This window comes from Kitasatospora sp. NPDC058063 (assembly GCF_042885395.1).
GTDB classification, from domain to species: domain Bacteria; phylum Actinomycetota; class Actinomycetes; order Streptomycetales; family Streptomycetaceae; genus Kitasatospora; species Kitasatospora lactacystinica.
On record NZ_JBHVSD010000011.1, the window covers coordinates 2,148 to 58,810 of the forward strand.

Genomic DNA, 56,663 nt, shown 5'->3' on the forward strand with positions numbered 1-56,663 from the left:
CAGCAGACCTCGAAGGGTCCGACGTGCGCGATACTGGGATTGAACCAGTGACCCCTACCGTGTCAAGGTAGTGCTCTCCCGCTGAGCTAATCGCGCCTGGTGCGGCGGTGTTGCAGCAGACCCCGGAGGGCCCGTTACTGTGCGCGATACTGGGATTGAACCAGTGACCCCTACCGTGTCAAGGTAGTGCTCTCCCGCTGAGCTAATCGCGCCTGATGTGGCGGTCCTGCAGCAGACCTCGAAGGGTCCGACGTGCGCGATACTGGGATTGAACCAGTGACCCCTACCGTGTCAAGGTAGTGCTCTCCCGCTGAGCTAATCGCGCGGGGAGGCCCCCGGTCGAACCGGGGGACCTCTTGGAGGTGGAGACGGGATTTGAACCCGTGTACACGGCTTTGCAGGCCGTTGCCTCGCCTCTCGGCCACTCCACCAGGCAACGCATGAAGAACGATCTTACACTGTTCTCCATCGAGCGGACGACGAGATTCGAACTCGCGACCCTCACCTTGGCAAGGTGATGCTCTACCAACTGAGCCACGTCCGCCTGTCTTCCGGGGGGCTTCACCGCTTTTCTTCGGCTGCGCTCCCTGGCGACGTGTTGAACTCTAGCGGATTCCCGGGCCAGCTAAAAATCCGTTCCCGCAGCATGCCGAGGGGATGGCCGGTGAGCGCCGTCCCGTCAGCGCTCGCGGACGGCCACCGGCCGCCACCTGCGGCGCTCCCGGACGATCATCCGCAGGTCACCCGGCGCACACCCGCGTGACGCACACAGCTGCTCGTGCGCGGGGCGCGAACCGGACCGGGCCCACGCCCCCCGACCTACACTTCAGGCACCGCCGCCCAGCACCACCGCGCAGGAGAACCGTGTCCGGCCACCCCGACCCCCGCACCCCGCTCGCCCGCTTCGGCGGCCGCCTGGCCACCGGACTGCGCGACGTCACCTCGGACCCGGCCGCCCTGGACTCCGCCGGCTACTGGGCCGTCGTCCACGACTTCGAGGGCCGGCTGACCTGCGCCCGCTTCGACCGGGTCCGCCCGGCCCCCGCCCCGCCCTCCGGCGCGGGCTGGCGCGGACCGGAGGCCGGCAGCTGGCACAGCTCCCTCGACCGCACCGCCTACACCGCGGGCGTCCGCCGCATCCGCGAGCACATAGCCGCCGGCGAGGTCTACCAGGCCAACCTCTGCCGGGTGCTCTCCGCACCGCTGCCCGACCCGGACCTCAGCGACGTCGACGCCCTCACCGGCCTCCTCGCCCACGGCAACCCCGCCCCCTACGCCGGCACCGTCCGTCTGCCCGGGCACGGCGTCGAGATCGCCACCGCCTCACCCGAGCTCTACCTGCGCCGCACCGGCCGCACCGTCTCCTCCGGCCCGATCAAGGGCACCGGCCGCACCGAGGACGACCTCCTCGACAAGGACCACGCCGAGAACGTGATGATCGTCGACCTGGTCCGCAACGACCTCGGCCGGGTCTGCGCGACCGGCAGCGTCACCGTCCCCGACCTCTGCGCCGTCGAGAAGCACCCCGGCCTGGTCCACCTGGTCTCCACCGTCGAGGGCACCCTGCGCGACGGAGCCGGCTGGCCCGAGCTCCTCGCCGCCACCTTCCCGCCCGGCTCCGTCACCGGCGCCCCCAAGTCCAGCGCCCTGCGGATCATCGAGGCCCTGGAGACGGCCCCGCGCGGCCCGTACTGCGGCGCCGTCGGCTGGGTCGACGCCGACCGCGGCGAGGCCGAACTCGCCGTCGGCATCCGCACTTTCTGGATCGACCGGGCGGACCCCGGCGCGCCCGTCCTGCGCTTCGGCACCGGCGCCGGCATCACCTGGGGCTCCGACCCCGAGCGGGAATGGGCCGAAACCGAACTGAAGGCCGCCCGCCTCGTCGCGATAGCGTCGGGCGGCGAACCCGGTGGCGAATCCGGCACCGGAGCCGACCCGACCGGGGCCTGCGCCCCCACCGCCTAGGAGCAGCACCCGATGCACAACCGCACCACGAGCTGGGTCAACGGCTCCCTCGTCGACTCCGCCGACGCGGCCGTCTCGGTCCTCGACCACGGCCTCACCACCGGCGACGGCGTCTTCGAGACCCTGAAGACGGTCGACGGCCGGGCCTTCGCGGTCACCCGCCACCTGGACCGGCTCACCCGCTCCGCCCGCGGCCTCGGCCTGGCCGACCCCGATCACGACCTGGTCCGCGAGGCCTGCGCCCAGGTCCTCGCCGCCAACCCCGCGCCGCTCGGCCGCCTGCGCGTCACCTACACCGGCGGCAACGGCCCGCTCAGCTCCGAGCGCGGCACCGCCGGCCCCACCCTGGTCGTCGCCCTCAGCGCGATCGGCCACCGCCCCGACGAGACCGCCGTCGCCGTCGTCCCCTGGCGCCGCAACGAGCACAGCGCCGTCGCCGGCCTCAAGACCACCTCGTACGCCGAGAACGTCGTCGCCCTGGCCGCCGCCCACCGCGCGGGCGCCTCCGAGGCCCTGCTCGCCAACACCGCGGGACGGCTCTGCGAGGGCACCGGGTCCAACGTCTTCGTGGTCCTCGGCGGCCGCCTGCTCACCCCCGCCCTCGCCTCCGGCTGCCTGGCCGGCATCACCCGGCAGCTCGTCGTCGACTGGTGCGGCGCCGAGGAGGCCGACCTGCCGCTCAGCGCCCTCCAGGACGCCGAGGAGGTCTTCCTGACCTCCACCACCCGCGACGTCCAGGCCGTCACCCGCGTCGACGACCGCGAACTGCCCGGCATCGGCCCCGTCACCGCCAAGGCCATGGCCGTCTTCACCGAGCGCAGCGGCGACGACCTCGACCCGTGATCCCCGCCCGGGAGAGCATCCCGGAAGAACGCCGGGGAAGCGCACCGGCCGTGTGGATAACCCCCCGTGCAAGGGGAAGGGACCACCACATGACCACCACGCTGCGCCCCGAGGGCCCGGAGACACCCACCGCGGCCGGCGGCCGCACCAGACGCTGGCTGATCCTCGCGAACGGCCACCCGGTCGGCGCGCTGCGCACCACCGCCGACCCGCAGGGCGATCAACTCTGGGGCCGGATATCCGAGTTGGAGATCACCGAGGGGCGCGGCCGGGGTCGGGGAACGTTCGGCGGGCTGGCCGCCGAGGAGGTGCTGCGCACCTGGGGCTGCACCCGGGTCGACGTCGGCGTCCCGGAGCCGGCCGCGGCGGCCCGGGGCCTCGCCGTGACGCTCGGGTACACCGAGCGGGCCCTGGCCATGGCCAAGCGGTTGACAGTCGCCCCGGACCTGCCCGCGGGGCTGAGCGCGCGCCCGTTCGACCGGAGGGCCGATATCCGGGACTGGTTCGACCGGTCCGTGCAGGACTACGTCCGCGTGATGGTGGCTTCCGGCCTCACCGAGGAACAGGCCCGCGCCCGCTCGGGCGGCGGGCCGCGGAACCCGGCCGCGCCGGACCCGGAGAGCCCGGGCATGGTCCTGCGCCGCCTGTACGGCGCCGACGGCGGGGAGGAGCCGTACGGCCTGCTCTGGCTGCAGCCACGCTTTCGCGACCTGCCGGACGGCGAACCGCTCGCCTGGGTGATGAAGGTCGAGGTGTCCCCGGCCCACCAGGGCCAGGGACACGGACGCACGCTGATGCTGCTCGCCGAACGCGAGTGCCTGGCCGCCGGGGTGCGGAACCTCGGCCTCAACGTCTTCTCCGGCAACGAGGTCGCCATCCGGCTCTACACCTCGATCGGCTACCGGGTCACCGAGCGCCTCTACGGCAAGCAGCTGTGACCCGGCGTGTCGTCAGGAAGCCTTCGCCGCCTCGATGACGGCCACGATCCGCTCGCGCAGCCCGTCCTGGCTCTTGCCGCCGTCGAGGCGCTGCCCGCCGATCACGTACGTCGGCGTGCCGGTGACCCCGATCGCCTTGCCCTCGGCCTGGTCGGCGTCGACGGTCAGCATGTGCCGGCCGTCGATCAGCGCGGTGTCCACCTCGTCGACGTCCGCCCCGACCTCCCGGGCCACGTCCAGCAGCACCTGCTGCCCGCGCGCGTCCAGCTCCGCGGTACGGGCCAGCAGCGCCTCCACGAACGGCCAGCCCAGCCCCTGCGCGAACGCCTCCTCGGCGGCTTCCGCGGCGGCGTAGGCGTGCTTGTGCTTCTCCAGCGGGAAGTGCCGCACCTCCACGGGCAGCGCGTCGCCGTACTGCGCGCGCAGCGCCCGTACGTCGTCCAGCGCGGTGTGGCAGTCCGGGCACTGGAGGTCGCACCAGAACTCGAGGCGGGGGAGGGAACCATCGATCATTCCCCCAGTGTTCCACTAGTGGGCGCCCGCTCCGGCCGGAGGTGCGCCCGAGGGCGGACCGAGAGGAAGGCACCGATGACCAGGACGACCGGACACGAAGGAGCGGCACCGTGCTGAGCGCGGCGATCAGCTTCGTCCTCACCGCGGGCGGGGTGGCCTTCGCCGGGCTGCGGGCCTACCGGCGGCGCTTCCTGTCGGCGACCCGCTGGTTCGCGGTGGCCCTGCTGCCCGCCGGGCTCTACCTGACCGGCCTGTTCCCGCTGGCGAGCACGATCGGCCGGGAGTTCGCCGACTGGGCGACCAAGCTGGTCCTCGACCCGCGGGTGTGGACCGGCATCGCGCTGCTCGGCGTCTCGGCGGTGCTGCTGGTCACCACCCGCTGGGTGGGCCGCCGGGGCGGCGCGGCGGTGGAGAGCGCCCCGGAGCGCCCGGCCGCGGCCGGGCCGGCGCCCGAGCGTCCGGCGGTGGCGCCGACGCCCGGGGCCCCGAAGAAGCCGGCCGCGGGCAAGCGGGAGGACGGCCTCGGCGACTTCGCCGACATCGAGGAGATCCTCCGCAAGCGCGGGATCTGAACGGGAGGACCGGCCGGTCAGGCGGAGGGGACGGCTTCCGCCGACCGCTGCCGCGCCCGGTAGGCGGCGACGTGCAGCCGGTTGCCGCAGGTGCGGCTGTCGCAGTAGCGCCGCGAGCGGTTCCGGGAGAGGTCCACGAAGACCCGCGCGCAGTCCGGCGCCTCGCAGCGGCGCAGCCGTTCCCGCTCGCCCGCCATGAGGATGAGGGCCAGCGCCATGCCCAGTTCGGCCGCCAGGTGGTCACCGAGGGCGGCGTGCGGCGCGAAGTAGTGGATGTGCCAGTCGTGGTCGTCGTGGTTGGTCAGCCGGGGCGTCGTCCCGGCGGCCGCGACGATGGAGTTGACCAGCTCCGCGGCCTGCGCGGTGGACTCCGTCGCGAACACCTCGCGCAGCCGGGTGCGCAGCTCGTGCACCCGCCGCAGGTCGTCCTCGGTCAGCGAGTCGATCTCGCTGATCTCCCGGCGGACCACGAAGGCGTCCAGCGCGGCGACGTCCGGCAGCCGCTCGGCGCCGCACACCTCGGGTGCGGTGTTGAGCAGCTCCACGAGGAGGCTCAGCGCGCACTCGGTGTCATGGGTGATCAGCACGTTGGGGGCTCCTCGCGCAGGGGACTCCGATACCCCGCGTCCACGGTTACCCCAGACCATACCGGGCCTTGTGCCGGTAGGGCGGCGCCTTCTTTCGAAGATGTGTGCGCAGTCCGACAAGGCGTCCGAAACCGGGCGCCTGCGGTGCTGTGGACCCGCTCCGGTGGGAGCGGAGCCGCTCACCGGCCCCGAGACCGCGTCGTGCGCGGCTGAGTCCGCTGCCGTGCCCCCGAGTAGGACGGCTGCGATGAGGCAGGGGGTAGGGCCCCGCCGTCGGCGGGGCGTGACCGCCTCCGGATGGGGTCAGCTTTCGGCGAGGATGTGGGACAGCTCCCGGTCGAGGTCGAAGTGACGGTGTTCGGTGCCGGGGGGCACCGCGGCGTCCGTCCGCTTGAGGAACGACTCAAGCGCTCGGGCCGGGGCCTCCAGCAGGGCTTCTCCTTCCGGAGAGCTCAGTGCGATGCAGACCACCCCTTGCCCGTGGCTGCGCGACGGCCACACCCGGACGTCGCCGGTACCAGTGGGTCGGTGCAGCCCCTCCGCGAGGAGATCTCGGGCGAACACCCACTCCACGGTCTCGTCGGCGCCTGTGTGGAACGTGGCGTGCACGGCATAGGGGTCGGCGGTGTCGTAGCGCAGGCCCGCGGGGACGGGCAGTGATGACTCGCTGGACACGATGAGGCGCAGGTGCAGCTCGCAGCTGACCGTGGTGTTCATAAGCGCCATGGCCTTTCGCTCAGTGTGCGCTCGGGGAATCGCACGTCGGCGAACGGACCATCCCACCCCCAAGACCGATGTAAACCCCTCTGTCCCGATTCGGGCGCGAGTCGTACCCCTTACGGCGCATTGCGGAATCGCCCCGCAGCGGCCGGGCCGGGCATTACCCGGTGCTTCTTGGTTAGTTTCCTGGCATGACTGTGCGAAACGACAAGACGGCCGGGAACACGGGAACGGGTGAAGCGGCTGTGGCGGTTGACGCGGCCGTCGACGGCGGACGAGCGGTCGGATCGCGGGCCCCGGCCTTCGTCCGCCGCTCGCCCGCGCTGCACCGGGTCTGGCAGGTGGCGATCTTCCTGGCGGGCCTCGCCGTGGTGGTGCTCGGGCTGATCATGCTGCCGCTGCCCGGCCCCGGCTGGCTGGTGATCTTCCTGGGCATGGGGATCTGGGCGACCGAGTTCGTCTGGGCCCAGCTGGCCCTGCGCTGGACCCGCCGCAAGGTCGCCGAGGCCGCCCAGCGGGCCATGGACCCGCGGGTGCGCCGCCGCAACCTGACGCTCACCGCGATCGGGCTGGCCGCCCTCGTCGGGGTGGGCGGCTGGTACTTCGCCCGCTACGGCCTGGCCGCCCCCTGGCAGCTGGACGGGAGCTGACCCGCCCGGACGCGGGGCCGCGGGCGGGGAGCGTGTTCGGAGCACCCTCCGGGATGCGGTAATGTTTTCTCTGCACCCGGGCGATTAGCTCAGCGGGAGAGCACTTCGTTCACACCGAAGGGGTCACTGGTTCGATCCCAGTATCGCCCACCGGAATGCATTGTGATACGTGAGGCCCAGCCGATTATCGGCTGGGCCTCACGTGTATTTCCGGAATCCGCCTGAAGGGCCACCGGTAATCGGCTGAGGGACAGTCACCTTCCCTGTGGGGCGCGAGTTCTGCGGAGGCGTCGGCGGTACCCGGAACGGGCGAGTTGTACGACCGGCCCCGAATGGTGCTAGAGTTCTTCTCGTTGCCCGGGCGATTAGCTCAGCGGGAGAGCACTTCGTTCACACCGAAGGGGTCACTGGTTCGATCCCAGTATCGCCCACCGGACAGCATGCAGGCCCTGACCAGGAAACCGGTCAGGGCCTGCGGCGCGTTCGGGCCCGGAGCGCCGGGCCGCGCGTCACGCCGCCGCCTCGCAACGGTGCTCCGGTTCCAGCCGGCGCCCGCATCCGCACCGGGCCGGCCGCAGCGGCCAGGACAGGTCCACCCGCTCCGGTGTCCCCGAGCGGTCGAACCAGTTCTGCAGTCCGCGTGCCTGCGCCGCGTGCCAGACCGCCTGCCGCAGGTGCAGCTCCGCCGCTGACAGCCCGCCGAGCGCCGCCGGGTAGCGGGAGCCGATCCGCCGGGTCAGCGCCAGTGCCGCCGCCGCGTCCGCCGCCGCGTCGTGCGCCCCGGCCAGGACGACGCCGTAGTGGGCGCACAGGTCGGTCAGTGTCCGGCGGCCCTTGCGGTAGCGGTCCACGTGCTTGTCCAGCACCCGGGGGTCCAGCACCACCAGCCCGGACGCCGCCAGCCCCGCGGCCAGCGTCAGCCCGTGATGGCGGCGCAGCTCCCGGTCCAGCAGCGTCAGGTCGTAGGGCGCGTTCATCACCACCACCGGACGCCCGGCCCGCGCCTCGGCCGCCAGCGCCCGGGTGACCTCCGCCACCACCGTGCGGGCCGGGCGGCCGTGGGTGCGCACCTGCTCGTCGGTGATGCCGTGCACCGCGCGGGCGCCGTCCGGGATCGGAATCCCCGGATCGGCCAGCCAGGTCGTGGTCCGGGCCGGCTCGCCCGGCGCGAGCTGGACGACCAGGGCGGCGGAGACGATCCGGTCGTTCTCCACGTCCACGCCGGTCGTCTCGGTGTCGAAGGAGGCGAGCGGGCCGGTGTACCAGTGCTGCTGCATGACTGCCCCTCAGACGAGCGTTGCGACCGGTTGATACCCGGTTCTGACGCCCCTTCAACCCGTTTGGCCCAAGCCCGGCCGGGGATCCTGCCCATGACTGTCCCGTTCGAATCGACCGGCCCGTCCGGAGCGGGACGGGCCCGGAACCGGGGGAGGGCACGGGGCGATGGCACTGACCCAGCCGCAGCCCGAGGAGGAGGCGGCGGCCGTACTGCGCGGGAACCTCGCGGTCACCGCCTGCATGGAGACCCTGCAGGTCGGCTACCTGCACGCGGTCGCCGCCGCGGCCGGCTGCTCGCTCTCCCAGCCGTTCCCGGACAACGGCATCGACTGGCACGTCAGCCACGGCTCCCGGGCGCACGAGGTGGACGACGAGGTCACCGTCAAGATCCAGCTCAAGGCCACCCAGCAGGTCGCACCCGACCCGGCCGGGCCGTTCTTCAGCTTCACCCTGGACAACGACCACCTGCGCAAGCTCGCCCGGCCCCGGGTCGCCGTGCCGCGGATCCTGGTCGTGCTGCTGCTGCCGCGCCGGGTCGACCAGTGGCTGCGGGCCCGCCCGGACGTCCTGGAACTGCGGCACTGCTGCTACTGGGTCAACCTGGCCGGCCACCCGGTCACCGGGCAGCGGCGCACCAACGTCCGGGTGCCCACCGCCAGGGTCTTCGACGACCGCGCGCTCTGCGACATCATGGCCCGGGTCGGCGCGGGCGGCAGCCCGTGACGGCCCGGGCCCGGCAGGGAGGAACCGGACCCATGACACCGCCGCACGCACCGGGCGAACCGGCCCGGCCCCTGCCCGACCCGGCCACCGTCGACCCGACGGTCCTGGCCACCCTGCTCGCCCGGCACGGCTGGGTCCGCCGCGGCGGACCGGCCGCCCGGTACGGACGCTGGACCCCGCCCGACGACGAACCCGGCACCAGCCTGCTCGTCCCGGCCGGGGACGGCTTCGACGACGCCGTCGAACTCCTCGCCGACGCCGTCACCGCGCTCTCCCGCTCCCGCACCCCCTCCGCCCGCTCGATCCTGCTCGCCCTCACCGTCCCGGGCGACGAACTGCGCTGGCACCGCGAACCGTCCGGCCCCGCCGGGGCCACCCCCTGGGACGAGGCCGAGCGGCTCCGGCGGGCCGCCCGCGGGATGCTCGCCGCCGGCGCCAAGGCCGCCCGCACCAGGGCCGGCTACTTCGGCGCCCGGCTGGACGCCCTCGCCGAGGACTTCCTGGACCGCGTCCTGCTGGTCGAACAGGGCGCCGAGCTCACCGCCCACACCCCCGCCCCCGAGGGCCGCGCCGCCGTCACCACCCTGGTCCGAGCCCTGGAGGCACTGCGCGACGCCGTCGACTACCGCCGGGTCAGCGGCGGGCCCAAGGCCTTCGGGAACGCCGTCCGGGCCGGGGTCAGCCGGGAGCTCGTCCGGTCCGTCGAGGAGCTGGTGCGCGACGCGACGGCCGCCCGGCTCAGCGTCGCCTGGTCGCCCGCCGCCGGGACCCCGGGCGGCTTCGGGGACCGCCGGATCGACCTCGACTTCTCGCCTGGCGACCTGCCCGCCCTGGCGGAGGCCGCCGAGCTGCTGGAACGGATCGAGCCCGCCGTCGATGTCACCGTGGTCGGCGTGGTCACCCGGCTCAAGCGCGCCGACCCGGCCGGTCCCGGCTCGGTACGACTGCGGGTGCTCACCGGCGCCGAGGTCCGCGAGCTCAAGCTCCGCCTGCTCGACCCCGACTACCGGCTCGCCGCCGAGGCCCACCTCGCGGGCCTGCCGGTCCGGGTCTGCGGCCGGCTGGAGCGGCACGGCGGCTTCCGCCGGCTGACCCGCCCGCACGGACTGGAACTCCGCGGCTGGGAGGAAGGGGACCGCGAGCGGCTGCTGAAGGCGCTCGGGGAGAAGGCGGAGCGGGAGGGGGAAGGGGCGTAGGTGGACGGCGGGGGCGGCGCTCTCGGTACCATCGTCACGCGCAGCGCAGTGTTGCGCCCTCTGAAATCCAGCACGTCAGGAGAGACCGGTGACGGACGTCCGGGTAATCATCAGCCGCGAACCCGATCGGGAAGAGCGCGTGGTGACGACGGGCACCACGGCCGCCGAGCTCTTCGCCGACGACCGCTCGATCATCGCCGCCCGCGTCGGCGGCCAGCTCAAGGACCTCGCCTACGCCGTCCAGGACGGCGACGAGGTCGAGCCGGTCGAGATCGGCAGCAAGGACGGCCTCGACATCCTGCGCCACTCCACCGCGCACGTCATGGCCCAGGCCGTGCAGCAGCTCTACCCCGAGGCCAAGCTGGGCATCGGCCCGCCGGTCAAGGACGGTTTCTACTACGACTTCGATGTCGAGAAGCCCTTCCACCCCGATGACCTCAAGGCCATCGAGAAGAAGATGCAGGAGATCATCAAGCGCGGGCAGAAGTTCTCCCGCCGCGTGGTCACCGACGAGTCCGCCCGCGAGGAGCTGGCCGCCGAGCCGTACAAGCTCGAACTGATCGGCCTCAAGGGTTCCGCCGCCACCGCCGGCGAGGGCGCCGACGTCGAGGTCGGCGCCGGCGAGCTCACCATCTACGACAACCTGGACGCCAAGACCGGCGAGCAGTGCTGGGGCGACCTCTGCCGCGGCCCGCACCTGCCCAGCACCCGGAACATCCCGGCGTTCAAGCTGATGCGCAACGCGGCCGCCTACTGGCGCGGCAGCGAGAAGAACCCCATGCTGCAGCGCATCTACGGCACCGCCTGGCCGACCAAGGACGAGCTCAAGGCCCACCTCGACTTCCTCGTCGAGGCCGAGAAGCGCGACCACCGCAAGCTCGGCAACGAGCTCGACCTCTTCTCCATCCCGGAGGAGATCGGCTCCGGTCTCGCCGTCTTCCACCCCAAGGGCGGCATCATCCGCCGGGCGATGGAGGACTACTCGCGCAAGCGGCACGAGGAGGAGGGCTACGAGTTCGTCTACACCCCGCACGCCACCAAGGGGAAGCTCTTCGAGAAGAGCGGCCACCTCGACTGGTACGCGGACGGTATGTACCCGCCCATGCAGCTCGACGAGGGCGTGGACTACTACCTCAAGCCGATGAACTGCCCGATGCACAACCTGATCTTCGACGCGCGCGGCCGCTCGTACCGTGAACTGCCGCTGCGCCTCTTCGAGTTCGGGACGGTGTACCGCTACGAGAAGTCCGGCGTCGTGCACGGCCTGACCCGTGCCCGCGGCTTCACGCAGGACGACGCGCACATCTACTGCACCCGCGAGCAGATGGCGGAGGAGCTCGACTCCACGCTGACCTTCGTGCTCAACCTGCTCCGCGACTACGGTCTGACCGACTTCTACCTGGAGCTGTCGACCAAGGACCCGGTCAAGTACGTCGGCAGCGACGAGACCTGGGAGGAGGCCACCCGCGTCCTGGCGAGCGTGGCCGAGAAGCAGGGCCTGCCGCTGGTCCCGGACCCGGGCGGCGCGGCCTTCTACGGCCCGAAGATCTCGGTGCAGGCGAAGGACGCCATCGGCCGTACCTGGCAGATGAGCACCATCCAGCTGGACTTCAACCTGCCCGAGCGCTTCGACCTGGAGTACACCGCGGCGGACGGCTCGCGCCAGCGGCCGGTCATGATCCACCGGGCGCTGTTCGGCTCGATCGAGCGCTTCTTCGCGGTGCTGCTGGAGCACTACGCCGGCGCCATGCCGCCGTGGCTGGCCCCGGTCACCGTCACCGGCATCCCGATCACCGACGAGCACGTGCCGTACCTGCTGGAGGTCGCGGCCGAGCTGAAGAAGCACGGGATCCGGGTCGAGGTGGACACCTCGGACGACCGCATGCAGAAGAAGATCAGGAACGCACAGAAGACCAAGGTGCCGTTCATGCTGATCGCCGGCAACGACGACGTCGAGGCGGGCGCGGTGTCGTTCCGCTACCGCAACGGCGAGCAGAAGAACGGCGTTCCGCTGGCGGACGCGGTTCAGGAGATCGTGGACGCGGTGAAGAGTCGCATCCAGGTGTGAGTTCGGCCCCGCCCGAGCGGGGACGGCGCGGGGCAGGCTCTCGACGAGTCTGCCCCGCGCGGCTTTGCAAGCACCGTCGGGCGAATATGCTGATCAGCATGACGACTGAGCCGGAACTTCAGCGGGGCGTCGGTGAGCCGGACGGCTTCCGCCGCCTGTGGACGCCTCATCGGATGGCGTACATCCAGGGTGAGAACAAGCCCACCGGCCCGGCTCCGGACGACGGTTGTCCGTTCTGCTCGATCCCGTCCCTGAGCGACGAGGACGGGCTGATCATCGCCCGGGGGAGTGCCGTGTTCGCGGTGCTGAACCTGTACCCGTACAACGGCGGGCACCTGATGGTGGTCCCGTACCGGCACGTCGCCGACTACACCGACCTGGACGAGGCCGAGACGGCCGAGCTGGCGGACTTCACCAAGAAGGCGATGACGGCGCTGCGGGCGGCCTCCGGGGCGCACGGGTTCAACATCGGGATGAACCAGGGCGCGGCGGCCGGGGCCGGGATCGCGGCGCACCTGCACCAGCACGTGGTGCCGCGCTGGGGCGGGGACACCAACTTCATGCCGGTGGTCGGCCACACCAAGGTGCTGCCGCAGCTGCTGGCGGACACCCGGAAGATGCTGGCCGAGGCCTGGCCGCAGGGCTGATCCGAGGAACGACGCGGGAGGGCCCCACCGAGATCCTCGGTGGGGCCCTCCCGCATGCGCTGCGCCGGATCAGCCGGCGTTGAAGGTGTCGACGTCGTAGGGGCGGGGGCTCTGCGCCTCGGACTTGATGATCGAGGTGCGGTTCTTGAAGAAGCGGTCGGCGTCCAGGTCGTGCTCCTCCAGGAACTCCAGCGTGGCGGCGTGGACCGCCGCGAGCACCGGGACGGCGGCGTTCTGGGCGTTGTCGACCATGGAGCGGTTCTCCCAGGCGCGGCCGGCCCAGATGTGCCGCAGCCCGAAGGGCTCGGGCAGGCCGAGTCCGCCGCCGAGCCAGCCGAGCAGGCCGGGCATCCGGTAGAAGGGGGCGCGGACGGCCTGGCGGACGACCTCGTCGTTGTCGATCAGGGGGAGCTTGACGGTGCGCTCCTCCCAGAACCGCACGGTCTTGGCGACCGACTTCTCCTTGTCCTTGGGCTTGTCGAAGAAGACGCCCTTGACCGGGCCGAGCGCGTAGCCGGACACGGTGATGTTCAGGACGTTGGCGAGCAGGGTGACGGTGACGGTGAAGGTGAGGACCAGCTTGCCGTCGTGGGTGATGAACTGGGTGGCGAGGTAGTGCCGGGGGCCGCCGGAGAAGGTCTGCTTGTCGGCGACGCTCTGCACGGCGAAGTCGCGCATCCGGTCGCCGTCCATGTCGGCGTTGCCGGGGCGGCTGATCTCGTCGGCGCCCTCGCCGATGTCGAAGACCACCCACTGCTTGATGGCGACGTTGGGCATGCCGCTGTTGGCGACGTGGCTGACGCCGAGCCCCTTGAGGTGGGAGGAGATCCGGCGGATCAGGTCCCAGGGGTGGAAGGCGCGGAAGTCGGCGTGGCCCTCCGCGGGGTGGAGGGTGTCGGCGAGGCGCCATTCGCCCCAGCGGCGGCCGGCACCGAGGATGCCCTTGGGGCCGGCGTAGTGGTGGATGTTGGTCTCCTGCTCGGCGTCCAGGCGGCCGAGCTTGTCGCGCAGGTCGGCGGCCTTCTTGTCGAGGTCGTCCCGGGGGACGGCCTTGGCGACCGAGGCGGCCACCACGCTGCCCTCGACCAGCGCCTGCCAGCGGGAGCGCAGGTCCTTGGCGGAGCGCTCGACGATCCGGCGGGCGAGGTACCAGCCGACGACCGGGGCGAGCATGGTCACGCGCAGGTAGACGCCGATGAAGCCGTTGGCCGGCGGGCGCAGCGCGAGCAGGACGGCGAGGGCGGCGGCCGCGGCGAGCACGATGCCGCCGTAGACGGCCGCGTTCTTCGGGTTGTCCCGCTTGAGCCAGGCGCGGAGCTGGAAGGCGCCGAGCCAGACCAGGGTGCCGGGGAGGAAGAGCACGCCGGTGGCGATGGAGACGGTGCTGAGTTGCCGGTCGCGGGTGTTGCGCAGTTCCTCGGCGGCCAGGCAGTGTTCGACGACCTGGCGGGTGTCGACTCCGAAGGCCGGGACGATGGGCTTGCGGCCGCCGCCCAGGGCACGGGAGATCAGCGCCTTGCTGAAGGCCTCGCCGAGGTTGGGGCGGAAGAGCGCGAAGCGGCCCTTCTTCTCGGTGGCGTCGGTGACGGCGCCGACGAAGCCCTTGATCTCGCCGTCGCGGTACGCGGTCGAGGAGAGTCCCTGGGTGATGGCAGTCTGCGGGCCGGCGTCGGTCCGGGGTATCTGCGCACCCGGGGTCATGTCGAGTGTGGTCACGGTGGCGTCCCCTCCTCCCCTTGTCAGCGGCAGGTTACCGTGCCGTGGCACCCCCGCGCGGATGATCGTCTGAAGTACCGTCACCGGAGGCCTGAGGGGCATGATGCCCAGCTTCGGGCGGGTCGATACCCGTCGCGAGGTGGATGGGGGAGGTGGGGCAGGATGGACGGTGGGAGCGAGGAAAGGGGAGCGGCCGTGAAGGATCCGGTGCTGGTCTACGACGGGGACTGTTCGTTCTGTTCGTCCTGCGTGCGCTGGTCGGAGCGGTACCTGCGGCAGACGCTGGCCTCGGGGGGCTGGGAGGCGGTGCCGTTCCAGTTCGCGGATCTGGCGGGCCTGGACGGGCACGCGGGCGGCCGGGGTGAGGTGTCGGCGGAGCGGGCGGAGCGCGAGGTGCTCTGGGTGACGCCGAGCGGCCGGGTGTACGGGGGCGCGCAGGCGGTTGCGCGGCTTCTGATGCGCTCCGGCGGGGTGTGGGCATACCTGGGCGCTGTGTTGACGGCGGCGCCGGTGCGGCCGCTCGCGGGGCTGGCCTACCGCTGGGTGGCGCGCAACCGGCACCGGATGCCGGGGGGGACGGCGGCGTGCGAGCTGCCGGCCCGCAAGCCCGTCCGGCCGTGAGACCGTCCGGCCGTGGGGCCGCTCAGTCGGTGTAGCGCTGGGCGAGGGCGGGCGGCATGGGTTCGTGGCGCAGGTAGGCGCGGGAGAACTCGGCGGTGCCGTGGGTGAGCGAGCGCAGGTCGATCGGGTAGCGGGCGAGTTCGAGTTCGGGGACCTCGGCGCGCAGCAGGGTGAGTCCGGTGCCCCCGGTCTCGCTGCCGAGGACGCGGCCGCGGCGGGCGGAGAGGTCGCCGAGGACGGCGCCGAGGTAGTCGTCGGGGAGCAGGACGCTGACGGCGGCGACGGGTTCGAGCAGGCGGATGACGGCGTGCTCGGCGGCGTCGCGCAGGGCGAGGGCGGCGGCGTTCTGGAAGGACGCGTCGGAGGAGTCGACGGAGTGCGCCTTGCCGTCGGTGAGGGTGACCCGGACGTCGACGAGCGGGTACCCGGTGGTGACGCCCTTGGCGAGCTGGGCGCGGACGCCCTTCTCGACGGAGGGGATGAAGTGCTTGGGGACGGAGCCGCCGACGACGTGTTCCTGGAACTCGAAGCCGGAGCCGGCGGGGAGCGGTTCGACCTCCAGGTCGCAGATGGCGTACTGGCCGTGGCCGCCGGACTGCTTGACCAGGCGGCCGTGGCCGGCGGCGGCGGTGCCGAAGGTCTCGCGCAGGGCGACCTTGGGTTCGACGGTGTCGACGTGGACGCCGTGGCGGGTGCGGAGGCGGTCGAGGACGACGTCGGCGTGGGCCTCGCCGGTGCACCAGAGGACGAGCTGGTGGGTGTCGGGGTTCTGTTCCAGGCGTAGCGCCGGGTCCTCGGCGGTGAGGCGGGCGAGGGCCTGGGAGAGCTTGTCGTCGTCGGCCTTGCTGTGGGCCTCGACGGCGATCGGGAGGAGCGGTTCGGGGAGGGTCCAGCCGTCGAGGGTGACGGGGTGGCCGGGGTCGTGGACGGTGTCGCCGGCGCGGGCGGTGGTGAGTTTGGCGGCGCAGACGAGGTCGCCGGCGACGGCGTGCGGGACGGGGCGCTGCGCCTTGCCGAAGGGGCTGGTGAGGCCGGTGACGCGTTCGTCGCCGTTCTGGTCGGCGGTGTGGGCGGGGCCGACGAGGTGGATCCTGGTGTCGGGGCGCAGGGTGCCGGCGTACAGGCGCAGCAGGCTGATCCGTCCGACGTAGGCGTCGCCGGTGACGCGGACGACCTGGGCGGCGAGCGGGGCGTCGGGGTCGCACTCGGGGGCGGGGCGGGTGCGTTCGGTGGGGTCGGGGAAGGTGTGCGCGACGAGGTCGAGGAGTTCGGCGGCGCCGAGGCCGTTCTCGCTGGTGGGGACGGCGGGGTGGAGGGCGCAGGAGAGGACCTCGCGGCGCAGGCCGGCTTCGAGGGAGTCGGTGTCGAGGGTGTCGCCGGAGAGGTAGCGCTCCATGAGGGTGTCGTCCTGGCCGGAGATGGCTTCGACGAGGCTGTCGTGGGCGGGCGCGGTGTCGGGCAGCGGGTCGGCGTCGCCGTAGGTGTCGCCGGTGAGGAGGTCGACGCTGCCGTCGGGGTGTCCGTCGTGGTGGACGGGCAGGAAGAGCGGGCGCAGGGTGTCCGGGCCGAGTCCGAAGGCGTCGTGGCAGGCGGTGAGGATGTCGTCGAAGCCGGTGTGGGCGAGGTCGAGCTTGGCGACGGCGATGGCGCGGGGGATGCCCTCGGCGGCGCATTCGCGCCACAGGGCGCGGGTGGGGGCGGTGACCGGGTCGGTGGCGGAGACGACGAAGACGGCGGCGTCGGCGGCGTGCAGGGCGGCGCGCAGGTCGGCGGCGAAGTCGGGGTGGCCGGGCGGGTCGATCAGGTTGATCTTGACGCCCTTCCATTCGAGCGGGAGGAGCGAGAGCTGGACGGAGCGCTGCTGCTGGTGCTCGATGTCCTCGTGGTCGGAGACGGTCGTGCCGTCGGTGACGCGGCCGGCCCGGCCGGTGGCGCCGGCGGCGAGGGCGAGGGATTCGGCGAGGGTGGTCTTGCCCACACCGCTGGGGCCGATGAGGACGACGTTGCGCAGGTCCTTCGGGCCGGTGACGGCGGGTGCCTGGCCGGCTCGTGCCGTGCTGCGGTCGGGCATCGGGGTCTCCTCCCGTGGCGCCGAGGCTTGTCCATCGCAGTCTAGGGTCGGGTCCTGCGGGGCGCGTGTCGTACGGCCGATCGGTGATCGTGCGTGTGCGCGGCGTGGTGGGGGCGGCGTCCGGCGGTGCGTGCGCCGGAGCGTGTCCTCGGCCTGGCTACGATGGGTGGGCCGGACGGGCTGATCCGCCCGGCCGCCTGCCGCGCGTTCTGCGCCAGGCGGGTATCTGGGAGATCGGAGCGGCTGGGAAGGCCATGCTCAACAAATACGCGCGTGCCTTCTTCACACGTGTCCTGACCCCGTTCGCCGCGTTCCTGATCCGGCTGGGCGTGAGCCCGGACGCCGTGACGCTGATCGGTACCGCCGGCTCGGTGGCCGGTGCGCTGGTGTTCTTCCCGCGCGGGGAGTTCTTCTGGGGCACCATCACGATCACGCTGTTCATCTTCTCGGACCTGGTGGACGGGAACATGGCCCGCCAGCTGGGCCGGAGCACGAAGTGGGGGGCGTTCCTCGACTCCACCCTGGACCGGGTCGCCGATGCGGCGATCTTCGGCGGTCTGGCGATGTGGTACGCGGGCAAGGGTGACAACAACCTGCTCTGTGCGGTGGCGATCTTCTGCCTGGCGAGCGGTCTGGTGGTGTCGTACACGAAGGCGCGGGCGGAGAGCCAGGGCCTGCCGTGCGACGTGTCGGGGCTGGTGGAGCGGGCCGAGCGGCTGGTGGCCAGCCTGGTGGCGGCCGGGGTCGCGGGTCTGCACAAATTCGGTGTGCCGTACGTGGAGTGGCTGCTGCCGGTGGCGCTGTGGCTGGTGGCGGCGGGCAGCCTGGTGACGGTGTTCCAGCGGATGCTGACCGTGCGCCGGGAGGCGTTCGAGGCCGACCGAGCGGCGGCCGGGAGCTGATGGGGGGCGTCCTGCGGTGACGGACCGACTGGTGTACTGGGCGTACGCGCTGGGGTGGGGGCTGCTGAAGCACCTGCCGGAGCGGGTGGCCCGGGGGCTGTTCGACCGGCTGGCGGACTACGCGTGGCGCAAGCGCGGCAAGCGGGTGCTCCAGCTGGAGGCGAATCTGCGCCGGGTCCGTCCGGGCCTGGACGAGGCCGCGGTGCGGGAGTTGTCCCGGGCCGGGATGCGTTCGTACCTGCGGTACTGGATGGAGTCGTTCCGGCTGCCGGTGTGGAGCCGGGAGCGGGTGGCCCGGGACGTCCAGGTGGAGGGCTTCGAGCATCTGCGGGAGTCGTTGGAGGCGGGGCGGGGCGCGGTGATAGCGCTGCCGCACATGGGCAACTGGGACCTCGCGGGGGCCTGGGTGGCGCAGCAGGGCTACCCGTTCACCACGGTCGCGGAGCGATTGAAGCCGGAGCGGCTGTTCGACCGGTTCGTGGCGTTCCGGGAGGGCCTGGGCATGGAGGTCCTGGCGCTGACCGGCGGTTCGGTGAACGTGATCGGCACGCTGGCGCGGCGGTTGCGCGAGGGCCGGCTGGTCTGCCTGGTGGGGGACCGGGACCTGTCGGAGGCGGGCATCGGGGTGTCGTTCTTCGGTGAGCCGACCCGGATGCCGGCCGGTCCGGCGGCGCTGTGCCAGCGCACCGGGGCGGCGCTGCTGCCGGTGACGCTCTGGTACGACGGCCCGGTGCTGCGGGCGCGGATCCATCCCGAGGTGCCGGTGCCCGAGGAGGGCGACCGCAAGGAGCGCACCCGGGTGATGACCCAGGCGATGGCGCAGCTGTGGGAGCGGAGCATCCGCGAGCACCCGCAGGACTGGCACATGCTGCAGAAGTTCTGGCTGGCAGACCTGCCGGTCCGTGAGACGGTGAAGGCGGCGCCCGCGGAGCGCGCGGAGGCGGTCCCGGAGCCCGCGGCCGAGGCCTCCGGGTCCTGAGCCGTTCCGTCCTGCCCGCCCGCACCACTGTCCGAAGGAGCTCGAGGAACCCGTGAAGATCGGCATCGTCTGCCCGTACGACTGGGACGTCCCCGGTGGGGTGCAGTTCCACATCCGGGACCTGGCCGAGCACCTGATCGGTCTGGGGCACGAGGTGTCGGTGCTGGCGCCGGCCGAGGACGACGAGGCGCTGCCGCCGTACGTGGTCCCGGCCGGGCGGTCGGTGGCGGTGCCGTACAACGGGTCGGTGGCGCGGCTGAGTTTCGGGATCCTGTCGGCGGCCCGGGTGCGGCGCTGGCTGCACGACGGGCGCTTCGACATCCTGCACGTGCACGAGCCGGCCGCGCCGAGTCTGTCGATGCTGGCCGCCTGGTCGGCCACCGGGCCGATGGTGGGGACCTTCCACACCTCCAACCCGCGTTCGCGGGTGATGATCGCGGCCTCGCCGATCCTCCAGCCGGGGCTGGAGAAGATGCGGGCCCGGATCGCGGTGTCGGAGTACGCCCGGCGCACCCTGGTGGAGCACCTGGGCGGGGACGCGGTGGTGATCCCGAACGGCGTGGACGTGGGGTTCTTCGCGGCGGCCGAGCCGGACGAGCGGTGGACCGGCGGCGCGGCGAAGGGGGAGCCGGGCACGATCGGCTTCATCGGCCGGATCAACGAGCCGCGCAAGGGCCTGCCGACGCTGCTGGCGGCGCTGCCGGGGATCCTGGCGGAGCGGCCGGGGGTGCGGCTGCTGGTGGCGGGCAAGGGCGACGAGGAGGAGGCCGTCGCGGGCCTGGCGCCCGAGGTGCGCCGGCAGGTGGAGTTCCTCGGCATGGTGAGCGACCGGGACAAGGCCCGGCTGCTGCGCAGCGTGGACCTGTACGTGGCGCCGAACACCGGGGGCGAGAGCTTCGGGATCATCCTGGTCGAGGCGATGTCGGCGGGCGCGCCGGTGCTGGCGAGCGATCTGGACGCGTTCAAGCAGGTGCTGGACGGCGGGGACGCGGGCGAGCTGTTCCCGGTGGAGGACGCGGACGCGCTGGCCCGTACGGCGCTGCGACTGCTGGGTGACCCGGCGCGGCTGGAGGAGCTGCGGGAGGCGGCCTCGCGGCACGTGCGGCGGTTCGACTGGTCGACGGTGGGCGCGGACATCCTGGCGGTGTACGAGACGGTGACGGCCGGCGAGGCGGCGGTGGTCGAGGAGGACGTGCGCGGCGGGCGGCGCCGGTTCGGGCTGGCCCGGGACTGATCCGCCGCGGCGGTTCGGGCCGGTCCGGGACCCGTCCCGGACGGTGGGCCGGGGTGCCGGTGGCGTTAGGGTCGGACGTCCGTACCACTGCGATCCACGGGGGCAACGATGCCGCAGATCTCCGTCGACTACTCGGCCGGCCTGGCCGGAACCTTCGACCGCCGGGGCCTCGGCCTGGCGATCAACCGGCTGGCGGAGGCGACGATCGACGCGAAGCCGGAGTCCTGCAAGACGGTGTTCCGGCAGAGCGAGGTGCTGGTGGTCGGTACCAGCGGGGCGGCCGCCGACGCCCAGGTGTTCGTGGAGTTCCAGATCTTTCCGGGCCGTTCGCCGGAGGCGAAGGCGGCGCTGAGCGAGGGCGTGCTGGCGCTGCTGGCGCAGTACGTCCGGCCGCGGCCGGGTACCCGGCTGTTCACGGCGGTGAACGTCGCGGACATCGACCGGGAGAGCTACCGGAGTGCGACCGCCCAGGGCTGAACCGGTGACACCCGGTAACGTAGCGGCCCGTGACTACCTGGATCTGGGCCGGCGTGGCCGTGGTGCTGTTCGGCATGTACCTGAGTTGGACGGCCGGTCGTCTGGACCGGCTGCACGCCCGGATCGACGCCGCGCGGGCGGCGCTGGACGCGCAGCTGGTCCGCCGGGCCTCGGTGGCGTTGGAGCTGGCGACGTCCTCGTTGCTGGATCCGGCGGCCTCGCTGCTGCTGCTGGACGCGGCGCACGCGGCCCGGCAGGCCGATGACGAGCAGCGCGAGGTGGCGGAGAGCCAGCTGAGCCTGGCGCTGCGGGCGGTGTTCGAGGAGCCGGAGCAGATGGCGGCGCTGGCGGCCGAGCCGGGTGGCGAGGACGCGGTTCGTGATCTGACGGCCGCGGTGCGGCGGGTGCCGATGGCCCGCCGGTTCCACAACGACGCGGTGCGGGCGGCCCGGGCGGTGCGCGAGCACCGGCTGGTGCGGTACTTCCGGCTGGCGGGCAAGGCGCCCTTCCCGCTGGCGTTCGAAATGGACGATGCCCCGCCGCCCGCTCTCACACCCGAAGGGGCACCTGCTTAAGGTGTCCCCCGGATACGGCCCGTTTGTCGTGTCCCGTCGTCCTGGCTGGACTTGGTGGCGCATGGTTGGGTCACCCGTTCTGCCTACCATAGGGCGATAGCACTGATTCATCTTCGAGTGAGGTCTCACGTGTCCACCACCCCCACCACCGCAGACCAGCCGCAGATCGGCACCGCCCGGGTCAAGCGCGGCATGGCCGAGCAGCTCAAGGGCGGTGTGATCATGGACGTGGTCAACGCCGAGCAGGCCAAGATCGCCGAGGACGCCGGCGCGGTCGCCGTCATGGCCCTGGAGCGGGTCCCCGCGGACATCCGCAAGGACGGCGGCGTGGCCCGCATGTCCGACCCGAACATGATCGAGGAGATCATCGCCGCGGTCTCCATCCCGGTGATGGCCAAGTCCCGCATCGGCCACTTCGTCGAGGCCCAGGTGCTCCAGTCGCTGGGCGTCGACTACATCGACGAGTCCGAGGTGCTGACCCCGGCCGACGAGGTCAACCACTCGGACAAGTTCGCCTTCACCACCCCCTTCGTCTGCGGCGCCACCAACCTGGGCGAGGCCCTGCGCCGCATCGCCGAGGGCGCGGCCATGATCCGCTCGAAGGGCGAGGCCGGCACCGGCAACGTCGTCGAGGCCGTCCGCCACCTGCGCCAGATCAAGAACGAGATCGGCCAGCTGCGCGCCCTGGACAACAACGAGCTGTACGCCGCCGCCAAGGAGCTGCGCGCCCCGTACGAGCTGGTCAAGGAGGTCGCCGAGCTCGGCAAGCTGCCGGTCGTGCTGTTCTCCGCCGGTGGCGTCGCCACCCCGGCCGACGCCGCGCTGATGCGTCAGCTGGGCGCCGAGGGCGTCTTCGTCGGCTCCGGCATCTTCAAGTCGGGCGACCCGGCCAAGCGCGCCGCCGCCATCGTGAAGGCCACCACCTTCTTCGACGACCCGAAGGTCATCGCGGACGCGTCGCGCAACCTGGGCGAGGCCATGGTCGGCATCAACTGCGACACCCTCCCGGAGACCGAGCGCTACGCCAAGCGCGGCTGGTAGTCGCCCGGTAGTCCTGGGCCGGCCCGCCGCAGCGCCTCGGCGCGCGGCGGGCCGCGCCACGTAGTCCGTCGTAACGATCGATAGAGGTTGAAGACCGTGAGCACTCCTGTCATCGGCGTCCTCGCCCTCCAGGGCGACGTCCGCGAGCACCTGGTGGCGCTGGCCGAGGCCGACGCGCTCGCCCGTCCGGTGCGCCGCGCCGAGGAGCTGGCCGAGGTCGACGCGCTGGTGATCCCCGGCGGGGAGTCCACCACCATGTCCAAGCTGGCGCTGCTGTTCGGCGTGATGGACCCGCTGCGCGAGCGGGTCGCCGCCGGGATGCCGGTCTACGGCACCTGCGCGGGCATGATCATGCTGGCGGACAAGATCCTGGACGGCCGCGAGGACCAGGAGACCGTCGGCGGCATCGACATGACGGTGCGCCGCAACGCCTTCGGGCGCCAGAACGAGTCCTTCGAGTCCGGGATCGACTTCACGGGCCTGGCCGACGCGCCGGTGCACGGCGTCTTCATCCGCGCCCCCTGGGTCGAGTCGGTCGGCGCGGGTGTCGAGGTGCTGGCCGAGCTGCCCGCCGCGGACGGCCCGGAGAGCCGGATCGTGGCGGTGCGCCAGGGCAACCTGCTCGCCACCTCCTTCCACCCGGAGCTGACCGGCGACCACCGGGTGCACGCGTACTTCGTGCGGATGGTCGAGGAGCACCTCGCCGGGGACGCGCGCTGACGGCGTCGACCACGCGCTGACCGTGTGCGCTTCACCGGTGACGACACCGGTAAGATCTCATCTGTTCATTTCCCTTTGGCGACGTAAAGGAGCTGGCGATGTCCGGCCACTCTAAGTGGGCTACCACCAAGCACAAGAAGGCCGTGATCGACGCCAAGCGCGGCAAGCTCTTCGCCAAGATGATCAAGAACATCGAGGTGGCGGCGCGCACGGGCGGTCCCGACCCGGCGGGCAACCCGACCCTCTACGACGCCATCCAGAAGGCCAAGAAGAGCTCGGTCCCGATCGACAACATCAACCGCGCCGTCAAGCGCGGTGGCGGTCTGGAGGCCGGCGGCGCCGACTACCAGACCATCATGTACGAGGGCTACGGCCCGAACGGCGTCGCGGTCCTGATCGAGTGCCTCACCGACAACCGCAACCGCGCGGCCTCCGACGTGCGCGTCGCGATGACCCGCAACGGCGGCTCGATGGCCGACCCGGGCTCGGTGTCGTACCTGTTCACCCGCAAGGGTGTCGTCATCGTCCCCAAGGCCGACGGCGTGGACGAGGACAAGCTGTTCGAGGTCGTCCTCGACCAGGAGCCGGAGGAGATCAACGACCTCGGCGACTCGTTCGAGATCGTCTCCGAGGCCTCGAAGATGGTCGCCGTGCGCACCGCGCTGGTCGACGCCGGCGTCGACTACGACTCGGCCGAGGCCAACTTCCTCCCCAGCATGCAGGTCGAGCTGGACGTCGACGGCGCCCGCAAGATCCTCAAGCTGATCGACGCCCTGGAGGACAGCGACGACGTGCAGAACGTCTTCGCCAACTTCGACATCTCCGACGAGGTCGGCGCGCAGCTCGACGCCGAGTGATCACCGCTCAGTGATCGTCGGTGAGTGACCGTTCTCACTGCCCGGCCCGGTGGTCCCTGGACCACCGGGCCGGTGTCGTCGGTCGGGTTGTCGGACCCGGGCGGTAGCCTGCGGAGGTCCTTCGTGGCGAGTGACAGGGAGACGGGCGAGTGGTGCGGGTACTGGGCGTGGACCCGGGGCTGACCAGGTGCGGGGTCGGCGTGGTCGAGGGTGCGCCGGGCCGGCCGCTGCGGATGGCCGGGGTCGGCGTGGTGCGCACCCCCGCCGAGGCCGAGATCGGGGAGCGGCTGCTCCAGGTCGAGCAGGGCATCGAGGCCTGGCTGGACGAGCACCGGCCCGACCTGGTCGCCGTCGAGCGGGTCTTCGCCCAGCACAACGTCCGCACCGTGATGGGCACCGCCCAGGCCAGCGCCGTCGCGATGCTCTGCGCCACCCGGCGCGGCATCCCCGTCACCCTGCACACCCCCAGCGAGGTCAAGGCCGCCGTCACCGGCTCCGGCCGGGCCGACAAGGCGCAGGTCACGGCCATGGTGCAGCGCCTGCTGCGGCTGGACGCGCCGCCCAAGCCGGCCGACGCCGCCGACGCGCTGGCGCTGGCCATCTGCCACATCTGGCGCGGCGGGGCGACCAACCGGCTGGAGGCCGCCGTCCGGGCCGCCCGCGCCACCCCCCGCTCCACTCCTCCGAAAGGCACCGTCCGATGATCGCCTTCGTGCAAGGGCCCGTGGCGGCCATCTCCTCCGGGACCGCGGTGGTCGAGGTCGGCGGGGTGGGCATGGCCGTGCAGTGCACCCCGAACACGCTGGCCGGGCTGCGGCTGGGCGAGCCGGCCCGGCTGGCCACCTCGCTGGTGGTCCGGGAGGACTCGCTGACCCTGTTCGGCTTCGCGGACGACGACGAGCGCGGCGTGTTCGAGATCCTCCAGGCCGCGCCCGGCGTCGGCCCCAAGCTCGCGCAGGCGATCCTCGGGGTGCACAGCCCCGACGCGCTGCGCGCCGCGGTCGCGGGCGGCGACGAGAAGGCGCTGGTCGCGGTGCCGGGCATCGGCAAGGCCAAGGCGGCCAAGCTGCTGCTGGAGTACAAGGACAAGCTCGGCGCCCCGCACGGCGCCGTCCCGGCGCAGAAGCCGATCGCCACCGGCCCGGCGCCGTGGAGCGATCAGCTGCACTCCGCGCTGACCGGCCTCGGGTACGCCCCGCGGGAGGCGGACGAGGCGGTCGCGGCCGTCACCCCGGAGGCCGAGGCGCAGGCGACTCCGGACGTCGGCGCCCTGCTCCGGCTCGCCCTGCGCGGCCTCAACCGGGCCCGCTGACCATCTGACGATCTGTCCATTTGTCGATACTGGAGACTCTGGAGCCCGCGACGATGTACGACCCGGAACCCGCCGACCGGCTGGTCACGGCCGCCGCCGACGGTGAGGACCAGGCGGTGGAGGCGGCGCTGCGCCCCAAGCTGCTGGACGAGTTCATCGGCCAGGAGCGGGTGCGCGAGCAGCTGTCGCTGGTGCTCCAGGCCGCCCGCAAGCGCGGCAGCGCGCCCGACCACGTGCTGCTGAGCGGGCCGCCCGGGCTCGGCAAGACCACCCTGTCCATGATCATCGCCGCCGAGCTGGGCGCGCCGATCCGGATCACCTCCGGCCCGGCCATCCAGCACGCCGGGGACCTCGCGGCGATCCTCTCCTCGCTCACCGAGGGCGAGGTGCTCTTCCTCGACGAGATCCACCGGATGTCCCGGCCGGCCGAGGAGATGCTCTACATGGCGATGGAGGACTTCCGGGTCGACGTCATCGTCGGCAAGGGCCCGGGCGCCACCGCCATCCCGCTGGAGCTGCCGCCGTTCACCCTGGTCGGCGCCACCACCCGGGCCGGCCTGCTGCCGCCGCCGCTGCGCGACCGCTTCGGCTTCACCGGGCACATGGAGTTCTACGCCCCGGCCGAGCTCCAGCGGGTGGTGCACCGCTCGGCCGCGCTGCTGGACGTGGAGATAGACCCGGCCGGCGCGGCCGAGATCGCCGGGCGCTCGCGCGGCACCCCGCGCATCGCCAACCGGCTGCTGCGCCGGGTCCGCGACTACGCCCAGGTCCGGCACGACGGGCAGGTCACCGTCGAGATCGCCGCCCAGGCGCTGGACGTCTACGAGGTGGACGCCCGCGGCCTGGACCGGCTGGACCGCGCGGTGCTGGACGCGCTGCTGCGGCTGTTCGGCGGCGGTCCGGTCGGCTTGTCGACACTGGCGGTCGCCGTGGGGGAGGAGTCCGAGACGGTCGAGGAGGTCGCCGAGCCGTTCCTGGTCCGCGAGGGCCTGCTCGCCCGCACCCCGCGCGGCCGGATCGCCACCGCCGCGGCCTGGCAGCACCTCGGTCTGACCCCACCGGTCCAGACCGTCCGCGGACGTGTTCCGGCGCAACCGGAGCTGTTCCCCGCCGATGAAAGTTGACCGCCATCGGCTGAACGGGTGAGTCGGTCCGGTCGGTTCCCACCCGGCGCTTCCGTGGTGGCACACGGAGGAGCCGGGAGTGAGGTCCGGGGAAACTGTGCAGGCGGAGGCTCGCCACTTTCGGTGGCAGGATGCGATGCTTGGCGTTGTCCGATCGATTCGGGGTCGCCTAGACTCCGCCGGACCGCCCCTCTCACCTGACGGGCCGACCAATACCACACAGGCCGCCGGCCGGCGGCCCGTAAAGGACCCTGGCTGCAGTGAACCTCATCATCCTTCTCCTCCCGATCATCGCGATCGTGCTCATGTTCCGGTCGCAGAAGAAGCGCCAGTCGCAGATGCAGCAGATGCAGACCGCGCTGGAGCCGGGGGCCGGTGTGCGCACCATCGGCGGTCTTTACGCCCAGGTGAAGGCGGTCAACGACGAGACCGTCGAGCTGGAGATCGCGCCCGGCGTGGTCACCCACTTCACCAAGAGCGCGGTCGCGGCCGTCCTGGACCCCCAGGAGTACGACGCGATCATCAACGGCCGCCCCGCCGATGACGAGCTGCCCGAGCCGGAGGCCGCCGACGCCGAGCCGGTCGAGGACAAGCCGCTGTCGCTCAGCAAGGACAGTGCCGAGAAGGGTGACGTCGAGGGCGGGGCTCCCGCGAGCAAGTAGTACGGACGGGCAACCCGCCCGGCCGCGCGGCGCAGTGCCGCGAGCCCACAGGACCTCAGGGCCGCAGAACCGCCGGACCCCTGTCCCGCCACGAGCCGGACGGGGGTCCGGTCGGGGAAGTGGCATGGACAGGGAGAAACGAGCAAGGTGGCAACACCCAAGTCGCGCCCGCGCGACGGCTACCCAGGGCGGGCGCTGGCCCTCATCCTGGTCGTCACCGTCGGACTGGTCGCCCTCATGTTCGGGACGGGCACCACCAAGCCCAGGCTCGGGATCGATCTCGCCGGTGGCACCAGCATCACGCTGACCGCGAAGTCGACCGATCCCAAGGCGATCAGCAAGTCCAACATGGACATCGCCACCGGGATCATCGAGCGCCGCGTCAACGGCATGGGTGTCTCCGAGGCGGAGGTCCAGACCCAGGGCGACAACACGATCATCGTGAACATCCCCAAGGGCGGAAACCAGCAGAACGCGGCGGACCAGGTGGGCACCACCGCCAAGCTGTTCTTCCGTCCGGTCCTGGCCGTGGCGCCCAGCGGCGTCACCGCTCCGATGCCGACCGGCACCCCGTCCGCGGGCGCCACCGGCACCCCGGGGGCGACCCCGTCCGCCCCCGCGACCGGCAGCCCGTCCGCGAGCGCCACCAAGCAGGGCCGCCCCGCGAGCGAGGCCCTGGCCGCCGAGGGCGCCAGCCCGACCGCCGCCGCCACCGGCGCGAGCACCGCGCCCTCCGCGGCCGCCACCGGCGCCCCGAGCGCCGCGGCCACCCCGCCGAGCGCCGCCGACCTCACCGCCGCGATGACCCAGGGCACCGTGCCGCCGGAGCTGACCGCCGCGTTCGCCGCCCTGGACTGCTCCAAGCCCGAGGTCCGCACCGCCCAGACCGGCGCCGATGACAAGGCCGTCGTCGCCTGCTCGCAGAAGCCCGAGAACGGCTACTACGAGAAGCTCGCCCTCGGCCCCGTCGCCGTGAAGGGCTCGGACGTCTCGAAGGCCCAGCCGAGCCTCGACACCCAGTCGGGTGCGGGCTGGCAGGTCCAGCTGCAGTTCAACGGCACCGGCACCGACGACTTCACCAAGATCACCGGCCAGCTCGCCACCCAGGCCCCGCCGAACAACCAGTTCGCGATCGTGCTGGACAACCAGGTCGTCTCGCACCCCGAGGTCAAGAACGCGATTCCCGGCGGCAGCGCCGTGATCACCGGTCGCTTCACCCAGACCGAGGCGCAGGACCTGTCCAACGTGCTCGGCTACGGCGCCCTGCCGCTGGAGTTCGTCAAGAGCGACATCACCACCGTCTCCCCGGCGCTCGGCAGCGACCAGCTCAAGGCCGGCCTGGTGGCCGGCGCGATCGGCATGCTGCTGGTGGTCGCCTACTCGCTGGTCTACTACCGCGGCCTCGGCCTGGTCTCGATCGCCGGTCTGCTCGTCTCGGCGGCCCTGACCTACTCGATCATGAGCCTGCTCGGCAACGCGATCGGATTCGCGCTGAACCTGCCGGCGGTCTGCGGTGCCATCGTCGCGATCGGCATCACGGCGGACTCCTTCATCGTGTACTTCGAGCGCATCCGCGACGAGGTCCGCGAGGGCGCCCCGCTGCGCCCGGCGGTCCAGCGGGCCTGGCCGCGCGCCCGGCGCACCATCCTGGTCTCGGACTTCGTCTCCTTCCTCTGTGCCGCCGTGCTCTACGTGGTCTCGGTCGGCAAGGTCCAGGGCTTCGCGTTCACCCTGGGTCTGACCACGGCGCTCGACGTCGTGGTGATCTTCCTCTTCACCAAGCCGCTGATCACGCTGCTGGCCCGCCGCAAGTTCTTCCTGAACGGCCACCCGTGGTCCGGCCTGGACCCGAAGCGGCTGGGCGCCCGCCCGCCGCTTCGCAGCAGCCGTCGCCGTAACCCCTCCTCTGCCGCCGTGAAGGAGGCCTGACACCGTGTCACGCTTCTCCAACCTGGGCCACCGGCTCTACCAGGGTGAAGTCAGCTTCGACTTCGTCGGACGCCGCAAGCTCTGGTACTCCATCTCCGGCGTGATCGTGCTGGTCGCGGCGATCGGCCTGTCCATGGGCCTGCACCTGGGCATCGAGTTCAAGGGCGGCTCGGTCTACACCGTGGCCAAGCCCGGCCTGACGGTCTCCCAGGCACAGGAAACCGCGGACGGGGTCGTCTCCTCGCACCCGCTGGTGCAGTCGACCGACAACGGCAAGATCCGCATCCAGGTCAGCACCGAGGAGTCGAAGAGCTCCGACCAGATCCGCGCCGAGCTCTCGCAGAAGCTCGACGTGCCGCTGGACACCGTCGAGGCCCAGGTGATCGGCCCCAGCTGGGGCAAGCAGATCTCCCAGAAGGCACTCACCGGTCTGATCGTCTTCATGGTCCTGGTGACGGTCTACCTGGCGATCGCCTTCGAGTGGCGGATGGCGGTGTCCGCCCTGGTCGCCCTCATCCACGACCTCCTGATCACCATCGGCGTGTACGCCCTGGTGGGCTTCGAGGTCACCCCGGGTACGGTGATCGGCTTCCTGACCATCCTCGGGTACTCGCTCTACGACACGGTCGTCGTCTTCGACACCGTGAAGGAGAACACCAAGAACCTCACCAAGCAGAACAAGCTCACCTACAGCGAGGCCGCGAACGCGGGCCTCAACCAGACCCTGGTGCGCTCGCTCAACACCACCGTGGTGGCACTGCTTCCGGTCGCCGCACTGCTGTTCATCGGTGGCGGCCTCCTGGGCGCCGGCACCCTGAACGACATCTCGCTCGCGCTGTTCATCGGCCTCGCGGCCGGTGCCTACTCCTCGATCTGCGTCGCCACCCCGCTGCTGGCGCAGCTCAAGGAGGAGCAGCCGGAGATGAAGGCGCTGCGCAAGCGGGTCCTCCAGCACCGCGCCGCCGCGGCCGCCAAGGCCGAGGCCGCGGACGAGGAGCCGACGGGCGAGGAGCAGCCTGCGGGTATGGTCGGACAGCGTGGCCGCACGGCCGGCACCTCCCGTGCCAAGGGCCGTCCGTCCACCAAGCGCTGACCCCGACCACGACCCCGGGGCCCCACCAGACCGTGAAGGACACCACCGTGACCACCGCCGACACCGCACTGGCCGAGCTGCTGAACAGCCGGATCCGGGACGTCCCGGACTACCCGAAGCCGGGTGTGCTGTTCAAGGACATCGCGCCGCTGCTCGCCGACGCCGAGGCCTTCGGCGCCCTCACCCGGGCGCTGGCGGACCGGGCCGCGGAGCTCGGTGCGACCAAGGTGGTGGGCCTGGAGGCGCGCGGCTTCGTGCTGGCGGCCCCGGCGGCCTTCGCGGCCGGGCTCGGCTTCGTGCCGATCCGCAAGCAGGGCAAGCTGCCCGGCGAGGTGTTCCGGCGTTCGTACGAGCTGGAGTACGGCTCGGCGACGCTGGAGGTGCAGTGCGACGCCTTCGCGCCCGGTGAGCGGGTGCTGGTGGTGGACGACGTGCTGGCCACCGGTGGCACCATCGGCGCCTCGCTGGACCTGGTGAAGGAGGCCGGGGCCGAGCTGGCGGGCGTCGTGGTGCTGATGGAGCTGGGCTTCCTGGACGGCCGCGAGCGGCTGGCCGGGCACCTGGGCGGCGCTCCGCTGGAGACGCTGGTCACGGTCTGACGGATCGGTCAGGAGGACGGCGGTCGGAACATCCGACCGCCGTCCTTCCGTTTCCTGGCCCGGCCGGATGAACACCCCGGCGCCGGGCTCGGTACCATGAAGATTCATCCCCTCCCGGTTGTCCCCGAACGTCCGGGCCCCGGCAGGGGCCGGCCCCGGTGCCCCGAGGAGTTGTCCTTGCCCGACGAGGTTGTGCCCACGGCCGCAGCGGCCGCCCCCGAAGACCGTCCCACGCCCTCGGGGGCCACCCCGGCACGCCCGGCGCCGACCTCCTCGCGTTCGCTCGGCCCCTCCGGCCGCGGTTCCACCGGCGGTATGCGCGCCCGCCTGGCCCGCCTCGGCGGCCAGCGCTCCAGCGTGCTGAACCCCGTCCTGGAGCCGCTGTTCCGCTCGATCCGGGCGAACGACCCCAAGGCCGACCCGGCGCTGCTGCGCGACATCGAGAAGGCGTACGCGGTGGCCGAGAAGTGGCACCGCGGACAGAAGCGCAAGAGCGGCGACCCGTACATCACCCACCCGCTGGCCGTCGCGACGATCCTGGCCGAGCTCGGCATGGACGCCCCGACCCTGATGGCCGGGCTGCTGCACGACACCGTCGAGGACACCGACTACGGCCTGGAGACCCTGCGCAAGGACTTCGGCGACTCGGTGGCCCTGCTGGTGGACGGCGTCACCAAGCTGGACCGGGTCAAGTTCGGCGAGGCCGCGCAGGCCGAGACCGTCCGCAAGATGGTCGTGGCGATGGCCAAGGACCCGCGGGTCCTGGTGATCAAGCTCGCCGACCGCCTGCACAACATGCGCACGATGCGCTACCTCAAGCGGGAGAAGCAGGAGAAGAAGGCCCGCGAGACGCTGGAGATCTACGCCCCGCTGGCGCACCGGCTGGGCATGAACACCATCAAGTGGGAGCTGGAGGACCTCGCCTTCGCGATCCTCTACCCCAAGATGTACGACGAGATCGTCCGGCTGGTCGCCGAGCGCGCCCCCAAGCGGGACGAGTACCTGGCGACCGTCATCGACCAGGTCCAGGCGGACCTGCGCGGCGCCCGGATCACCGCCTCCGTCACCGGCCGGCCGAAGCACTACTACTCGGTCTACCAGAAGATGATCGTCCGGGGCCGGGACTTCGCCGAGATCTACGACCTGGTGGGCATCCGGGTCCTGGTCGACACCGTCCGCGACTGCTACGCGGCGCTGGGCACCATCCACGCGCGGTGGAACCCGGTGCCGGGGCGGTTCAAGGACTACATCGCGATGCCCAAGTTCAACATGTACCAGTCGCTGCACACCACGGTGATCGGCCCCGGGGGCAAGCCGGTCGAGCTGCAGATCCGCACCTTCGACATGCACCGGCGGGCCGAGTACGGCATCGCCGCGCACTGGAAGTACAAGCAGCGCGCGGTGGCCGGGGCGTCCAAGGTCCGCACCGACACGCCGACCCAGGTCCGCAAGGAGGACAAGGCCGGCGCCGTCAACGAGATGGCCTGGCTGCGGCAGCTGCTGGACTGGCAGAAGGAGACCGCCGACCCGGGCGAGTTCCTGGAGTCGCTCCGCTTCGACCTGGCCAGCAACGAGGTCTTCGTCTTCACCCCCAAGGGTGACGTGATAGCCCTGCCGGCCGGGGCCACCCCGGTCGACTTCGCCTTCGCGGTGCACACCGAGGTCGGCTACCGGACGATAGGCGCCCGGGTCAACGGGCGGCTGGTGCCGCTGGAGTCGACCCTGGAGAACGGCGACACCGTCGAGGTCTTCACCTCCAAGGCGGAGAACGCCGGACCCTCCCGGGACTGGCTGGGCTTCGTCAAGTCCCCGCGTGCCCGCAACAAGATCCGCGCCTGGTTCTCCAAGGAGCGCCGCGAGGAGGCGATCGAGCACGGCAAGGAGGCGATCGTCCGGGCGATGCGCAAGCAGGGCCTGCCGATCCAGCGGATCCTGACCGGCGACTCGCTGGTCACCCTGGCCCACGAGATGCGCTACCCCGACATCTCCTCGCTCTACGCCGCGATCGGCGAGGGCCACGTCGCCGCGCCGAACATCGTGCAGAAGCTGGTGCAGGCGCTCGGCGGCGAGGAGGGGGCGACCGAGGACCTGGCGGAGACCGCCACCCCGACCCACGACAACCGCCGCGCGGTGCGCCGCCGGGCCAAGGGCGACCCGGGCGTGATCGTCAAGGGCGTCGAGGACGTCTGGGTCAAGCTCTCCCGCTGCTGCACCCCGGTGCCCGGCGACCCGATCGTCGGCTTCGTGACCCGCGGCAACGGCGTCTCGGTGCACCGCGCCGACTGCGTCAACGTGGAGGCGCTGAGCCAGCAGCCGGAGCGCATGATCGACGTCGAGTGGGCGGCCACCCAGTCCTCGGTCTTCCTGGTGGCCATCCAGGTCGAGGCGCTGGACCGCTCCCGGCTGCTCTCGGACGTCACCCGGGTGCTCTCCGACCAGCACGTCAACATCCTGTCGGCGGCGGTGCAGACCTCCCGGGACCGGGTGGCGATGAGCCGCTTCACCTTCGAGATGGGCGACCCGAAGCACCTGGGCCACGTGCTCAAGGCGGTGCGCGGCGTCGAGGGCGTGTACGACGTCTACCGCGTCACCTCCGCCCGCAAGTAGCGCGCGGGTACGCGAAAGGCCCCCGGGAGCGTTCCCGGGGGCCTTCGCCGTTCAGCGTTCGGGGCGGTCAGCCGCTGAACTCCTCCTGGCTGCGGTGCGCCTGCTCCAGCAGGGTCTGCACGCCGGCCAGCTCGGACTCCAGCTTGGCGGTCCTGGACGCGTTGCCGGCCGCGCGGGCCTTGTCCAGGTCGGCCTGGATCTTGTCGGCCTTGGCCTGGAACAGGCCCACCATGCCGGCCGCGCGGGCCTTGGCCTCCGGGTTGGAGCGCTTCCACTCGGCGTCCTCGGCCTCGCGGATGGCCCGCTCGACCGTGTTCAGCCGGCCGTCCAGCTTCGGACGGACCTCGCGCGGCACGTGGCCGATGGCCTCCCAGCGCTCGTTGACCTCGCGCAGCGCGGCCTTGGCGGTCTTGAGGTCGGTGATCGGCAGGATCGCCTCGGCCTCGGCGGCCAGCGCCTCCTTGAGCTTCTGGTTCTCCACCTGCTCGGCGTCCCGCTCGCTGAACACCGAGGAGCGGGCCTGGAAGAAGACGTCCTGGGCGCCGCGGAACCGCGCCCACAGCTCGTCCTCGATGTCCCGCTGGGCCCGGCCGGCGGACTTCCAGCGCGCCATCAGGTCGCGGTAGGCGGCCGCGGTGCTGCCCCACTCCGTGGACGAGGACAGCGCCTCGGCCTCGGTGACCAGCGCCTCCTTGGTCTGCCGCGCCTTCTCGCGCTCGGCGTCCAGGGTGGCGAAGTGCGCCTTGCGGTGCTTGGAGAAGACCGAGCGGGCGTGCGAGAAGCGGTGCCACAGCTCGTCGTCGCTCTTGCGGTCCAGCCGCGGCAGGCCCTTCCAGATGTCCACCAGGGCGCGCAGCCGGTCCCCGGCCTCCCGCCACTGGGTCGACTCGGCGAGCTGCTCGGCCTCGGTGACCAGGGCCTCCTTGGCCGTACGGGCCTCGTCCTGGGCCTTGGCGCGAGCGGCCTTGCGCTCCTCGCGCCGGCTCTCGATCTCGCCGGCGAGCGTGTCCAGCCGCTTGGCCAGGCCCTCCAGGTCGCCGACCGCGTGTCCCTCGACCACCTGGGCGCGCAGGTGCTCCAGCGCGGTCTGGGCGTCCTTGGCGGCCAGATCGGTGGTGCGCACCCGCTTCTCCAGCAGGCCGATCTCCACCTCGATGCCCTGGTACTTGCGCTCGAAGTAGGCGAGGGCCTCCTCGGGCGAGCCGGCCTGCCAGGAACCGACGACGCGTTCACCGTCGGCCGTCCTGACGTAGACCGTGCCCTGCTCGTCCACACGGCCCCACGGGTCGCTGCTCATAGCGCGTCCTCCACATGACGTCGCGCCCGCGCCGGGGCGGCGCGCGTCCGTCGTCCACAGTTGATGTGCGACGGACCGAAAGAGTCCGCCGTCCCCGTCCGCCGTGCCTTGCTGCCGAGGGTGACGGCCAGGCGGGTGCGGGCACCCTATACAACGCCAACATAGGCGACCGGGACCGGTGCTGTCCGCATCCGGGCCGGGCGATTTCGGTCCGGGGCCCTGCGGGGACGGCGCGCAGGCCGCCCCCGCAGGGCCCCGGGGTAGGTCAACCCTTCGCCACCGTAACGGAGTTGAAGGTGACGTCGGCCATCGGGTGGCCGTCCGGCGAGCCCTCCAGGGTGCCCGCGGCGGCGATCTTCTGCACCGCGTCCAGGCCCCCGGTGATCTTGCCGAAGGGGGTGTAGTTCGGCGGCAGCTTGGTGTCCTTGTAGACCAGGAAGAACTGGCTGCCGTTGGTGCCCGGGCCGGAGTTGGCCATCGCCACGGTGCCGGCCGGGTAGGTCGCGCCGGTCAGGTTCTCGTCCGCGAACTTGTAGCCGGGGCCGCCGGTGCCGCCCGGGACGGTCGCGCTGGCGGTCGGGTCACCGCACTGGAGCACGAAGATGCCGTCGGTGGTGAGCCGGTGGCACTTGGTGTGGTCGAAGTACTGCTCGCCGGCCAGGAAGGCGAAGGAGTTCACGGTGTGCGGGGCCTTGGCGGCCTCCAGCGCGATCGTCACCTTGCCGCAGTTGCTGTCCAGCGTCATGGCGTACGAGCCGCTCGGGTCGATCGTCATGGGCGGCTCGGCCTGCCACTGCTTGCCGTTGGGCGCGCCCGGCGCCGGGGCGGCGCAGCCCTCGACCGGCTTGCGGGTCGGGGTGGTCGGCTCGTCGGTGCTGGTCGGCGCCGCCTGGGCGCTGTTCGCCGAGGCCTTCTTGTCGCCCTTGTCGTCCGAGCTGAACGCGCCGGTGGCGATCAGGGTGCCACCGCCGGCCAGCACCACGACGGCGAGCGAGGCGCCCAGGATCGTGTTGCGCCGCCTGCGCGCGGCCGCGGCCGCGACCCGGCGCTCCAACTGGCGCTCGTACTTGTCTCGGGCGAGCTGCCGCCGCCGTTGTTCGCTGCTGACCACCGGCCGTGTCTCCTACGGATGTGCGGGAAAAGTGGATGGATTCCGGAGCGGATCATCGCATCCCTCGGCGGCCAAGTGTAGGGACCGGGCCTGTAAGAACCCGGTGAACCTGCCGGGCCGCGGCGCCCCGTCACCGCTATCTGGTTCGCAACCGGACCCGCGGCGCCGGTAGGCTGCACCTGCACCACCACTGGCAGCGATCACCACTGGTAGCCGCCGCAGCCGACCGCCGCACACCCGAAGGACGCGCGTGTTCATCGCCGGATTCCCCGCTGGAGCCTGGGGCACCAACTGCTACCTGGTCGCTCCGGCGGCGGGCGAGGAGTGCGTCATCGTCGATCCCGGCCACCAGGCGGCCCGCGGCGTCGAGGACATGGTCCGCGAGCACCGGCTGAAGCCCGTCGCCGTGCTGCTCACCCACGGCCACATCGACCACGTGGCCTCGGTGGTCCCGGTCTGCGGCGCCCGCGGCGTCCCGGCCTGGATCCACCCCGAGGACCGGTACATGATGTCCGACCCGGAGAAGGCGCTCGGCCGCTCCCTGGGCACCCAGCTGATGGGCGAGCTCACCGTCGGCGAGCCCGACGACGTGCGCGAGCTCACCGACGGCAGCGTGCTGGAGCTGGCCGGCCTGAAGCTCACCGTGGACCACGCCCCGGGCCATACCGGGGGGTCGGTGACCTTCCGGACGCCCGGTGCCGAGGACCTCCCCCCGGTGCTGTTCTCGGGCGACCTGCTGTTCGCCGGCTCCATCGGGCGTACCGACCTCCCGGGCGGGGACAGCGCGGCGATCATGAACTCGCTGGCCCGGGTGTGCCTGCCCCTCGACGATTCCACCGTGGTCCTCTCCGGCCACGGCGGTCAGACCACCATCGGCCGCGAGCGCGCCACCAACCCCTACCTCCGACAGGCAGCGGGGGCGGCCGGCGCCCCGGCTTTCCCGCGACGAGGAATGTGACGGAAGAGAAGTTGAGCACCTTCACCGCCCCCAAGGGCACCTACGACCTGCTGCCCCCCAGCTCCGCGACGTTCCTGGCGATCCGCGAGCGCATCGCCGCGCCCGCCCGCCGGGCCGGCTACGGCTACGTCGAGACCCCGGTCTTCGAGGACGTGAAGCTGTTCTCCCGCGGTGTCGGCGAGTCCACCGACATCGTCTCCAAGGAGATGTACACCCTCACCACCAAGGGCGGCGACGAGCTGGCGCTGCGCCCGGAGGGCACCGCCTCGGTGCTGCGCGCCGCCCTCCAGGCCAACCTGCACAAGCAGGGCAACCTGCCGGTCAAGCTCTGGTACTCCGGCTCGTACTACCGCTACGAGCGCGCCCAGAAGGGCCGCTACCGCCAGTTCTCCCAGGTCGGTGCCGAGGCGATCGGCGCCGAGGACCCGGCGCTGGACGCCGAGCTGATCATCCTGGCCGACGACGCCTTCCGCTCGCTGGGCCTGAACAACTACTCGCTGCTGCTCAACAGCCTCGGCGACAAGCAGTGCCGCCCGGTCTACCGCGCCGCCCTGATCGAGTTCCTCTCGGGCCTGGACCTGGACGAGGAGACCCGCCGCCGCGCCGAGATCAACCCGCTGCGCGTCCTCGACGACAAGCGCGAGTCGGTGCAGGCCCAGCTCACCGACGCCCCGATGCTCCGCGACTACCTGTGCGAGGAGTGCAAGGCGTACGACGAGAAGGTCCGCGAGCTGCTCACCGCCAACGGCGTCGCCTTCGTCGACGACCCGAAGCTGGTCCGCGGCCTGGACTACTACACCCGCACCACCTTCGAGTTCGTGCACAACGGCCTCGGCGCCCAGTCCGCCATCGGCGGCGGCGGCCGCTACGACGGCCTGTCCGAGATGATCGGCGGCCCCGCGCTGCCGTCCGTCGGCTGGGCCCTCGGCGTGGACCGTACCTTCCTGGCCCTGGAGGCCGAGGGCGTGGACCTCGACCTGCCGGCCGCCACCTCCGTCTACGCCGTCGCGCTCGGCGAGGAGGCCAAGAACATCCTGTTCGCCAAGGTGGTCGAGCTGCGCCGGGCCGGCGTCGCCACCGACCTCGCCTTCGGCGTCAAGAGCATCAAGAACGCCATGAAGTCCGCCGACCGGTCCGGCGCCCGCTTCGCCCTGATCGCCGGGGACCGGGACCTCGCCGAGGGCGTCGTCCAGCTCAAGGACCTGAGCACCGGCGAACAGGCCCCCGTCGCCCTCGACGCACTCGTCACCACCCTGAAGGAGAAGCAGCTGTGATCCGCACGCACGACGCGGGCACGCTCCGCCCGGAGCACGCAGGCACCACCGTCACCCTGGCCGGCTGGGTCGCCCGCCGCCGCGACCACGGCGGCGTCGCCTTCATCGATCTGCGCGACGCCTCCGGCACCGTGCAGATCGTGGTCCGCGACCTCGACTCCGTGCACGGCCTGCGCGCCGAGTACTGCGTCAAGGTCGTCGGCGACGTCCGGGTCCGCCCCGAGGGCAATGAGAACCCGGACATCCCGACCGGCGCGGTCGAGGTCGTCGTCAGCGCGATCGAGGTGCTCTCCGAGGCCGCCCCGCTGCCCTTCCCGGTCGCCGAGTACGAGCCGGGCACGGTCAACGAGGAGGTCCGGCTGCGCTACCGCTACCTGGACCTGCGCCGCGAGGGCCCGGCCAAGGGCCTGCGCCTGCGCTCCAAGGTCAACAACATCATCCGCCGGGTGATGGAGGAGAACGACTACCTCGACATCGAGACGCCGTACCTCACCCGCTCCACCCCCGAGGGCGCCCGCGACTTCCTGGTCCCGGTCCGCCTCCAGCCCGGCCACTGGTACGCCCTGCCGCAGTCGCCCCAGCTGTTCAAGCAGCTGCTGATGGTGGCCGGCATGGAGCGCTACTACCAGATCGCCCGCTGCTTCCGCGACGAGGACTTCCGCGCCGACCGGCAGCCGGAGTTCACCCAGCTGGACATCGAGGCCTCGTTCGTCGACCAGGAGGACATCCTGGCCCTCGGCGAGAAGATCATCGGTTCCGTCTGGCGCGAGGTCCACGGCTACGAGATCCCGAACCCGCTGCCGCGGATGACCTACGCGGACGCCATGGGCCGCTACGGTTCGGACAAGCCGGACGTCCGCTTCGGCCAGGAGCTCACCGACCTGACCGCGTACTTCAAGGGCACCGACTTCCGCGTCTTCCAGGCCCCGTACGTCGGCGCCGTGGTCATGCCCGGCGGTGCCTCGCAGCCGCGCAAGCAGCTGGACGCCTGGCAGGACTGGGCCAAGGCGCGCGGCGCCCGCGGCCTCGCCTACGTGCTCATCGACGCCGAGACCGGCGAGCTGCGCGGCCCGGTCGCCAAGAACCTCTCCGAGGAGCACCTGGCCGGCCTCGCCGCCGCCGCGGGCGCCAAGAACGGCGACGCGATCTTCTTCGCGGCCGGCAAGGAGCGCGCCTCGCAGGAGCTGCTCGGCGCCGCCCGTCTGGAGATCGGCCGCCGCTGCGAGCTGATCGACGAGTCCCAGTGGGCCTTCCTCTGGGTCGTCGACTTCCCGATGTTCGAGCCGATCGAGGACGACAAGGGCCAGTTCCAGGGCTGGCACGCGGTGCACCACCCGTTCACCGCCCCGACCGCGGAGTCGCTGGCCACCTTCGACACCGACCCGGGCTCGGCCCTGTCCAACGCCTACGACCTGGTCCTCAACGGCTCGGAGCTGGGCGGCGGTTCGATCCGTATCCACCAGCGCGACGTGCAGAAGCGGGCGTTCGACGCGATCGGCCTCTCCGAGGAGGAGGCGGCCTCGCAGTTCGGCTTCCTGCTGGACGCCTTCAACTACGGCCCGCCGCCGCACGGTGGCGTCGCCTTCGGCCTGGACCGCATCGTCACGCTGCTGGGCGGGTACGACACCATCCGGGACGTCATCGCCTTCCCGAAGACGTCCACCGGCGGCGACCCGCTGACCGGTGCCCCGACCCCGATCACCCCGGCGCAGCGTCGCGAGGCCGGCGTGGACGCCCAGCCGAAGGTCCGCGAGGACGCCAAGGGCGAGGCTCAGCCCAAGTCCTGACGTCGCGTCATCCGCTAACCTGCAACGGCCCCGGACGGCTCGCCCGTCGTCCGGGGCCGGTCCACAACGGTGTGTGACACAGGGAGGGTTGACTCAATGCAGGTCACAACGAGAGTCGAATGTCCGGACGACGTCCCGGCGACCAGACGCGTCCACATGGCCGCGTTCCCGGGGCCGGACGAGGCGGACCTGGTGGACGCGCTGCGCCGCGATCCCGCCTGGCTGCCCGGGCTGTCCGTGGTGGCGGTCGACGGTGCCGGGCTGGTGATCGGCCACGCGCTGCTGACCCGGCTGCGGGTCGGCGACGGCAAGGCGCTGGCGCTCGCGCCGGTCGCGGTGGCGCCCGAGTGGCAGCGCCGGGGCGTCGGCGAGCTGGTCGTCCGGGCCGTGCTGGCGGCGGCCGAGGAGGCGGGCGAGAAGCTCGTGGTCGTCCTCGGCGATCCGGAGTACTACGGGCGGTTCGGCTTCGCGCCGGCCGGACGGCACGAGGTCACCGGCCCGTTCGAGGTGCCGGAGGCGTACTTCCAGGTGCTGCCGCTGGCGGCGTACGACGGGGCCCCGCGCGGGCTCTGCCGCTACCCCGAGCCCTTCGTCGCAGTGTAGAGCCTGCCTCCAGGCTCTTGCCCCGCCCCGAGCGCCGCTCCCTCGGGCGCCTCTCCCGGGGCCGGTCCACGAGACCGGCCCGGTCGCCACGGCCTCGCCGACCTGCGGATCCGGCCGCCGGCGCCTACGGTGAATGCTCATCAGCATTCGACCGAACGGAGGACCCGAGGGTGGCCGAGCAGCGGCGGACCGGGAAGCCGGAGAAACTGGCCAGGAGGCCGTACGAGCGGGAGCTGCTGCGGCTCCAGGAGGAGCTGGTGAAGCTCCAGGAGTGGGTGCGGGTCGAGGGCGCCCGGCTGGTGGTGGTCTTCGAGGGCCGCGACGCCGCCGGAAAGGGCGGAGCGATCCAGCGGGTGACGGAGTACCTGAACCCGCGCATCGCCCGGGTCGCGGCGCTGCCCACGCCGACCGAACGGCAGAAGACCCAGTGGTACTTCCAGCGGTACGTCGAGCACCTGCCGGCCGCCGGGGAGATCGTGCTGTTCGACCGCAGCTGGTACAACCGCGCGGGCGTCGAGCGCGTGATGGGCTTCTGCAGCGACGAGGAGTACTGGCAGTTCCTGCACCAGTGCCCGACCTTCGAGCGGATGCTGATCGAATCGGGCATCCTGCTGCGCAAGTACTGGTTCTCGGTGAGCGACACCGAGCAGGAGCGGCGCTTCCGAGGCCGGCTGGAGGACCCGATGAAGCGCTGGAAGCTCTCCCCGATGGACATCGAGTCGATCACCCGCTGGGAGGACTACTCGCGGGCCAAGGACGAGATGTTCCTCCACACCGACATCCCGGACTCGCCCTGGCACGTGGTGGAGAGCGACGACAAGCGCCGGGCCCGGATCAACATGATCGCCCACCTGCTGTCCACCGTGCCGTACCAGGAGATCAGGGTTCCGCAGGTCAAACTGCCGCCCCGCCCGGCCTCGCGCGGCTACCAGCGGTCCCCGCGGGACCTGCAGAAGTACGTCCCGGACCACGCCGCCGGGCTGGAGTAGGGCGGGGCCGGTCGCGGGTTCTGCCGGGCTGTCCGGGGCCTCGCATAGGCTTCCGGTGTGGACGAACCGGACCTCTTCACCGCCGCAGCCGAGGAACGCCAGACCAGGGAGCCCGGCCGGGCGCCGCTGGCCGTACGGATGCGTCCGCGCACCCTGGACGAGGTGGCGGGGCAGCGGCAGCTGCTGAAGCCCGGCTCGCCACTGCGCCGGCTGGTCGCGGGCTCGCGGGGCCCGGCGGCGACCAGTTCGGTGATCCTCTGGGGGCCGCCCGGCACCGGCAAGACCACCCTGGCGCACGTGATCAGCCAGGCGGTCGAGGGCCGCTTCGTGGAACTGTCCGCGATCACCGCCGGGGTCAAGGAGGTCCGGGCGGTGATCGACGGCGCCCGGCGGGCGGTCGGGATGTCCGGCCGGGAGACGGTGCTCTTCCTGGACGAGATCCACCGCTTCTCCAAGGCCCAGCAGGACTCGCTGCTGCCGGCCGTGGAGAACCGGTGGGTGACCCTGATCGCGGCGACGACCGAGAACCCGTACTTCTCGGTGATCTCCCCACTGCTGTCCCGCTCGCTGCTGCTCACCCTGGAGTCGCTGACCGACGAGGACATCCGGGCGCTGCTGCGCCGCGCGGTGGCCGACGAGCGCGGCCTGGAGGGCGCGCTGGAGCTGTCCGCGGAGGCCGAGGACCACCTGGTGCGGCTGGCCGGCGGGGACGCCCGGCGGGCGCTCACCACGCTGGAGGCGGCGGCCGGCGCCGCGCTGGAGAAGGGCGAGCCGAGCATCACGCTGGCCACCACCGAGACGGCGGTCAACCAGGCGGCGGTGCGCTACGACAAGGACGGCGACCAGCACTACGACGTGGCGAGCGCACTGATCAAGTCGATCCGCGGCAGCGACGTGGACGCCACCCTGCACTACCTGGCCCGGATGATCGAGGCGGGTGAGGACCCGCGGTTCATCGCCCGCCGGCTGATGATCTCGGCCAGCGAGGACGTCGGCCTGGCCGACCCGACGGCGCTGCAGACGGCGGTGGCGGCGGCCCAGGCGGTGGCCCTGATCGGCTTCCCGGAGGCGCGGATCATCCTCTCCCAGGCGGCCATCGCGCTGGCGCTGGCGCCCAAGTCCAACGCCGCCTACCTGGCGATCGACGCGGCGCTGGCGGACGTCCGGCAGGGCCTGGCGGGCGCCGTGCCGCCCCACCTGCGGGACGCGCACTACGGCGGCGCGGGCAAGCTCGGCCACGGCCAGGGCTACCGGTACCCGCACGACCTGCCGGAGGGCATCGCCGCCCAGCAGTACGCGCCGGACGCGGTGCACGGCAAGGAGTACTACCGGCCGACCAGGCGCGGCGGCGAGGCCCGGTACGCGGACGTGGTGGAGTGGACGCGCGGGCGGCTGCGGGGGGAGCGCAGGGTGGAGGGCAAGGCCGGGAAGAAGGACGGGAAGGCGCCCGCGAAGCCGGAGCGGAAGGCCGAGGAGCAGCCCGGGGAAAAGGGCGAGTGATCCACCGGTATACTCGGTCGGAGTGCCATGTCCCGGGACGGCGGCGGGGGAGACCCCACCGACCGGCCGCACCAGCGGGGCACCGGCCGTAGGCCCCCTCCGAGGGGCCCGCACCAGGAGCGTCGCGCACCGTTTCGGTGTCGCGGACGGCCCAGATTCTGGGCCGGTCCGTGTGACCAGCACTTTCGTGCCCGGCTCCGGAGAGCGGCTGACCGCATCGCCTCGGCGATGGGTTGTCTCCGGGTCGCGAGATGCGACCTCCGTCAACACCTGGTGAAGCCGTATTCGTAAGCAAGGAAGGTTTGGTTCATGGCGAACCAGAAGCGTCCCAAGGTCAAGATCGCGCGTGCGCTCGGCGTGCCGCTGACCCCGAAGTCCGTCAAGTACTTCGAGGCCCGCCCGTACCCGCCCGGCCAGCACGGCCGTGGCCGCAAGCAGAACTCGGACTACAAGGTCCGTCTGCTCGAGAAGCAGCGTCTGCGCGCCCAGTACGACCTGAGCGAGAAGCAGATGGCGCGCGCGTTCGACCGCGCGAAGAAGGCCGAGGGCAAGACCGGTGAGGCGCTCGTCGCCGACCTGGAGACCCGTCTGGACTCCCTGGTCCTGCGTTCGGGCATCGCCCGCACCATCTACCAGGCCCGCCAGATGGTCGTCCACGGCCACATCGAGGTCAACGGCGGCAAGGTCAACAAGCCGTCGTTCCAGATGAAGCCGGGCTTCGTGGTCACCGTCCGCGAGCGCTCCAAGGAGAAGGTCCCCTTCCAGGTCGCCCGTGAGGGTGGCTACGCGGGTGAGGGCCAGACCCCGAAGTACCTCGAGGTCAACCTGAAGGCCCTGGCCTTCCGCCTGGACCGTGCGCCGCAGCGCAAGGAGGTCCCGGTGATCTGTGACGAGCAGCTGGTCGTCGAGTACTACTCGCGCTGACCCGGCTCCGCTCTTCGCGGCACCACGAGCGAGCCCCCGCCGCCTTTCGAGGCGACGGGGGCTCGCCCCTTTTCCGTGCGGTCCTTCCCGCGGCGGTCAGATGCTCTCGCCGGTCATCGCGGCGGCCAGCCGCAGGTGCGGGCGGGCCTCCTCGGGCCGGCCCTGGCGCTCCAGGGTGCGGCCGAGCATCAGCCGGGCGTAGTCCTCGGCCGGGTCGGCCTCCAGGATCCGCAGCAGCTCGGCCTCGGCGCGGCGGAGCTGGGCCGAGTGGAAGTAGCTGCGGGCCAGCAGCATCCGGACGGAGAGGTTGGTCGGCTCCTCGGCCAGGACACCTTCGAGCGTGCGCGCCGCGTCGGTGTACGCCTTGGAATCGAAGTAGAACTTCGCCATGCGGTACTCGTTGGCGGCGTTGTGGACGGCCATGATGCTCCTTCCGGGCAGTTCCTTGCCTCCTCAAGCAATCGGCAAGTTTCAACTATTCCGCGCCGTCGAAGGTGCCGGCGGGGGCGCCGGCGGGGGCGGCACCGAGCGGGGGCCCCGTGCCGCTTCCGGGCCCTGCGTCCGGCCTCCGCCGCCGAGCGCCCGGGTGACCGCCGCGTCCAGGTCCAGCAGGGTCCCGGCCTGGTAGCACCCTTCGTACTCCTGGGCGGTCAGCCCGGCCAGCGCCCGCTCGGCGCACTCCTGGTGGGGGCCGAAGAAGTTCCGCGAGCCCAGGAACGGGTTGCCGACCGTGCGCCAGATCCGGTGCGCGGCGCCCTGCAGCACCCGGGCCTCGCGCAGGTCGCCCGGCTCGCCCGGTCCGCTCGGCTCGGTCTCCAGCAGGGCCAGCAGGTCGATGCCCAGCACGATGCCGAGCAGGTCGCGGAAGAGGTGGTTCAGCCGCACGCACTCCCGGGCCAGCACCCGGGCGGGCTGCACGGCGCCGTCCAGCCAGTGCGAGAACGCCATCGCGTAGAGCACGTACCCGTAGGCCCACTGCTCGCCGTGCTCCTCGCACAGCTCGCGGGCCTGGCCGAACCAGAGCTCGCCGCTGTCCGGATCGCCCTGGAAGAGGTGGGCCAGGCCCAGCTCCAGCATGGCCATCACCACGTTGCTGTTGAGCTCGCCGATGGTCCGGTAGTGCCAGAGCGCCTCCTCGAACAGTTCGGCGGCCCGGTCGGGGTCGTCGCCGACCAGGGCGACGCAGCCCTGGCGGTGGACGGCGTAGGCCAGCGCCCGGTCGTCGCCGGTGTCCAGCGCCTGGCGGCGGCACTCCTCCAGTGCCGGGCGGGCGAAGCCGAGGTCGCCCTGGAGGGTGGCCATGTAGCCGGTCACCCAGAGGGCCTTGGCCCGGGCCTCGGTGGGCTCGCGGTCCAGTGCGAGCGCGCGGTCCAGCCAGTGCCGGCCCTCGGCGAGGTGGCCGCAGCCGATCCAGTAGAACCAGAGCGTGCCGGCCAGCAGCAGGGCGATCTGCTCCTCGCCCGGTTCGGCGAGGCAGAACTCCAGCGCCGCGCGCAGGTTGCCGTGGGCGAGCCCGGTGCGCTCGGCGGTCTCCGCCTGCCGGGGGCCGAACCACTCGACCTCGCCCCAGGTGGCGACGCCCAGGTACCAGTCCCGGTGGCGGCGCAGCAGCCGCTGCTCCTCGCCGGCGGCGCGCAGCCACTGGCCGCCGTACTCGCGCAGGGTGTCCAGCAGCCGGAAGCGCACGCCGAAGGCGCTGTCCTCGCGCAGCACCACGGACTGGGCGACCAGCTCGTCGAGCAGGTCGAGGACGTCCTCGGTCTCGATGCCCTCGCCGACGCAGACGTACTCGGCGGCCTCCAGGTCGAATCCGCCGGCGAAGACCGACAGGCGGGCCCAGAGTAAACGTTCCTGCACGGTGCACAGCTCATGGCTCCAGCCGACCGTCGTGCGCAGCGTCCGGTGCCGGGGCAGGGCCGTCCGGGAGCCGCAGGTGAGCAGCCGGAAACGGTCGTCCAGCCGGGCGGTGACCTGCTCCACCGACAGCGCGCGCAGCCTGCCGGCGGCCAGCTCCAGGGCCAGCGGGATGCCGTCCAGCCGGCGGCAGAGCAGCGCGACCGCCTCCGCGTTGGCCTCCGTCACCTCGAAGGACGGCAGCACCGCCCCGGCCCGCTCGACGAACAGCCGTACCGCGTCCGGCAGCGCGTCCGGCCGCACCGGGCCGGACGGCGCCGGGCCGACCGGCAGCGGTGTGAGGGCCAGCAGGTGCTCGCCCGAGGCCCGCAGGGCGGTGCGGCTGGTGGTCAGCAGCCGCAGGCCGGGCAGCGCCCGCAGCAGCGCGTCGGCCAGCTCGGCGCAGGCCTCCACCAGGTGCTCGCAGCCGTCCAGCACCAGCAGCAGGCACCGGCCCTCCAGCCGCTCGATCAGGACGTCCAGCGGCGGACGGGCGGAGCCGTCGGCGAGCCGCAGCGCCTCCAGGACAGCGTGGCCGAGCAGCAGCGGATCCTGCACCGGGGCCACGTCCACCAGCCAGGTGCCGTCCGGGAAGGCGTCGGCCGCCCGGGCCGCCGCGCGCAGGGCCAGCCGGCTCTTGCCCACGCCGCCCGGCCCGGTGACGGTCACCAGCCGGGCCGAGTCCAGCAGCCCGGCCAGCTCGGCCAGTTCGCCCCGCCGCCCGACGAAGCCGGTCACCTCGGCCGGCAGCCGTCCGGGCTCCGGCCCGTGCGGCCCCGCCGCGGGCTCCCCGGGCGGTGCTGTCCAGTCCCCGGCCAAAGGCTGCTCCCCGTGCTCCAGGCCGGACCGGTCGGGGTCCGGACGTGCGTCGGGCCGTACGGGCGACGGCCTGCCAGGCAGAACGAGGTGACCGATCGGTAGGTTACGCGCGCGGATCGCACACCCGACCGGATCGCCGGGCGAACAACCCGGTCCGGAAACCGGGCCCGGGCGCGATAGGGTTTCCTGCTGGGGCCTGTCTGACAGGCCCAGGAGAACTGCAAGGCGAGGGAGCGCGCAAAGGTGTCCGTGGGAGAGCTGGCCGGATTGCTCGTCGCCGTGTTCTGGGCGGTCCTGGTCACCCTGCTCGCCGTGGTGCTGGTCCGCCTCTCGCGAGTGCTCAAGGAGGCCACCGTCCTGGTCTCCGCGGTCACCGAACAGGCCGTTCCGCTGCTGACCGACGCGGGCGCCGCGGTGCGCAGCGCCAACGAGCAGCTGGAGCGGGTCGACGAGATCACCGCCAACGTGCAGGACGCCGCCGCCAACGCCAACGCGCTCTCCTCCACCGTGGCCGCCACCCTGGGCGGACCGCTGGTGAAGGTCGCGGCGTTCAGCTACGGCGTGCGCAAGGCCGTCGCCCGGCAGCAGGGCGGTCTGCCGCCGGTGCCGGCGCAGGCCGGCGAGCGCGAGGAGCTGGCCCGGCTGATCCGGGCCGAGGTGCGCGCCGCGACCGCGCCCAGGAGCGGCCTGTTCTCCCGGGTCCGGCGCGCGGTGAGGGGCTGACGGCATGGTGCGACGCATCTTCTGGATGGCGGTCGGCGCCGGCGCCACCGTCTGGGCCATGAACAAGGCCAACGAGGCCGTGCACCGGCTCACCCCGGACAGCCTCTCCGGCACCGCCGCCCGCGGCGCGCTGCACCTGGGCGACCTGGCCAAGCAGTTCGCCCGGGACGTGCAGGCCGGCATGGCCGAGCGCGAGGAGCAGCTGAAGGACGACCTCGGGCTGCACGGCACCGCCGTGGTGGAGCCCCGCGGCGACCGCCGGTCCCTTCTGGGGAAGCGTTCCGCGCTACCCCCCTCCGGCGAGCCGCAGTACCGAGCTATCTCGGCGGCGCCCGGTAGCCCGGCCGCCGCCCTGCCTCCGTCCCGCAGCTCCCGTACCACCCCCCGGACCACTGAAGAAACGCCCCGCCGCGCCCTGCCGCCGCGGGGCGGCACCCCGAACCGGAAGGACCACTAATGGAGTCGGCTGAGATCCGCCGCCGCTGGCTGCGCTTCTTCGAGGAGCGCGGCCACACCGTCGTTCCGTCGGCGTCCCTGGTCGCCGACGACCCCACCCTGCTGCTCGTCAACGCCGGCATGGTGCCGTTCAAGCCCTACTTCCTGGGCGAGGTCAAGCCGCAGTTCTCGCGCGCCACCAGCGTCCAGAAGTGCGTGCGCACCCTGGACATCGAGGAGGTCGGGAAGACCACCCGGCACGGCTCCTTCTTCCAGATGTGCGGCAACTTCTCCTTCGGCGACTACTTCAAGGAAGGAGCCATCAAGTTCGCGTGGGACCTGCTCACCACGCCCGTCGCGGACGGTGGCTACGGCCTGGAGAAGGAGAAGCTCTGGATCACCGTCTACAAGGACGACGACGAGGCCGAGCAGATCTGGCGTGACGTCATCGGCGTGCCCTCGGAGCGCATCCAGCGCCTGGGCATGAAGGACAACTTCTGGTCGATGGGCGTCCCCGGCCCGTGCGGCCCGTGCTCGGAGATCAACTACGACCGCGGCCCCGCGTACGGCGAGGAGGGCGGCCCGGCCGTCAACGGCGAGCGCTACCTGGAGATCTGGAACCTGGTCTTCATGCAGTACGAGCGCGGCCACGGCGACGGCAAGGACGGCTTCGAGATCCTCGGCGACCTGCCGAGCAAGAACATCGACACCGGCCTCGGCCTGGAGCGCCTCGCCGCCATCCTGCAGGACGTCGACAACCTCTTCGAGATCGACACCAGCCGGATGATCCTCGACCGCGCCGCCGAGCTCACCGGCCACACCTACGGCGCCGACCACAAGTCGGACATCTCGCTGCGCGTGGTCACCGACCACATCCGCACCGCGCTGATGCTGGTCGGCGACGGCGTCACCCCCGGCAACGAGGGCCGCGGCTATGTGCTGCGCCGCATCCTGCGCCGCGCCATCCGCAACATGCGCCTGCTGGGCGCCACCGAGCCGGTGGCCAAGGAGCTCATCGACGTCGCGATCAAGGCGATGGCCCCGCAGTACCCCGAGCTGGAGAGCGACCGCAAGCGCATCGAGACGGTCGTCGTCGGCGAGGAGGGCGCCTTCCTCCAGACCCTGAAGGCCGGCACCAACCTGCTGGACGTCGCGGTCACCGAGACCAAGCAGGCCGGCGGCGCGGTGCTCTCCGGCGAGCAGGCGTTCAAGCTGCACGACACCTACGGCTTCCCGATCGACCTCACCCTGGAGATGGCCGAGGAGCAGGGCCTCCAGGTGGACGAGTCCGGCTTCCGCCGCCTGATGCAGGAGCAGCGGGACCGGGCCAAGGCGGACGCCAAGGCCAAGAAGATGGGCCACGCCGACGTCGCCGCGTACCGCGAGGTCGCCGACAAGTCCGGCGCCAGCGTCTTCACCGGCTACGCCCTCACCGAGGGCGAGGCCACCGTGGTCGGCCTGCTGGTGGACGGCGTCCCGTCGCCGGCCGCCTCCGAGGGCGACGAGGTCGAGATCATCCTCGACCGCACCCCGTTCTACGCCGAGGGCGGCGGCCAGCTCGCCGACCAGGGCCGGATCCGGCTGGAGTCCGGCGCGGTGGTGGAGATCCGCGACGTGCAGCAGCCCGTCCCGGGCGTCGTCGTGCACTCCGGCGGGGTGCTGTTCGGCGAGGTCGTGCTGGGCGCCTCGGCGTACGCCACGATCGACATCGAGCGCCGCCGGGCGATCGCCCGTGCCCACTCGGCCACCCACCTGACCCACCAGGCGCTGCGCGACGCGCTCGGCCCGACGGCCGCCCAGGCCGGCTCCGAGAACGCCCCCGGCCGCTTCCGCTTCGACTTCGGCTCGCCCGCCGCCGTCCCGGGCAGCGTGCTGGTCGACGTCGAGCAGAAGATCAACGACGTGCTGGGCCGTGAGCTGGAGGTCACCGCCGAGGTCATGACGATGGACCAGGCCCGCAAGGCCGGCGCCATCGCCATGTTCGGCGAGAAGTACGGCGACGAGGTCCGGGTCGTGACCATCGGCGACTTCTCCAAGGAGCTGTGCGGTGGCACCCACGTCGGCAACACCGCCCAGCTGGGCCTGGTGAAGCTGCTCGGCGAGTCCTCGATCGGCTCCGGCGTGCGCCGCGTCGAGGCGCTGGTCGGCACCGACGCGTACCGCTTCCTGGCCCGTGAGCACACCGTGGTCGCCCAGCTCACCGAGCTGGTCAAGGGCCGCCCGGAGGAGCTGCCGGAGAAGATCTCGGGCATGCTCGCCAAGCTCAAGGACGCCGAGAAGGAGATCGAGCGCTTCCGCGCCGAGAAGGTGCTGGCCGCCGCGGCGGGTCTGGCCGACTCGGCCGAGGACGTGCACGGCATCGCCGTGGTCGCCGCGCAGGTCGCCGACGGCGTGGGCGCGGACGAGCTGCGCAAGCTGGTCCTGGACGTGCGCGGCCGCCTCGGCTCGCGCCCGGCCGTGGTCGCCGCCTTCACGGTGGCCAATGACCGCCCGCTGACCGTCATCGCCACCAACGAGGAAGCCCGCGGCCGCGGCATCAAGGCCGGCGAGCTGGTCCGGACCGCCGCCAAGACCCTCGGCGGCGGCGGTGGCGGCAAGGACGACGTCGCCCAGGGCGGCGGCTCCAACCCGGCCGCGGTCGGCGAGGCCATCGCCGCGGTGCGCGGCCTGGTCGCGGAGCGCGCCAGCTGATGGAGCAGGAGGAGAGGCCCTTCCGGCGTGGGCGGCGGATCGCCGTCGACGTCGGGGACGCCCGGATCGGGGTCGCGTCCTGCGACCCCGACGGGGTGCTCGCCACGCCCGTGGAGACCGTCCCGGCCGGGGTGAAGTCGCAGGCCAGGATCGCCGCCATCGTCGACGAGTACGGCGCGATGGAGGTGATCGTCGGGCTGCCGCGCTCGCTCAGCGGCAAGGAGGGTCCGGCGGCGGAGAAGGTCCGGGCGTACGCGGCCCGGCTGGCCGACCGGCTCTACCCGGTGCCGGTGCGGCTGGTGGACGAGCGGATGTCGACCGTCACCGCGACCCACGGGCTGCGCGCCTCGGGGGTCAAGGCGAAGAAGGGCCGCTCGGTGGTGGACCAGGCCGCCGCGGTGGTGATCCTCCAGACCGCCCTTGAGTCCGAACGGGTGAGCGGACGCCCGCCCGGTGAGAGCGTCGAGGCGGTCGGCTGACCGGTCTGATCTAACGTCCCGTTTGAGGGGTCCGTGCGGACGCGTCCGCACGGACCCCTTTTCGTTCGCTTCCGTGTCCGTTATGGATCGATTCATATCGATTGATAACGACCCGGATCGATCCGGGACCGCCGAGGGGGCGCGAGCCATGACCGACCAGGACTTCCACCCGGGGCTCACGCCGGGGCATCTGGGCGCGCCGGTGCTGGAACCGGAGGGCCGTCCGCCGGGCGCGCCCCGCCCGCGCTTCGATGCGCCGGATCCGCACCGACGGCGCAACGGGCTGGCCTGCGGGCTCACCGCGCTCGCGCTGATCGCGGTGTTCGGCGGGATCGGGCTGACCGGGTACACCTGGCTCCAGGCGCAGCGCAAACCCCCGGCCGCCGCCGACTTCGCCGGGCAGGGCACCGGCAGCGTGCAGGTCTCCGTCCCGGAGGGCGCCGGCCTCTCCCAGATCGCCTCCGCGCTGGTCCGCAACGGGGTGGTGGCCAGCTCGCTCGCCTTCACCCGGGCCGCGAAGGGCAGCGCGGCGGCGGCCGGGCGGATCCAGCCCGGGACGTACACGCTGAAGCAGAAGATGTCGGCCGCGGCGGCGCTGGCGATCCTGATCGACCCGGCCAACGCCAACGGCCTGACCATCCCCGAGGGCTGGCGCGGCTACCAGATCTACGCGGCCATCGACCGGAAGCTGAACCTGCCCGCGGGCACCGCCCAGAAGACCGCCCAGGACCAGGGCGCCGAACTCGGCCTGCCCGACTTCACCAACGGCAGCCCGGAGGGCTACCTCTTCCCGGCGACGTACAGCGTCACCGAGGGCACCACCGCCTTCGACCTGCTGAAGCAGATGGTGGACCGGGCCGGCAGGGAGTTCGGCCGGGACGACGCCACCGTGGTCGCGCAGAACCTCGGGCAGAGCGTGTACGGGCTGATCACCGTGGCCAGCATGGTCCAGGGCGAGGCCGACAACACCGAGGACATGGGCAAGGTGGCCCGGGTGATCTACAACCGGCTGGCCAAGGGCATGCCCCTGCAACTGGACTCCACCATCAACTACGCGCTCGGCCGCTCGACCCTGAACACCTCGGTGACCGACACCAAGCTGGACTCCCCGTACAACACCTACCAGCACCCCGGGCTGCCGCCGAGCCCGATCTCCAACCCCGGGCGGCAGGCGATCCTGGCCGCGCTGGACCCGACGCCGGGGGACTGGCTGTACTTCGTCACCGTGAAGCCGGGGGACACCCGCTTCACCGACAGCTTCGACGTTCAGCAACGCAACGTGGCCGAGTTCAACGCCAACCGGGCGGCGGCCAGGCCCACTGCCCCGGCCGCGGGCCCGTCCTCCCCGGCGTCCTCCGGCCCGGGGGGCGCGGGCGGGGCCGGGGTGCCGTCCGGGTCCGGTGCGGGGACGCCGTGACGGTGTCGGGGGCACCGTAACGGTGTTGTGTGCCGTCGGTGAGATCGCTCACTGACCGTGCGTCCGCCCGGCCGGGGGTAAGGCTGCGGTACGGTAACGTCTCCCTCCAGGCGCTGCGCTAGCACGCCGGTTCGAGAATCAGCCGGGACGGCGTCGTCCCGGACGGCCGGTTTGATCCTCCGGTCGTCACCGTCGGTTAAGGGGATCGATGACCGATCTGGGTGGGGGCTACGGCCCCCAGGGCGAGCCGTGGCACCCCGGTGATCCCGGGTACGACGGCCGGCAGCCGGTCCCCGGCCAGCAGGACGGCCAGTGGCAGCAGCAGTACCCGCAGCAGGGCCAGGCGGCCCAGCAGCAGCCGTACGGGGACGTGCAGCAGGGGTACGCCCAGCAGCAGATGACGCCGCAGATGCAGCAGCAGATGATGGCGCAGCAGGGCTATCCGCAGCAGCAGGCGCAGATGCCGCAGCAGGGTTACCCGGGCGGTCAGCAGGGCTACCCCCAGCAGGTGCCGCAGCAGCAGGTGCAGCAGCAGGGCTACCCCCAGCAGGGGTACGCGCAGCAGCAGGTGCAGCAGGGCTATCCGCAGCAGCAGATGCCCCAGCAGCAGGCGCCGACGCCGCAGCAGGGCTACCAGCAGGGCTTCCCCGGCGGCCAGCAGGCCGCCCAGCAGCAGGCCCCCCAGCAGCAGGTGCCCCTGCCCCAGCAGCACGCCCAGCCCCAGCAGGACCAGTCCCAGCAGGCTCCCCAGCAGGAGCAGCAGACGCCGCGGCGGCGACGGCGGCAGCAGCCGGAGGCCCCGGCGCCCGCGCCCGCGCCGGCGTCCGGCCCGGGCCCGGACGGGATCGACTGGGAGGCCGAGGCCGCCGCGCTGGAGGCCGGCGCCGACCCGGTCGGTGCCCCGCGCGAGGCCGGCACGGACGAGTGGGACGGCCACCAGGACGTCCGCCACCAGGACGTCCGCCACGAGGACGACGGCTACCTCGACGAGCACGCCGAGGCCGGGGAGGCCGCCTTCCTCGGGGAGCAGGACGAGTCCCGCGAGGCCCAGAAGAAGCGCAAGGAGAAGGGCAAGAAGTCGGGCCGCCGCAACGGCGGCGCCTGTCTGCTGGTCGCGCTGGTGCTGCTCGGCGCCGTGGGCGGGGCCGGCTGGTGGGGCTACGGCTTCTACCAGAGCCACTTCGGCCCGCCGGCGGACTTCACCGGCGAGGGCACCGGCTCCGTCCAGGTCGAGGTCAAGAAGGGCGCGGTCGGCGGGCAGATCGGCCTGGCGCTGAAGAACGCCGGGGTGGTCAAGAGCGTCGACGCGTTCTCCGCGGCCTGCAAGGCCGAGCCCAAGTGCGGCACCATCCAGTACGGCTACTACGGGCTGAAGAAGGAGATGCCGGCCGCGGCCGCGCTCAAGGAGCTGCTGGCCCAGGCGGGCGGCGCGGCGATCGTCGTCCCCGAGGGCAAGAACTCCACCGAGATCTACACCCTCATCGACACCAAGCTGAAGCTGCAGGCGGGCACCACGGCGGGCGTCGCCAAGGCCCAGGTCAACGACCTCGGCCTGCCGCCGTACGCCAACGGCAACATCGAGGGCTTCCTCTGGCCGACCCGCTACAACATCGCCGAGGGCATGAAGCCCGAGGACCTGCTCAAGCAGATGGTGAAGAACGCCACCGAGAAGTACGCCGACCTGGACGCCCAGGCCGCCTCGGTGGGGCTGAAGACCGGCTACGAGGTGCTCATCGAGGCGAGCATCCTCCAGCGCGAGGGCAACAACCCGGAAGACTTCGCCAAGATGGCCAAGACCATCCAGAACCGGCTGGCGGCCGGCGGCGAGATCAACCACCGGCTGGGCATGGACACCACGCTCCAGTACTCGCTAAACCGCAAGGACCTCGACAAGAAGGACATGGACGACGCGTCCAACAAGTACAACACCTACATCAACCCGGGCCTGCCGCCCGGTCCGATCTCCAACCCCGGCGACGAGGCGCTCACCGCGACGCTGCACCCGGCGGACGGGAAGTGGCTGTACTTCATCGCGATGTCCCCGACCAAGACCCGGTTCGCCGAGACGAGCAAGGAGCACTACGCCAACGTCAAGGAGTACTGCCAGTCGGCCGGGCAGGGCTTCGACGAGACGCGCGGCCACTGCACCACCAAGAAGTAGCCACGGCCGGACGACAGTCCGCCAGTTCGCGGAGAGGCAGCGTTGACCAGCAAGCACCGGGCGGCCGTTCTCGGTTCGCCGATCGCCCACTCGCTCTCGCCGGACCTGCACCGGGCCGCCTTCGCGGCGCTCGGACTGGACGGCTGGCGCTACGACCGCTTCGAGGTCGACGAGGCCGGGCTGCCCGGGTTCGTCGCCGCGCTGGACGAGGCCGAGTGGGCCGGGCTGTCGCTCACCATGCCGCTGAAGCGGGCGATCATCCCGCTGCTCGACGAGGTCAGTGCGACGGCCCGCTCGGTGGACGCGGTGAACACCGTGGTGTTCACCGCCGACGGTCGGCGCACCGGGGACAACACCGACGTTCCCGGGCTGGTCAACGCGCTGCGCGAGCGCGGGATCACCGAGGTGCCCGAGGCGGCCGTCCTGGGCGCCGGGGCCACCGCCTCCTCGGCGCTGGCCGCGCTCGCCCAGATCTGCACCGGCGAGGTGACGGTCTACGTGCGCAGTGCCGAGCGGGCCCGGGAGATGGCCGAGCTGGGCGAGCGGCTGGGCGTGGCCGTCCGCACCGCCGACTGGGAGCGCGGCGCCGAGGCGCTGGCCCGGCCGCTGACCGTCTCCACCACGCCGGTCGGCGCGACGGACGTCTTCGCCGAGGCGCTGCCCGCCGAGCCGGGCGCGCTGTTCGACGTGCTGTACCACCCGTGGCCGACGGCGCTGGCCGCCGCCTGCGCCGGGCGCGGGGCGACCGTCCTGGGCGGGCTGGACCTCCTGGTGCACCAGGCGGTGCTGCAGAGCGAGGCCTTCACCGGGCGGACGCCCGGGCCGCTGGCGGCGATGCGCGAGGCGGGGGAGAAGGCGCTCGCCGGGCACTGAGCCCCCGCGCCGAGTGGCGGGGCGCCGGTCCGCGGACCCGGTCCTCCGGCCGGGTGCCGGGCCCGTCCTGCGGCCGGTTCCCCGGGTGGTTCCCGGCCGGATGGTGGCCGGTTGCCGTCCGGCACGCGGACTGTGCCCCCAGGTGCTGCTGGGGCATGAAAGGATTCAGGCACAAGGCACGCCCGGGGCGGGCCCCGGCGGTGCCGAGGTCCGGTCCGCTGATGAAGGAGCTCCGTTGGGTACGTTGCGCTGGCTGACGGCGGGGGAGTCGCACGGCCCCGCACTCGTCGCGACGCTGGAAGGCCTGCCCGCCGGTGTACCGGTCACCACCGCTGTGGTGGCCGACGCGCTGGCGCGCCGCCGGCTCGGTTACGGCCGCGGGGCGCGGATGAAGTTCGAGCAGGACGAGGTGACCTTCCTCGGCGGCGTCCGGCACGGTCTGACCATGGGCAGCCCGGTCGCGGTCATGGTCGGCAACACCGAGTGGCCGAAGTGGGAGCAGGTCATGTCGGCCGACCCGGTCGACCCCGAGGTGCTGGCGGGCCTGGCCCGCAACGAGGCGCTCACCCGCCCCCGGCCCGGCCACGCCGACCTGGCCGGCATGCAGAAGTACTCGATCGACGAGGCCCGGCCGATCCTGGAGCGCGCCAGCGCCCGGGAGACGGCCGCCCGGGTCGCGCTGGGCGCCGTCGCCCGCGCGTACCTCCGCGAGGTGGCCGGGATCGAGATCGTCAGCCACGTGGTCGAGCTGGCCGCCGCCAAGGCGCCGGCCGGTGTGGTGCCGCTGCCCTCGGACGAGGCGCGACTGGACGCCGACCCGGTGCGCTGCCTGGACGCCGACGCCTCGAAGGCGATGGTCGCCGAGATCGACCAGGCCCACAAGGACGGCGACACCCTGGGCGGCGTGGTCGAGGTGCTGGCGTACGGCGTGCCGGTGGGCCTCGGCTCGCACGTGCACTGGGACCGCCGGCTGGACGCGCGGCTGGCCGCCGCGCTGATGGGCATCCAGGCGATCAAGGGCGTCGAGGTCGGCGACGGCTTCGAGCTGGCCCGGGTGCCGGGCTCCAAGGCGCACGACGAGATCGTCCCGACCGCCGAGGGCGTCAAGCGCACCTCCGGCCGCTCCGGCGGCACCGAGGGCGGCCTGTCCACCGGTGAGGTGCTGCGGGTGCGCGCCGCGATGAAGCCGATCGCCACCGTGCCGCGGGCGCTCCAGACCCTGGACGTGCGCACCGGCGAGCCGGCCAAGGCGCACCACCAGCGCTCGGACGTCTGCGCGGTGCCGGCCGCGGGCATCGTCGCCGAGGCGATGGTCGCGCTGGTGCTGGCGGACGCGGTGAACGAGAAGTTCGGCGGCGACAACGTCTCCGAGACCCGCCGCAACGTGCAGAGCTACCTCGACAACCTGATCATCCGATGACCAGTCCCGTTGTGGTGCTGGTCGGCCCGCCCGGCAGTGGCAAGTCCACCGTCGGGCGGCTCCTGGCCGAGCGCTTGGGCGTGGGCTTCC

General features: G+C 72.3%; 52 protein-coding genes and 7 tRNA genes (1 of these 59 only partly in view). 44 read left to right on the plus strand and 15 right to left on the minus strand.

Annotated features, from left to right (window positions below; translation table 11 throughout):
- Positions 1-24 precede the first annotated feature (24 nt).
- From ACFVUY_RS20205 to ACFVUY_RS20225, 5 genes are all read right to left on the minus strand, one after another.
- Positions 25-96, minus strand: a tRNA-Val gene (locus ACFVUY_RS20205).
- A gap of 44 nt (positions 97-140) precedes the next feature.
- Positions 141-212 (minus strand) — tRNA-Val (locus ACFVUY_RS20210).
- Positions 213-253: 41 nt separating this feature from the next.
- Positions 254-325, minus strand: a tRNA-Val gene (locus ACFVUY_RS20215).
- 32 nt (positions 326-357) lie between these two features.
- Positions 358-431: transfer RNA gene (locus ACFVUY_RS20220), tRNA-Cys, on the minus strand.
- Between the two features lie 40 nt (positions 432-471).
- Positions 472-544 (minus strand) — tRNA-Gly (locus tag ACFVUY_RS20225).
- A 320-nt stretch (positions 545-864) separates the two neighbouring features.
- Between ACFVUY_RS20225 and ACFVUY_RS20230 the strand changes: the two genes are divergently transcribed.
- From ACFVUY_RS20230 to ACFVUY_RS20240, 3 genes are all read left to right on the plus strand, one after another.
- On the plus strand, positions 865-1,965 hold the full coding sequence (locus ACFVUY_RS20230) for a chorismate-binding protein (protein ID WP_387731657.1): 1,101 nt from the start codon (positions 865-867) through the stop codon (positions 1,963-1,965).
- 12 nt (positions 1,966-1,977) lie between these two features.
- On the plus strand, positions 1,978-2,808 hold the full coding sequence (locus ACFVUY_RS20235) for an aminotransferase class IV (RefSeq protein ID WP_387691897.1): 831 nt from the start codon (positions 1,978-1,980) through the stop codon (positions 2,806-2,808).
- Between the two features lie 89 nt (positions 2,809-2,897).
- Positions 2,898-3,746: a GNAT family N-acetyltransferase gene (locus ACFVUY_RS20240; RefSeq protein WP_387731659.1), complete on the plus strand. Its 849-nt coding sequence runs from the start codon at positions 2,898-2,900 to the stop codon at positions 3,744-3,746.
- Between the two features lie 12 nt (positions 3,747-3,758).
- On the opposite strand, the gene ACFVUY_RS20245 is transcribed toward ACFVUY_RS20240, so the two are convergent.
- Positions 3,759-4,259 (minus strand): DsbA family protein, encoded by a 501-nt coding sequence (locus tag ACFVUY_RS20245; RefSeq protein ID WP_380359240.1) that lies wholly within the window; start codon positions 4,257-4,259, stop codon positions 3,759-3,761.
- 110 nt (positions 4,260-4,369) lie between these two features.
- On the opposite strand from ACFVUY_RS20245, the gene ACFVUY_RS20250 reads away from it, so the two are divergent.
- Positions 4,370-4,831, plus strand: coding sequence for a hypothetical protein (locus ACFVUY_RS20250; protein WP_387691901.1), 462 nt, complete (start codon positions 4,370-4,372; stop codon positions 4,829-4,831).
- Positions 4,832-4,848: 17 nt separating this feature from the next.
- On the opposite strand, the gene ACFVUY_RS20255 is transcribed toward ACFVUY_RS20250, so the two are convergent.
- Positions 4,849-5,418, minus strand: a complete 570-nt coding sequence (locus tag ACFVUY_RS20255) for a CGNR zinc finger domain-containing protein (protein WP_359915386.1) — start codon at positions 5,416-5,418, stop codon at positions 4,849-4,851.
- 303 nt (positions 5,419-5,721) lie between these two features.
- Positions 5,722-6,135 carry an SsgA family sporulation/cell division regulator gene (locus ACFVUY_RS20260; RefSeq protein WP_030056266.1) on the minus strand — a complete coding sequence of 138 codons (414 nt, stop codon included), beginning with the start codon at positions 6,133-6,135 and terminating at the stop codon, positions 5,722-5,724.
- Positions 6,136-6,329: 194 nt separating this feature from the next.
- Between ACFVUY_RS20260 and ACFVUY_RS20265 the strand changes: the two genes are divergently transcribed.
- The 3 genes from ACFVUY_RS20265 (at position 6,330) to ACFVUY_RS20275 (ending at position 7,219) form a co-directional block, all read left to right on the plus strand.
- On the plus strand, positions 6,330-6,788 hold the full coding sequence (locus tag ACFVUY_RS20265) for a TIGR02611 family protein (RefSeq protein ID WP_359914480.1): 459 nt from the start codon (positions 6,330-6,332) through the stop codon (positions 6,786-6,788).
- Positions 6,789-6,866: 78 nt separating this feature from the next.
- Positions 6,867-6,938, plus strand: a tRNA-Val gene (locus ACFVUY_RS20270).
- 209 nt (positions 6,939-7,147) lie between these two features.
- Positions 7,148-7,219: transfer RNA gene (locus ACFVUY_RS20275), tRNA-Val, on the plus strand.
- Between the two features lie 78 nt (positions 7,220-7,297).
- Here the strand turns inward: ACFVUY_RS20275 and ACFVUY_RS20280 are convergent.
- Positions 7,298-8,065, minus strand: coding sequence for an exonuclease domain-containing protein (locus tag ACFVUY_RS20280; RefSeq protein ID WP_387731661.1), 768 nt, complete (start codon positions 8,063-8,065; stop codon positions 7,298-7,300).
- Between the two features lie 166 nt (positions 8,066-8,231).
- Here ACFVUY_RS20280 and ACFVUY_RS20285 point away from each other — a divergent pair, with 166 nt between their 5' ends.
- The 4 genes from ACFVUY_RS20285 to ACFVUY_RS20300 all read left to right on the plus strand — a co-directional run bounded on the left by ACFVUY_RS20285 (position 8,232) and on the right by ACFVUY_RS20300 (position 12,700).
- On the plus strand, positions 8,232-8,789 hold the full coding sequence (locus ACFVUY_RS20285; RefSeq protein ID WP_387731663.1) for a DUF4365 domain-containing protein: 558 nt from the start codon (positions 8,232-8,234) through the stop codon (positions 8,787-8,789).
- A 32-nt stretch (positions 8,790-8,821) separates the two neighbouring features.
- Positions 8,822-9,985, plus strand: coding sequence for a hypothetical protein (locus ACFVUY_RS20290; protein ID WP_387731665.1), 1,164 nt, complete (start codon positions 8,822-8,824; stop codon positions 9,983-9,985).
- 88 nt (positions 9,986-10,073) lie between these two features.
- Complete coding sequence (gene thrS / locus ACFVUY_RS20295) at positions 10,074-12,053, plus strand: threonine--tRNA ligase (RefSeq protein ID WP_359914491.1); 1,980 nt, start codon at positions 10,074-10,076, stop codon at positions 12,051-12,053.
- An 86-nt stretch (positions 12,054-12,139) separates the two neighbouring features.
- Positions 12,140-12,700, plus strand: coding sequence for an HIT family protein (locus ACFVUY_RS20300; protein WP_380546494.1), 561 nt, complete (start codon positions 12,140-12,142; stop codon positions 12,698-12,700).
- Positions 12,701-12,769: 69 nt separating this feature from the next.
- Here the strand turns inward: ACFVUY_RS20300 and ACFVUY_RS20305 are convergent, their stop codons facing one another.
- On the minus strand, positions 12,770-14,416 hold the full coding sequence (locus tag ACFVUY_RS20305) for a hypothetical protein (RefSeq protein WP_387731667.1): 1,647 nt from the start codon (positions 14,414-14,416) through the stop codon (positions 12,770-12,772).
- Positions 14,417-14,611: 195 nt separating this feature from the next.
- Here ACFVUY_RS20305 and ACFVUY_RS20310 point away from each other — a divergent pair, with 195 nt between their 5' ends.
- Complete coding sequence (locus ACFVUY_RS20310) at positions 14,612-15,037, plus strand: thiol-disulfide oxidoreductase DCC family protein (RefSeq protein ID WP_387691912.1); 426 nt, start codon at positions 14,612-14,614, stop codon at positions 15,035-15,037.
- A 22-nt stretch (positions 15,038-15,059) separates the two neighbouring features.
- Here the strand turns inward: ACFVUY_RS20310 and ACFVUY_RS20315 are convergent, their stop codons facing one another.
- Entirely contained in the window at positions 15,060-17,108 is a 2,049-nt protein-coding gene (locus ACFVUY_RS20315; RefSeq protein WP_387731670.1) for an elongation factor G-like protein EF-G2, read from the minus strand.
- Positions 17,109-17,362: 254 nt separating this feature from the next.
- On the opposite strand from ACFVUY_RS20315, the gene pgsA reads away from it, so the two are divergent.
- The 16 genes from pgsA (at position 17,363) to ACFVUY_RS20395 (ending at position 33,219) form a co-directional block, all read left to right on the plus strand.
- On the plus strand, positions 17,363-18,010 hold the full coding sequence (gene pgsA / locus ACFVUY_RS20320) for a phosphatidylinositol phosphate synthase (RefSeq protein WP_224278759.1): 648 nt from the start codon (positions 17,363-17,365) through the stop codon (positions 18,008-18,010).
- 16 nt (positions 18,011-18,026) lie between these two features.
- Entirely contained in the window at positions 18,027-18,989 is a 963-nt protein-coding gene (locus ACFVUY_RS20325) for a phosphatidylinositol mannoside acyltransferase (protein ID WP_387731672.1), read from the plus strand.
- A gap of 52 nt (positions 18,990-19,041) precedes the next feature.
- On the plus strand, positions 19,042-20,223 hold the full coding sequence (locus ACFVUY_RS20330) for a glycosyltransferase family 4 protein (RefSeq protein ID WP_387691918.1): 1,182 nt from the start codon (positions 19,042-19,044) through the stop codon (positions 20,221-20,223).
- A 108-nt stretch (positions 20,224-20,331) separates the two neighbouring features.
- Positions 20,332-20,700, plus strand: a complete 369-nt coding sequence (locus tag ACFVUY_RS20335) for a 5-carboxymethyl-2-hydroxymuconate Delta-isomerase (protein WP_387731674.1) — start codon at positions 20,332-20,334, stop codon at positions 20,698-20,700.
- A 29-nt stretch (positions 20,701-20,729) separates the two neighbouring features.
- Complete coding sequence (locus tag ACFVUY_RS20340; RefSeq protein ID WP_359914514.1) at positions 20,730-21,275, plus strand: hypothetical protein; 546 nt, start codon at positions 20,730-20,732, stop codon at positions 21,273-21,275.
- A gap of 129 nt (positions 21,276-21,404) precedes the next feature.
- A complete protein-coding gene (gene pdxS / locus ACFVUY_RS20345) occupies positions 21,405-22,316 on the plus strand; it encodes a pyridoxal 5'-phosphate synthase lyase subunit PdxS (protein WP_359914516.1) in 912 nt (303 codons plus the stop codon).
- A 96-nt stretch (positions 22,317-22,412) separates the two neighbouring features.
- On the plus strand, positions 22,413-23,036 hold the full coding sequence (pdxT, locus tag ACFVUY_RS20350) for a pyridoxal 5'-phosphate synthase glutaminase subunit PdxT (protein ID WP_359897475.1): 624 nt from the start codon (positions 22,413-22,415) through the stop codon (positions 23,034-23,036).
- A gap of 98 nt (positions 23,037-23,134) precedes the next feature.
- Positions 23,135-23,893, plus strand: coding sequence for a YebC/PmpR family DNA-binding transcriptional regulator (locus ACFVUY_RS20355; protein ID WP_049651428.1), 759 nt, complete (start codon positions 23,135-23,137; stop codon positions 23,891-23,893).
- 152 nt (positions 23,894-24,045) lie between these two features.
- The gene (gene ruvC, locus ACFVUY_RS20360; protein WP_359897479.1) at positions 24,046-24,597 is read left to right on the plus strand and encodes a crossover junction endodeoxyribonuclease RuvC; all 552 of its coding nucleotides are present in this window, start codon (positions 24,046-24,048) and stop codon (positions 24,595-24,597) included.
- Positions 24,594-25,205 (plus strand): Holliday junction branch migration protein RuvA, encoded by a 612-nt coding sequence (gene ruvA / locus ACFVUY_RS20365; protein WP_359897474.1) that lies wholly within the window; start codon positions 24,594-24,596, stop codon positions 25,203-25,205. Before ruvC ends, ruvA begins: the two co-directional genes overlap by 4 nt.
- A gap of 53 nt (positions 25,206-25,258) precedes the next feature.
- Positions 25,259-26,329: a Holliday junction branch migration DNA helicase RuvB gene (gene ruvB, locus ACFVUY_RS20370; RefSeq protein WP_387732153.1), complete on the plus strand. Its 1,071-nt coding sequence runs from the start codon at positions 25,259-25,261 to the stop codon at positions 26,327-26,329.
- Positions 26,330-26,589: 260 nt separating this feature from the next.
- Positions 26,590-26,991 (plus strand): preprotein translocase subunit YajC, encoded by a 402-nt coding sequence (gene yajC / locus ACFVUY_RS20375; protein WP_387731677.1) that lies wholly within the window; start codon positions 26,590-26,592, stop codon positions 26,989-26,991.
- 147 nt (positions 26,992-27,138) lie between these two features.
- Positions 27,139-28,920, plus strand: a complete 1,782-nt coding sequence (gene secD / locus ACFVUY_RS20380) for a protein translocase subunit SecD (protein WP_387731679.1) — start codon at positions 27,139-27,141, stop codon at positions 28,918-28,920.
- A gap of 4 nt (positions 28,921-28,924) precedes the next feature.
- Positions 28,925-30,013 (plus strand): protein translocase subunit SecF, encoded by a 1,089-nt coding sequence (secF, locus tag ACFVUY_RS20385; protein WP_387691925.1) that lies wholly within the window; start codon positions 28,925-28,927, stop codon positions 30,011-30,013.
- 47 nt (positions 30,014-30,060) lie between these two features.
- Positions 30,061-30,612, plus strand: coding sequence for an adenine phosphoribosyltransferase (locus ACFVUY_RS20390; protein ID WP_359897469.1), 552 nt, complete (start codon positions 30,061-30,063; stop codon positions 30,610-30,612).
- Between the two features lie 177 nt (positions 30,613-30,789).
- The gene (locus ACFVUY_RS20395) at positions 30,790-33,219 is read left to right on the plus strand and encodes a RelA/SpoT family protein (RefSeq protein ID WP_387731682.1); all 2,430 of its coding nucleotides are present in this window, start codon (positions 30,790-30,792) and stop codon (positions 33,217-33,219) included.
- A 67-nt stretch (positions 33,220-33,286) separates the two neighbouring features.
- Here ACFVUY_RS20395 and ACFVUY_RS20400 read toward each other — a convergent pair whose 3' ends face one another.
- Together ACFVUY_RS20400 and ACFVUY_RS20405 are read right to left on the minus strand one after the other, a co-directional pair.
- A complete protein-coding gene (locus tag ACFVUY_RS20400) occupies positions 33,287-34,516 on the minus strand; it encodes a DUF349 domain-containing protein (protein ID WP_387731685.1) in 1,230 nt (409 codons plus the stop codon).
- Between the two features lie 265 nt (positions 34,517-34,781).
- Entirely contained in the window at positions 34,782-35,627 is an 846-nt protein-coding gene (locus ACFVUY_RS20405) for a peptidylprolyl isomerase (RefSeq protein WP_387731688.1), read from the minus strand.
- A 250-nt stretch (positions 35,628-35,877) separates the two neighbouring features.
- Between ACFVUY_RS20405 and ACFVUY_RS20410 the strand changes: the two genes are divergently transcribed.
- The 7 genes from ACFVUY_RS20410 to rpsD all read left to right on the plus strand — a co-directional run bounded on the left by ACFVUY_RS20410 (position 35,878) and on the right by rpsD (position 43,662).
- Positions 35,878-36,585: an MBL fold metallo-hydrolase gene (locus ACFVUY_RS20410; RefSeq protein WP_380351198.1), complete on the plus strand. Its 708-nt coding sequence runs from the start codon at positions 35,878-35,880 to the stop codon at positions 36,583-36,585.
- A gap of 11 nt (positions 36,586-36,596) precedes the next feature.
- Positions 36,597-37,859, plus strand: a complete 1,263-nt coding sequence (gene hisS, locus ACFVUY_RS20415; RefSeq protein ID WP_387731691.1) for a histidine--tRNA ligase — start codon at positions 36,597-36,599, stop codon at positions 37,857-37,859.
- The gene (gene aspS / locus ACFVUY_RS20420) at positions 37,856-39,646 is read left to right on the plus strand and encodes an aspartate--tRNA ligase (protein ID WP_380546471.1); all 1,791 of its coding nucleotides are present in this window, start codon (positions 37,856-37,858) and stop codon (positions 39,644-39,646) included. The genes hisS and aspS overlap by 4 nt, the downstream gene beginning before the upstream one ends.
- A gap of 96 nt (positions 39,647-39,742) precedes the next feature.
- On the plus strand, positions 39,743-40,249 hold the full coding sequence (locus ACFVUY_RS20425) for a GNAT family N-acetyltransferase (protein ID WP_387731693.1): 507 nt from the start codon (positions 39,743-39,745) through the stop codon (positions 40,247-40,249).
- Positions 40,250-40,419: 170 nt separating this feature from the next.
- Positions 40,420-41,238, plus strand: coding sequence for a polyphosphate kinase 2 (ppk2, locus tag ACFVUY_RS20430; protein ID WP_387691936.1), 819 nt, complete (start codon positions 40,420-40,422; stop codon positions 41,236-41,238).
- Between the two features lie 57 nt (positions 41,239-41,295).
- Positions 41,296-42,738: a replication-associated recombination protein A gene (locus tag ACFVUY_RS20435; protein ID WP_387731696.1), complete on the plus strand. Its 1,443-nt coding sequence runs from the start codon at positions 41,296-41,298 to the stop codon at positions 42,736-42,738.
- Between the two features lie 309 nt (positions 42,739-43,047).
- A complete protein-coding gene (rpsD, locus tag ACFVUY_RS20440; RefSeq protein WP_030240707.1) occupies positions 43,048-43,662 on the plus strand; it encodes a 30S ribosomal protein S4 in 615 nt (204 codons plus the stop codon).
- Between the two features lie 96 nt (positions 43,663-43,758).
- On the opposite strand, the gene ACFVUY_RS20445 is transcribed toward rpsD, so the two are convergent.
- Both ACFVUY_RS20445 and ACFVUY_RS20450 read right to left on the minus strand, forming a co-directional pair.
- Positions 43,759-44,085, minus strand: a complete 327-nt coding sequence (locus ACFVUY_RS20445) for a tetratricopeptide repeat protein (RefSeq protein WP_359897459.1) — start codon at positions 44,083-44,085, stop codon at positions 43,759-43,761.
- 48 nt (positions 44,086-44,133) lie between these two features.
- Positions 44,134-46,374, minus strand: a complete 2,241-nt coding sequence (locus tag ACFVUY_RS20450; protein ID WP_387731699.1) for an ATP-binding protein — start codon at positions 46,372-46,374, stop codon at positions 44,134-44,136.
- Positions 46,375-46,617: 243 nt separating this feature from the next.
- On the opposite strand from ACFVUY_RS20450, the gene ACFVUY_RS20455 reads away from it, so the two are divergent.
- The 9 genes from ACFVUY_RS20455 to ACFVUY_RS20495 all read left to right on the plus strand — a co-directional run.
- Positions 46,618-47,097, plus strand: a complete 480-nt coding sequence (locus tag ACFVUY_RS20455) for a DUF948 domain-containing protein (RefSeq protein WP_387691942.1) — start codon at positions 46,618-46,620, stop codon at positions 47,095-47,097.
- Positions 47,098-47,101: 4 nt separating this feature from the next.
- Complete coding sequence (locus tag ACFVUY_RS20460) at positions 47,102-47,554, plus strand: DUF6167 family protein (protein ID WP_380546462.1); 453 nt, start codon at positions 47,102-47,104, stop codon at positions 47,552-47,554.
- A complete protein-coding gene (gene alaS, locus ACFVUY_RS20465) occupies positions 47,554-50,223 on the plus strand; it encodes an alanine--tRNA ligase (protein ID WP_387691944.1) in 2,670 nt (889 codons plus the stop codon). Before ACFVUY_RS20460 ends, alaS begins: the two co-directional genes overlap by 1 nt.
- Entirely contained in the window at positions 50,223-50,702 is a 480-nt protein-coding gene (gene ruvX / locus ACFVUY_RS20470) for a Holliday junction resolvase RuvX (RefSeq protein WP_387691946.1), read from the plus strand. The genes alaS and ruvX overlap by 1 nt, the downstream gene beginning before the upstream one ends.
- Positions 50,703-50,850: 148 nt before the next feature.
- Positions 50,851-52,119 carry an endolytic transglycosylase MltG gene (gene mltG / locus ACFVUY_RS20475; RefSeq protein WP_387691948.1) on the plus strand — a complete coding sequence of 423 codons (1,269 nt, stop codon included), beginning with the start codon at positions 50,851-50,853 and terminating at the stop codon, positions 52,117-52,119.
- Positions 52,120-52,327: 208 nt separating this feature from the next.
- Entirely contained in the window at positions 52,328-54,280 is a 1,953-nt protein-coding gene (gene mltG / locus ACFVUY_RS20480) for an endolytic transglycosylase MltG (RefSeq protein ID WP_387731702.1), read from the plus strand.
- A 42-nt stretch (positions 54,281-54,322) separates the two neighbouring features.
- Positions 54,323-55,153: a shikimate dehydrogenase gene (locus ACFVUY_RS20485; protein WP_387731705.1), complete on the plus strand. Its 831-nt coding sequence runs from the start codon at positions 54,323-54,325 to the stop codon at positions 55,151-55,153.
- Positions 55,154-55,388: 235 nt separating this feature from the next.
- A complete protein-coding gene (aroC, locus tag ACFVUY_RS20490; protein ID WP_380351179.1) occupies positions 55,389-56,573 on the plus strand; it encodes a chorismate synthase in 1,185 nt (394 codons plus the stop codon).
- On the plus strand, positions 56,570-56,663 hold the 5' end (the start) of the coding sequence (locus ACFVUY_RS20495; RefSeq protein ID WP_387731707.1) for a shikimate kinase. The gene runs 428 nt beyond the window's last position; only the first 94 of its 522 coding nucleotides appear in the window; the start codon lies at positions 56,570-56,572; the stop codon falls past the right edge of the window. The genes aroC and ACFVUY_RS20495 overlap by 4 nt, the downstream gene beginning before the upstream one ends.

What these genes read in the sequence shown, in the direction of transcription:
- ruvA (WP_359897474.1), top strand. Translation starts at nt 24,594, where the DNA reads ATGATCGCCTTCGTGCAAGGGCCCGTGGCGGCCATCTCCTCCGGGACC.
- ACFVUY_RS20285 (WP_387731663.1), top strand. Translation starts at nt 8,232, where the DNA reads ATGGCACTGACCCAGCCGCAGCCCGAGGAGGAGGCGGCGGCCGTACTG.
- ACFVUY_RS20445 (WP_359897459.1), bottom strand. Translation starts at nt 44,085, where the DNA reads ATGGCCGTCCACAACGCCGCCAACGAGTACCGCATGGCGAAGTTCTAC.
- ACFVUY_RS20425 (WP_387731693.1), top strand. Translation starts at nt 39,743, where the DNA reads ATGCAGGTCACAACGAGAGTCGAATGTCCGGACGACGTCCCGGCGACC.
- ACFVUY_RS20290 (WP_387731665.1), top strand. Translation starts at nt 8,822, where the DNA reads ATGACACCGCCGCACGCACCGGGCGAACCGGCCCGGCCCCTGCCCGAC.
- pgsA (WP_224278759.1), top strand. Translation starts at nt 17,363, where the DNA reads ATGCTCAACAAATACGCGCGTGCCTTCTTCACACGTGTCCTGACCCCG.
- ACFVUY_RS20355 (WP_049651428.1), top strand. Translation starts at nt 23,135, where the DNA reads ATGTCCGGCCACTCTAAGTGGGCTACCACCAAGCACAAGAAGGCCGTG.
- ACFVUY_RS20260 (WP_030056266.1), bottom strand. Translation starts at nt 6,135, where the DNA reads ATGAACACCACGGTCAGCTGCGAGCTGCACCTGCGCCTCATCGTGTCC.
- ACFVUY_RS20245 (WP_380359240.1), bottom strand. Translation starts at nt 4,259, where the DNA reads ATGATCGATGGTTCCCTCCCCCGCCTCGAGTTCTGGTGCGACCTCCAG.
- ACFVUY_RS20335 (WP_387731674.1), top strand. Translation starts at nt 20,332, where the DNA reads ATGCCGCAGATCTCCGTCGACTACTCGGCCGGCCTGGCCGGAACCTTC.
- rpsD (WP_030240707.1), top strand. Translation starts at nt 43,048, where the DNA reads ATGGCGAACCAGAAGCGTCCCAAGGTCAAGATCGCGCGTGCGCTCGGC.
- ruvX (WP_387691946.1), top strand. Translation starts at nt 50,223, where the DNA reads ATGGAGCAGGAGGAGAGGCCCTTCCGGCGTGGGCGGCGGATCGCCGTC.
- ruvB (WP_387732153.1), top strand. Translation starts at nt 25,259, where the DNA reads ATGTACGACCCGGAACCCGCCGACCGGCTGGTCACGGCCGCCGCCGAC.
- ACFVUY_RS20315 (WP_387731670.1), bottom strand. Translation starts at nt 17,108, where the DNA reads ATGCCCGACCGCAGCACGGCACGAGCCGGCCAGGCACCCGCCGTCACC.
- mltG (WP_387731702.1), top strand. Translation starts at nt 52,328, where the DNA reads ATGACCGATCTGGGTGGGGGCTACGGCCCCCAGGGCGAGCCGTGGCAC.
- ACFVUY_RS20240 (WP_387731659.1), top strand. Translation starts at nt 2,898, where the DNA reads ATGACCACCACGCTGCGCCCCGAGGGCCCGGAGACACCCACCGCGGCC.
- ACFVUY_RS20400 (WP_387731685.1), bottom strand. Translation starts at nt 34,516, where the DNA reads ATGAGCAGCGACCCGTGGGGCCGTGTGGACGAGCAGGGCACGGTCTAC.
- ACFVUY_RS20300 (WP_380546494.1), top strand. Translation starts at nt 12,140, where the DNA reads ATGCTGATCAGCATGACGACTGAGCCGGAACTTCAGCGGGGCGTCGGT.
- alaS (WP_387691944.1), top strand. Translation starts at nt 47,554, where the DNA reads ATGGAGTCGGCTGAGATCCGCCGCCGCTGGCTGCGCTTCTTCGAGGAG.
- ACFVUY_RS20280 (WP_387731661.1), bottom strand. Translation starts at nt 8,065, where the DNA reads ATGCAGCAGCACTGGTACACCGGCCCGCTCGCCTCCTTCGACACCGAG.
- ACFVUY_RS20460 (WP_380546462.1), top strand. Translation starts at nt 47,102, where the DNA reads ATGGTGCGACGCATCTTCTGGATGGCGGTCGGCGCCGGCGCCACCGTC.
- ACFVUY_RS20265 (WP_359914480.1), top strand. Translation starts at nt 6,330, where the DNA reads ATGACTGTGCGAAACGACAAGACGGCCGGGAACACGGGAACGGGTGAA.
- mltG (WP_387691948.1), top strand. Translation starts at nt 50,851, where the DNA reads ATGACCGACCAGGACTTCCACCCGGGGCTCACGCCGGGGCATCTGGGC.
- ACFVUY_RS20235 (WP_387691897.1), top strand. Translation starts at nt 1,978, where the DNA reads ATGCACAACCGCACCACGAGCTGGGTCAACGGCTCCCTCGTCGACTCC.